The organism is Spiroplasma clarkii (genome assembly GCF_002795265.1).
Taxonomy (GTDB): Bacteria; Bacillota_I; Bacilli_A; order Mycoplasmatales; family Mycoplasmataceae; genus Spiroplasma_A; species Spiroplasma_A clarkii.
In genome coordinates this window covers 980,414-1,038,084 of the sequence record NZ_CP024870.1, presented here as the reverse complement: position 1 = coordinate 1,038,084, position 57,671 = coordinate 980,414, and the positions used below count along the sequence as shown (strand labels likewise).

Below are 57,671 nucleotides of genomic sequence, written 5' to 3'. Positions count from 1 at the left end.
GCTTATGACAAACAAATTTTAAAAGAAGAAAAATTATTAGCAAATGATCAAAGTGCTTTTGAACCATATAACTTTGTTCAAAGTGTTTGGTACACAGTTTTTAGTAAAAAATCATTAAATCATGAGCTAATTAAACAAGCCAAAGAAGAAAAAATTCAAGCAAAATTACAGTACAAAGAGAACCAAAATATTTTAAAACAATCAAACTTTGAAGCAGAAAAAAATAAAATTAAAACTCAAAAAGCTGAATTCAAATCTGCTTTTGCACAATTAAATTCAACATACAAAGAAGATAAACTTAAAATTGTTAATGGTTTTAAAACAGATCTTGAAACTAAGAATCAACTTTTAAAATCACAACAAGACAAACAACAGGTTGAAAATATAAAAATGGAAATTTTAGAATTAAAAAATAAATATTGACAAGTTCGTGCCGAACTACAAGATGAGTTTTATCTGAAAAAAATGGAGCTGATAAATTAATGAGCGAAGAAATTGGATATGCCATTGCCATTGGAGCAGGATTAATTACTTTCTTAATTTACACATTAATCTTTCATAAATTTTTAAAATACAAAGCTGGCAGTAGACTAACACTATTTGCAGCTTGCGGAATTGTCTTAGAAATCTTAATCTGTTTGCTCTTATACCTACTTATTGGAATAAACATTTGAACAAATACAATTGTTGCCATGACTTTTGGAGTCTATGTCGGGTATGTTTACAACACTTTTTCTAACAAGAGACAGAGAAAATTTCACAATGGGGATGATGGAGCAGCATTATTTTAAATAATGAATTTAAAGATGCTTAATTGTAATCAAAGAAATTTACAGTTTCAACTTAGTATACTAATAAAAATTAAATTGTAAACATTAAAAAATACTAGAATCAAGCTATTTGAGGGGAAAATATGAAACAAGCAGATATAAACAAAATTTCCACTGAACAAATTAACGATAAAACAACAAATATTGACCAAATGCCAATAATAAATATTTTAGAATTAATAAATGACGAAGACACCAATGTGGCTTGTGCAGTCAAAGCTGAAATAAAAAATATTGCCGCAATCATTGAAAAGATCCAGAAGAATTTTAAAACTGGAGGCAGAGTTTTTTATCTGGGGGCTGGGACATCAGGAAGACTTGGAGTACTTGATGCTTCAGAAATGTTACCAACATTTAATTCTCATGATGAAATCATTGGGATAATTGCTGGAGGTGAAAGTGCTTTAAGAAAACCAGTTGAGGCAGCTGAAGATGATGAAAATCAAGCAGAATTAGATTTAAAAGACTATAACTTAACACCAAAAGATACTGTAATTGCAATTGGTGCTTCAGGTAGAACACCTTACTCAATTGGAGCTTTAAAATATGCCAAAAGTAAAAATGCCTATGCAATTGGGTTGAGTATGTCTAAATGTTCAAAATTCAGAGAGTTTGCAGATGATGTTATTGAAATTAATTCTGGTCCAGAAGTAATTTCAGGATCTACAAGATTAAAGGCAGGGACTGCTACAAAATTAGTTTTAAATATGATCTCAACAACATTGATGATTAAAAAAGGAAAAACTTATGGAAACTTAATGATTGATGTAAGAATTAGCAATGAAAAATTATTTTATCGGGCAGTTAATATTGTTCAGTTAATCACTAATGAATTAGATAGTTTAAAAATTGAAAAGATTTTAAAAGAAACCAGAGATGTTCGTTTAACAGTAGTGATGCTTTTGTTTGAAGTTGATTTAACACAAGCAAAAATAATTTTAGAATCCACAAGTAATATCAAAACATTGATTGAGAAAAAAATAAAGAATGTCTAAAGTTTTTAAGGAGGAAAATAAAATGCTCGATTATGAAAAAATTTCAATGGAAATTATCATCAATTCAGGTGTGGCAAAATCCAATGCCATTCAAGCATTAAAAGAAACAAAAGTAAAAGAATTTGAAAAAGCAAATGCTTTATTAAAAGAGGCAAAAGAGCATTTGATTGTAGCTTCTAAAGAACATTTTGAAATAATTCAAAAGGAAGCTTTGGGAGAAAAAATTGAATTTAAATTATTATTAATGCATGCTGAAGATCAAATGCTCAATGCACAAACAACAGTAGATCTTGCAGAAGCAGTAATTGATTTATTCAAAGACTAAAATTTAATCAAGTCAAATTTTGACTTGATTTTTTTAATTTAAATATAAAAATAGTTTATCAAAAAATTTAGGAGGTAATTATGAAAAAAAGAATTGGTATTGCAATTTATCCTGAAAAAATGGGGATTGATAAAACAATTGAGTACCTTAAAATGGCAAAAACATTTGGTGTGGAAAGGTTATATGCAACATTTTTACAAATAAATATGTTTTCAAATAATAAAGAATAGCTTTTGACAATGTATAAAAAATGTTTTGCTATTGCTAAGAAATTAGGATATGAAATCACAGTGGACACAACACAAAAAACTTTTTACATTTTAGAAATTAAAAATTATGATTTAAGTTTTTTTAATAAACTAGGAATTGATGTCATTAGGTTTGATGTTATACCTAGTCCAAAAATTATTGCAGACCTTACTTACAATGAGTATGACATTAAAATTGAAATTCAAATGAGCAATGATGATAAAGTTTTAGAAACAATTTTATTCTATCAACCAAAATTATCAAATTTGTGAGGGTGTCAAAATTTTTATCCCCAAAAATTTACAGGGATGAGTTTAAAGCAATTTCAAAATACATCAATAAATTTTTGAATGAACAGAATTAAAACTACAAGTTACTTGTCATCTGAAAATAAAAGTTCAGCTGGTCCTTGATTGATAAATGATGGAACTCCAACTCTTGAAGTTTGTCGAGAACTTTCAGCAGCAACTCAGACTCAAGTTGTGTGAGCCACTAGTTTGGTTGATGATCTCATCTTTGCAAATGCTCCTGCAGCAATTTCTGAAATCAAAAAGATTTCAAAATTAGATCCATATATAATTCAATTAGATATCGAAACTGTCAAAGAAATTAGTGAAGTGGAAAAGGAAATTATTTTTAACAATGTTCATTTTAATCGCTCAGATACAAATGAATTTTTCATTCGCTCAACTCAACCAAGAGTAAAATACATAAATCTAGAAAATAAAGCTAGGGTTTTAAAGAGCAAGGATTTTTTTGAAATTGGTGATGTATTGATAGGTAATAATGCTGCAGGATTGTATAAGAATGAATTACAAATTGTTACAAAAAAAATTCCCTATGACAAAAAGAAAAATTTAGTTGCTAAAGTCTCTAAAGAAAACTTGATTTTATTAAATTATCTCTATGCTAATAAAAAATTTAAATTTCAGTTAATTTAATAAAAAGCTTAAAAATAGTTAAATTTATAAGTGTTTACAATAAAGTAATATTATTTAAAAATAGTTGATAAAATATAGGTATAGAATTTTACTTTGAAAATAGGAGAAATTATGTCAATAATTTTAACAGATCAACAAAAGAAAATAATTGAAAGTGCAGCAAATTACAATTTAGTGATTCAAGCAGTTGCCGGTAGTGGGAAAACGAGCACTGCATTTGAGATAGCAAAGTATTATTCAGACAAAAAATTTATGATAGTGACTTATAATCGAGATTTAAAAGCTGAGATATTAGAAAAGGCTATCAAAAGTGGTTTGAAAAACTTAGATGTTCAAAATTATCATTCACTTTGTAAAAAATATTATCAAGATGATGCTCTTACAGATGAAAAAATCTTAGAAGTTCTCCAAGCAGATACTCCAATTCAAAAATGAACAACTAGTTCAAAATTAGATTATTTGATTCTGGATGAAGTTCAAGACATGAATTGTGTTCGCTTTCACTTGATTAAAAAATTCATCAAAGACATTAATCAAGATTTAAAGTTAATAGTACTTGGCGACGAAAAACAAACTTTGTATGAATACCAAGGCTCAGATGCTCGATATTTGTCACTTGCCAGTAAAATTTTTCCCTCAAAGTACAAGTGAAAGCATTTAAAATTGACCACAAGTTTTAGAATTACTAAAAATATTGCCAAGTTTTTAAACTTAAACTATTTTAACAATAGTTTTAAAATCACAGCAAAAAAATCTAGCAAGCATAAAGTAGAATACATTTCATTTAATCCCTATGAGTCATATGCAATCAAAAATTATTTAGCAGAGCAAATTAATGAATTTGAAGTTGAAAACTCAATTATAATTGCCAACTCCACAAATTCAGAGGCAATCAAAAAATTGTACAATTACTTAAGTGACTATAAAAAAATTTTAATCCATATAAATGAAGTTGGTTCGAGTAAAAGAGATGACTTAAAACAAAATAAGTTGGAAGTTTCAACAATTCATGGTACAAAGGGGAGAGAAAAAGACCTTGTTATACTTTATGGATTTGATGAAGATTATTTTGAAATTGATAAAACTGCTGTCAATCAACCTTTGGATTTATTTTATGTTGGAATAACCAGAGCTAAACAAAAAATCATTTTATTAAGAAATGAAAATTATGCTAATTTCAGTTTTTTAGATTTAGAAAACAAGGGGAAACACTTAAAAATAAATGTTAGTGAAAGCAAACCGGTGCTCAAACAAAAATCAGAGAAACCAAAAAAATATTACTTTGATGTTACTAGTTTACTTGAACACACACCATTTTATTACTTAGCAAATCTGAAAAAGCACTTAAAAGTCACAAAAAAGAGCATTGTTTCCAGTGTTGTAGATTTTAAAATGACAAATTTTATAAAATTACAAAAACATAAAATTGATTATTTACAAGACACCAGCAGCATTAATGGTAAGCTAGTCACATTGATGCTACTACATGAACGTCAAGAATTGAGTTCAAAAATTGCTCCACTTGTAGAATATCAAAAAGATAAATATTTTTAATAAAAATGAGTTAGCCGTGCTCAATACTTTAGCAGAAAAAGAAAACCTAACCCCAAGTGAACTTTGTCAATTAGCTGTAATGTTTGATGCACTTGAGTCAGGTAAAAAAATTTCTTACAATCAATTAGAACCTTCTGGTTATAATTGAGTTACTGAAAATGACTTGTTTAAAATAAAAACCTTAATGAAGTCCATTAAATATGATCCTAGTTGAGAGGTTGAAGTACCCATAACAATTGATGATAAGTGTGAGAATTTTGGTGAATTAAAAGCATTTGCTGAACAAAATGCTTTTGAAGGAATTAGTTTGGGTGGAGTAATTGATGCCTATGATCCAAATTCAAAAACTGTTTGAGAATTTAAAAATGTTGATAAAATAACAGAAACTATGATTTATCAGCTATTGATTTATGGTTTTATTTTAAAAAGTAATGGCACTATTGTTGAAAAACTTAAACTCTTTAATTTAAGAACTAAAAAAGCCTATACAATTAATTTTAAAAATTATAAGGAATTAAAATCAAGTCTTATTAAAATTATGAATTTTAAAATAAACCATAAAATGAGATAACTAAAGAAGATTTTCTTAAAGAAGCTAAAAAAGATTATCGCAAGTTAGATTTAAGTCAAAAATAACTTGTTGATTCTATTTAAAACTGAGTAAATTAATTTAAACCACAAATTAACATGACTTAATGATTGAAAATGCTTTGCCAATGATTTGTGGCGTAGTTGGTGGAACTGTATTGGCAATTTGATTTAAAAAAATCATTAAAAAAGAAGTGATTATTAAGTGGATCTTGATAGTTTTAATTTGACTTTCAATTATCAAAATCGTTTATGATTTGTTCTAGACTTACTCATAAAAAGTTAATCACTTTTACTCAGAAAAAATAAAATAAATTAATTTGCTTGCTGGGAAGCAAGAATGTTGGTCAAAACAGAATCTAAAAATTAACTATTTTTAAGATAAGTCAGTATTTATCTAAAAATTGGTTGATTAAGTCTGACAAAGACAGTAAAATACTTAAGGGGGTATTTTTTTATGCTAAAAATTAGAGTATTTGAGACATTTGCCGGAATTGGCGCTCAACATAAAGCTTTAAAAATATTAAAAGACAAGAAAATTTTGGACTTTGAGATAGCAGGCACAAGTGAGTGAGATATGTGGGCTAACATTAGTTATAATGCAATGCACCACAATAGTAAAAATGTTGCAAATAAACTAGATGATGAAACAATTAATGAATTTCTTTGTAAATTCGATCACTCAAGTGACTCAAAAACTCCAATTTCAAATAGCAATTTAGTGAGAAAAGATAGAAAAGTAAGAGAATTATTATATAGTGCAATCAAAAATTGCAATAATCAAGGTAGTATTTTAAATGTAAAAGGTGCTGAACTTATAAAAAACATTGGGGAATTTGATATGTTAACTTATTCTTTTCCTTGTCAAGATCTTTCTGTGGCAGGTAGTTTACATGGCTTCAACCAAGGTATGGCTAAAGGTTCAGGGACAAGAAGTGGATTATTATGAGAAATTGAGAGAATATTAAATGAATTATGCTCCATTAATAAACTACCAAAATATCTATTGCTTGAAAATGTGAGAAATATGATTTCTGAGAGGCACAAAGCAGATTACCAAGAGTGGATTGATTTCTTGCATGAACTAGGGTATAACACTCAAACTTATGTGTTAAATGCAAAAGATTATGGAATTCCTCAGAGTCGTGAAAGAGTTTATGCTTTAAGTGTTAGAGGAGAAGATAAGTTGTTCCATGACACTTATACAAGAACAGGGCTGATAAGAGAAAAGAAGAACCCAACTGACATATCAAAAAAATTAAAAATTTCTAAAAAAATATACGAAATAATCAAAGTTGACTACAATCATGCAAAATATCGTGAAGAAGCAATTGAATCAACACCAAACCGAACACCAAGTAGGAAGACAATGTATTCTTGCAATCACAAGCTGTTCAGTCTTAGTGAAGAAAAAATAATTGAATCAAATAATGGAAGGAAAATATATTCGGTGGATGAGAGATCTAATGGTTACTTTTTAAATTTATGTCGAACAATTACCACAAAACAAGATAGGCATCCTAATGCAGGGGTTGTGGACTTATGTGGTACCTCTCTTGAAAAACTAGAAAATAAAGCCAAGTATCGTCTATTAACCCCAAGAGAAACCTTTCTATTAATGGGGTTTAGTGAAAAAGACTTTGATAATATCAAAAAATTAGATTTAATCAAAAATTCAATTTTATATCGACAAGCTGGCAATTCTATTGTGGTAAATGTATTAGTAGCAATCTTTAATAAAATTGTTGAAATGGAGGAAAATAAAAATGTATAGTAAAAATTTTGAATTTATTAAAAATTATAGCAATTATGCTTGAGCATATGAAGATATTGGAGGAATTGAACGAGAAACTATCTATAAAAACAAGTATTTTGTGATTATGGAAAGTGCAAAATTAATAGAAAGGCTTTTAAAACAGATTTTAGCAAGTCAACAAAGCAAAAGCTTAGATTTTTTGATTAATAGTTTTAAGGATTATTGTGAATATGAGAAAAAACATGCACTTCCATCCAGTATTTTAACTTCTTTAAAATATATTCAGCGCAGTCGTAATGAAAGTGCCCATTATAGTGATAATGGAAATTTTGAAGATAATAGTTCAAATACTTTAATTTCATTACTTAACTTTGTTTGACATATTTGAAAAATAATTCATTTTATTATTTACCTATTTGAAAACAAGGACTTAAAAATACCAGAATTTGATGATAAGATTTACTATGAAAAATCAAATTTAACTAGAAATATTGGAGATGAAGATAAGTTCAAGTATGAGTCAAAAGACATTACACTTGAAAAATTATCTATTGGAGAGTTGGTATTAAGTGAGAATAACACTTTTATTATTCCACCATATCAGAGAGATTATCGATGAGAAATTGATGAGTGTCAAGAACTAATAAACCAGTTAATTGCAAAGTTTAATACATTTGAGCAAGTATATTTTGGTGCAATTGCTTGTAGAGTAGAACAAGTAGTAAACTTAAAAAAACAAAATATTAGATTGATTGATGGTCAACAAAGAATTACAACTTCGCTGTTATTATTTAAAGCTATGAATGATCTTATTAAGGACAAAGTTGTTGAAGAAGAGCTAGATCTACAAAAATTACCTATAGAATTAAAAAATCTATTTGAATACAAAGAAAATAATATGTATTCAGATAAAAAAATTAAAGAAAAGTATAAAAATTCAACTGCAGCAGAAAAGCAAAATGATGCACTTTATCTTATTTTGAAGGGTTTTCAAAATAAGACTCAATTTAACAATGACAAAAAATTAAATATTGGATTAGTTACCAAAAATTATGATTTTTTTATTAACACACTTAAGACTTGACCAATTGATGATTTAATTGATTTATTTAATTACTATTACAATAACTTTATTATCTCTTGTATTAAGTTTGAAGATGAAAAAGTTAATGAAATGGAAATATTTGAAAATCTAAACTCTAAAGGAAAAGATTTAGATACATTTGACATGATTAAGAACTACATTTTTACCACTGTCAAAAAAAATGTTTTTGAAGAAAACACAAGTGAAATTACCAAAGAATTTAATTGGTACTTTAACTTTAATAGAATCACTAGTCTTAAAGGTAAAAATGATGAACAAGCTAAAAAATATGAATCATTTTTATATAGTTTTTTAACATACCAAAATGCCCGAATAGGCTTTTATGAAGGTAAAATCAAAACTAATAAAAAGAGTATTTTATCAAGTTTCAAAGTGTTTCATAGACAAATGAATTTAGATCTTGACAGCTATAAAAAAGCTTGTGAAAGGCTTGGGCGATACTTTTATATTTATAGACTAATCACAATTGAAAAAGGTTATTTAGATAGAAATAGTGAATTTTACCCATTGGCAACAACCTTAGCAAATATTGCACACAAAGATTTTTTAATTATTTTGCTATTTTACTTAGTGGATGTCTATTCAAGAGAAAGTTGAAATCCAAGAGAATTAAGAATCAGCTTTTCAAATCTAACTTCATTAGAAAAATGTCTCTTTGAAGTTGAAAAATGAATCATTTTCTTAGTGCAAGTAAGAGGTACAGGACAATCACTAACTCCACTTATGATTAGACTAATCAAATATTTAGATGCATTTAGTGGATTATCTAATTTTTTAACTGAATTGCCAAAAATATTGCAAGATTGGTTTAGTGACAAGGTTTCTGAAAACAAAGAAAATGAAAACCTACTTATTGGAACAAAAGAAGCTCTACCATTAAGAGTAGATATTATTAATTCGTTAAGTAATGACAATATTCAAGACAATAATATTGCTCAGGCTTTACTGTCTAGACTTGAAAATCATTGAATTACCTTAAATAATAAGGCTACAAATAAGATAACATACACTAAACCAACTCTTGAGCATATAATGCCAAATAAACTAAATTCTGATTGAAAAGATATGCTGAGAGACAATAAAAAATGAGATCAAGAGCTTACTGACAAACATAAATCTTATTCTGATAGAATAGGAAATTACTTGATACTAGATAAACCTAATAATTCAGAACTAGGAAATTCAAAATGAGAAAATAAAAAATATAGCTACAGTAAAACCCAATCTGTTCTAGCAAGAATTCCTTTTACAGTTGCTGGTGAAGACCTTTTAAAACTTGATAAATTTGACTTTGACTCAATCAAAGATAGAAGTGCAAAATTTGCAAAATTACTGGTGGATGATATTTATGGAATTAAATAAGGTACAAAAAATTATAGATTTATTTGATTTTGATAAAGAGTTCAAATTTTGAAATATTAAAACTAAAATTACTTCAATTGTTGATAGGTTTTATGATAAGTATTTGAAATTGCCAAGCAATGAAAGAACAAATTATATTGAAGTTTTTCGAAAAGATAAAAAGTATCAAATGTTATGTGGTAAAAAAATTGTAAATCCAGCAGCAAAAAATGAGGAATATGTTTCTAAAAGTGCTATGAGGCAGTATCTTGATGTGTTATCTAGCTTTAAAATTATTGAAAAAATGGAGAAGTATGGAGAGTTCTATGAAATAATTTATGAAAAATTATTGAATGGTGAACAAGATGTTAACTCAAGTGACATATTCTTACGAATTGATGAGAATTTTAAAAAAATAACTAATTCTCAAACCAAAAAAATATTTTACAGCTGTCTAGTTTATTATTTAATAACATTTTGTGATGAAGACGATTGATTGTGTATCAGAACAAAGACCAATAAAGTTGAAGACAAACAAGTAAGACAAATTACCAAAGCATGCAAGGATTGCGGTTATGATAACTTTAAAGATGATTTTTATAAATATGGTAGTACTCTTGATGATATATATGATGCAATTCTACAAATTATTGCAAGTAAATAGTAAAATCAATTTGTTATGATTAAAATTCTAGTTACTATAATTTGCAGTTTTGATTTGTTGAATTATTCAAAATCTAAATTTTAATGAAGTGAAGTAATAAAGTTGACTTTTCACTAATAAATCAAAAAATATAAAAAACCACAATTTAAAGCAATTGTGGTTTTTAAATATAAAATTTAGATTTATTTTGGTGAATATCCACCACCATCAGGTCATACCAAGTATAAGATACCTGGAATTAATCCACATAAAAACAACAATACTAGTGTTGCTAATCTGTGACCTGGGTGAAAAATAGCATAGATAATACCTGGAATCAGTGCCATTATTAGTAGAATTATCAATAAAAGTGTACTTTTCATAAAAAACCTCCTTTAATTATTATATACGAAATTCCACTAGAAGTCTAATTTTCCCAAAAATATATCATTATGATTTCATTATTATCAAAATCATATCATTATGATTCATATAAACCTATTTATATCAAAAACAGAATTATTCAAATAGTTAATTATGGTCTCAAATTAAAGCAATTAAGTTATTTCCTTTTTATTGATTCACCATTCATGAATAACTATGTCTAATGGTACTCCTTTTTTCTCATATGTTTTTGAACCATTTTTTGCATGTGGACGTAAATGTATTGCTAAATCATCTGATTTTTTTAAATTAAAGGTAAATTTTTCATCTGATTTTGAATTAAAATAATTTTGAATTCTCTCTTTGACCTTTTCAAAAGCAATTTTACATTTCTCAATCTGAGAGTCATTAAATGTAAATGTTCAGTATTTTTTAAAAATGTTAGTCTTTTTGTCTATTCCAATAATCACATACTTTTTATCAATTACATTATTAAATAATGAGCTATTTTCAAACTCTTCATTAATAATTTCAAGTGGAAGTATGTCAACATTTGTGTTTATTTCCTCTTGTAAATTACCTTTCTCATCTAAAACTTTGTGTGAAAATTTTAGATAGGGATTTTTATACATTTTTTGAAACATTTTTTCATCTTTTTCTCTTACAGTCTTTTTAAAGACATTTTCATGTCAATTTTTTTCAATTTTATCTCCTTTTGGGATTTTTGTACCAATTAATGAATTTAAGAAGTCATAAATTTCTGCTTCAATATCCTCTTTTTCAATATAATTAATTTTATTTAGGTTTTTTATGAAAAAATCAAATTCTTCTTGGGCAAAGTTTTCAATAATTTTTTTAACAAATGAAACTTTGTATGAGTATGCTCTTCCCTTTGCAATTTCATCAGAGTTTGGTTGTTTTCTATTATTTTCACTACCACCTTTAGTACTAGGACTTAAAATGTTATTGTTTTTCTCAGTTAATAAGTGTGCTTCACCTGAAACTACTGCTTTATTGATTTTTTCTCAATCTGATTTAATGTCTGGAAAAAAATCATCTGCTGTGACATCATACAAAAAGGCATCTATAATTTTATAATCCAATTTATCTGCATTGTAATCATATAAATATGTCATTATCAACAAGTGGCGGTTTTTCTTTAAAAAAGAGCTTTCTTCAAATGTTTCATCAACAATTTTATGGTAATTTATCATACCTAAAACCATTCTTTCTTTTGGGGCTAACTTATTTTTTAAAGATCTCTCTAATAGTGGAATAACTTTTAATTCTAGGTCTAATCCTAATTCTTTAAAATCTGCTTCACTAATATTATTAGGTTCAATTTTAAACAAATACTTTTGAATTAAATTACCAACTGTACCCTTATTCTTATCATTAATAATAAGTTCATCAACATTATCACCAATAATTTCTCTAATTGACTTACCAATTGCTGATTTTGCTAAGTCATAAATTTCTTTCAATTTGTACTTCCACCTTTTTCCGGACAAAAAATTAAATTACATTTATATTGAATGTAAAATAATATTGTTAGGAAAGAGGTTTTTTTATGGGACATTACTCAGCAAAGCAAAAAGAAAAAATAATTTTAAAATTTAGAGAGAGCAAGACAAAGGCCAAGAATTTTGTTAAAAGTTATGGCATCTCAGATCAAACACTTTTAAATTGGTGTAAAAAGTATGATCAATCTGGAATTGATGGTCTTGGGGCACCAAATTCAGCTGATAAAGAAGAACTAATAATTTTAAGAAATGAAGTTAAAGAACTGAAGAAGAAAAATGCCGAATTAGAAACTAGAAATGAAATGTGAAAAAGAATTGAGGCCCTGATAAGTAAAAAAAAGTAGTTAAATGGGAGCTTAATATAATTAAATGCTTAGTTGTTGAGGAATTTATCTACAATGAATTCAAAATACCTAAAAATGGCTTATTAAAAATTGCTCAACTTCCAAAAAGTACATACTATGAATGAGTGAAGCAAGGGAAACCTAGGGTAAGATATTATGATCATGATTTTTATTTAAATATTGAGCAGAGCTTTATTGATTCAGGAAAAACCTATGGTTGTAAAAGAATTGCAATAGATTTGCTCACTAAGGGGATAGCTAAGTCATCACATAAAAAAATATTGAGATACTTTAAAATGAGAAGCATCTCCACCAATAATCATGTGAAATGAAAAAATAAGGTAGCAAAACCTGAAAAGGTTGGTAAATACCCAAACTTGTTAACTGATCCTGAAAATTTTGATAAGTATGGTGATGTTTTTTCAGTAGACATAACAGAAAAGGAATTCAATGGTGAAAGATACTATACCTGTGGTTTTTATCATATTAAAATGAAAAAAATCTTTGGTTTAGTAACAGAAAAAAATAAAGGGAATCAACTTGTAGAAAAATCATTTCTAAAAATGACTGATGAATTTGGTGTCTTCTTGCCAAACAGTGTAATACACTCAGATAATGGTTCTGAATTTAAAGCATATAATTATAAGTTGATGCTAATGTACTTTAATTTGATTCCAAGCATGTCAAGAATAGCCAAGTCTACAGATAATGGTTGGATTGAAGGGTTTTGATCAGTTTTTAAAAGAGAATGCTTAAAAGAAAATTACTGTTATAAAGGACTTGCTGAGTATCAGCTAAATGCAAGTTTATATCAAAAATTTTACAATTATGTGAGAATAAAGTTGTAAAATATGTGTGTCCGGAAAAAGGTTACCTGTCAAATTTCTTTCAATTTTTTAATATTTTCTGAATTCATAATTATCTACCTCTACCTTATGTTATTATAATATATATTCATTACTAGGAGATTAAAAAAATGAAAACTATAAATGTAGTAGAATTATTTGCAGGTGTTGGTGGTTTTAGGTTAGGTTTAGAACGATACAATAAAAACCTGTGAAATTTTATTTTTGCAAACCAATGAGAGCCAAATAAAAAAGTTCAACATGCATTTAATTGCTATGTTAATAATTTTGGTCCAGAAAATGTAAACAATGAGGATATAGCAATTGCAAAAGAAAAAATCCCTAACAATGTTGACTTATTAGTGGGTGGTTTTCCATGTCAAGATTATTCTGTTGCTGCAACCAAGGCAAAGGGAATTGAAGGGAAAAAAGGGGTTTTATGATGAGAAATTAGTTGAATTTTAAAACACAAAAAACCAAAGATGGTATTGTTAGAAAATGTTGATCGCTTATTAAAATCACCTTCAGCAAAAAGGGGAAGAGATTTTGCTATTATGTTATTTAATTTAAATAAGTTAGGTTATGATGTTGAATGGCAAGTAATCAATGCAGCAGACTATGGAATGCCTCAAAGAAGAAAAAGAGTTTTTATTTTTGCAAAACTAAGAGAGTGTTTTGAAACTGCTGTTATGTTTGATGATGAACAAACTTTAGAAGAAATTAATGAAAGTTCAGTATTTAGCACAGTATTTCCAGTTGTTGAAAAAAGTAGTACAAAAGTTAAACAAATGGAATTTAGTAGCCAATTTGATGATGAACTAGATATAACCGAAAACTACAATGGGGGCAAGTTTCTTACAAAAGGATTTTTGATTAATGGTGACTTGTTAGAGTATGAAATTGAGGTTGACCCCAATTTCAATCCTGAAAGATTGTGTTTAAGAGACATTTTGCAAAACCCAGATGAAATTGAAGAGAAGTTTTATTTAAATCAAGAACAATTGAAAAAAATGAAAGAATTAAGAAGTGCTAAAAAAAGAGAACGGTTTAAGCCAAATGGAGAACCATACTATTATTCTGAGGGTAGAATGAACTTACTTGATAACTTGGATAGACCAGGAAGAACTATGTTGACTAGTGAATCATCACTGAATAGATCAACTCATCTCATTCAAACACTTGATAAAAATGGACGTAATAGAAGAAGGTTTATTACACCAATTGAAGCTGAAAGATTAAATTGTTTTGATGATGATTGGACTGTATCAATCACAAGTGAGAAAATGAGATATTTTTGTATGGGAAATGCTTTGGTTGTAGATATAATTCAAAATCTAGCAGATCAAATTGAAAGAGTTTATGATGAATTAATTGTCAACCTAAAAATAAATCAAAACAATATCAAAACTTGTGATTTGGAAGAATATGATGTTTAAATTTAGCACACTACATAAAAGATTTTTTTTAAAAATGACTTAATATTGAGTCATTTTTTTTATTACATCTCACCCAGGAGTGTTATAATTGTTTATGGTGCTTGGGATTCAATAAAAGTTAATAAATGTTAGTTTACTTTAATGTTTTGTTTTCTGAATGCAATTTATGTAAATCAATGTGCATAAAAAGAAAATTAATAGAAATTTTAAGACATATTTAAAAGAAATTAGTAGAATTAGTACTAAAAATAGTGAGGAAAAAAAGTAGAGTAAAAGGTAAAATGTTTCAGGAATATATTTGCTCAATATTAGTTGTATTTCAAGGCAAAGACACGACAGATTGTTTAATTAATGAAAATAACTCAGAAATCAGAGGCATTGACATAATTTATTTTTTGAAAGGTATTTTGCACCTAATCCAAGCAAAGTGTGGAGCAAGAATCAATGCTGATAGTTTTATAAGAGGATTGATTACTAGTGAATATGCTGAAAAAGCATTTGCTGTTGCTTATGTGAATGATGATGAATTAAAAATAATAAAACTATTAAAAACCATTGCAATATATTTTAATAATTATGTAGCAATCAATAATAAGATAGATTAAATTAATGATGATATATACTCAAGTATCATAAATTCAATAAACTCTACCAAATCTGACTGTTGCAATATATTTAATATGATTTTTGCATTATAAAGTAGTAAACAAATTAAACATTTCAAAAAACTATTTAAAGTGATTAATAGATACATAGAGCTTAAAGATTTTTGTAAGACTAAACTAGATGTTTTATTCTGCTTTGTTTCATCAGATGTTGTGTACAAAATACTTAATGATGAAAAATTAAACTACATTGAAAAAATTTCTCTAGAAAAAGATATTAATGAAACAGCAAATTATTTTAAAATTGAAGGAAATTTCAAATATTTAAAAAAAGTTATTGCCGAACTTAAAAATGAGGATAAGTATATTGAAAAGAAATAAACACCACAGGAAATCAATAATTAATATGTAAAATTAAGAAATGAGACTATTATATGAATTTAAATACTAAAAATAAACCTTTCAAAGTTAGTAAGCAATGAATCCGTGATGACTATTTAATAAGATTGAACAGATTTTTAGAAAAAGCAGGCATTAAAAATTTAAATGGTGAGGCTGTTTTATTTGTTAATAAAGAAGATATAAGAAGGAAATGGTATAATAAAAAACCAATTGGATATGATTTTGAATATTATCCAGCTGAAAGTAATTTTGGAAAAAATCAAGATGGGTTTTTCATTCCTAAAAATTATTGTGAAGATTCAATAGTATTTTATTATGAAAAATATAATCATGGTTTTTTGTATGATATAACAAGTAAAAATATTACAGATTATGAAAATAGAATATTAAAATCCAAAAATATAAATACAATTGAAAAAAGAAAGATAATTTTTTTATTAAAAACAATCAACTCATTAAGTAGCTTTTATAAATTTGATGCTGAGTTAAATTTACAAAAAATTAACTTCCAAGATTTAAATTTCTTGTTGAATTCATTTATTAATATTTCTGAAAATGAAAGTTTGAAGTTAACCAGTACTGTTAAAAATCAAAAAATAACAGTAAAAGAGTTCATAATATGTGTTGACATTGAAAGTAAGTTGACTAAAGATATTATCAAATTAATTGAATCAAATGAGATTAAACCTGAATCAAGGACAAGTTTTCCATGTTCACTTAACTCCTTAAGGAATTTGTTAACTCACTCAGAAAAATATAAAATAAATTCACAAAATGATAAAATTTTTTATAATATTATTGATTTTTATAATGTAGATGATGAACTATACATATTGCTTAATAAACTAGATGAAGAAGATGGGAGTATAAATCAAATTGTTATTTTAAAATATGAGTTAATAGAAATAAAAAAAGCATTTGAAAACTTTTTAAATGAGTTATATAAAAATATTTAATATGAGAAGTTATGCTTTTTACATAGATTAAATATTATAATGTATGACTATAAAAGTTATATTTTCACCTACATCACAAATTGAATTACAGTAATTGCCGGAATCTACTAAAAATGCAATACTTATAAAATTTTGGGTAGCAAGATTTATACTAAAGACTAAATAAAATAGTTACAATATTGTGGATAAAGATAGAAATTGTTCATAAATTTATAAATAAAATTTATTCAACCACAAATTTATTATAAATATTAGTGATGATTGCATTTTTGTAATACTTAAATTATATTTTACCTTAAACTAGCTTAGTCCACTTTTAATTAGACTTGAAAGTTTATTATAGGTTTTGTGATTATTTGTAAAAGGGTTATAAAGCAAACTTGATATTATTTTTATCTAATGTTGGTTAAGGTATGAAATTTTTGTAAATTATTTGTTACAAAAATAAAACCATGTTTAATTTTTAAATATTATGAAAAAATATTTGATAGAATTAAGTTAAAAGCGAGGAAAAATTAATGTAAAAGTGAAGTTATTTGAAAATAACAATTATTATAACAATGCCTGAATCATAAAGTGAGTCAAAACCACTTTAATTGTAATAAGTTATTACTGATTGAATGCATTATAACCAATACAATTAAATTTGAGTTTTAACATGTTACAAAATTTTATGTAAATCTAAAACATCAACTTTCATATAAAAGTCATATTTTAAATTTTTTTAAGGTTAATTATAAGTCACAATTAATAAAATCATATGGAGGTAGGAAAAAGTGAATAATAGTATCAAATATAAAGTATTTAAGGACAAAAAAATAGTGGAAATGACCTTTAAAGAATATAACAAACTTCAAAAGAATGTTAAAAATGAATACAATTCTCTAAATGAGGTAATTATAGGTAATTTTAATGGTCTAAAGAATGTAAATTATGATGATAAAAAGAATTGAGTTTCATTTGAAACTCAAGATAGTAAGAAGATTTTAATACATTATATGAATCCAAAAAACTCAGGAATTGAAGACAATCAAGCTAAAAGATTGGCACTTAAATCACAGCATTTGGTTACAGGTTATCAAATCTACTATGTAGGACTCATGAAAATAGGGTTAAATAATCTTTACATTCTTTCACCAATTGTAAATAAAAATATTGAAAGATACATTGCATCATCAAAAGCAAAAAAGGGAGGTTCATATTCTTCATATTGAATAGGATTTAGTGATATTGAAAAATGCATAATGGGGGATATTGATGTCACAGATTCTGATAATAATCTTTTAACTGTTCATCTAGATAAGTTGGTAAAAAGATTATTTGAACATATAAAACAAAATGAAGTTAGTAAAGAGGAAGAAATTTTAGACATTTTTAATGATATACTATTTAATGAAATTACATTAGAACAAAATGTGATGGATTTTAACTATGATCTATCTGTTGACAAGGTAAATAAGAACAAATTAATTAGAAATACTGCTCTTGTTGAAGAAGTATTAAAAGAATTGCAAATTTGTGCATTATGTAATAAAGAAAGTACTTTCCCATCTAAAAAACATAATGGTCTAAATTATTTTGAAGTGCACCATTTTATTCCTTATAACTACAAAACCCAAAAAAAGTTTGTTAAGACTTTAGATTCAAAACAAAATCTAGTTGCATTGTGCCCAGAATGTCATAAGGGAATACATTTGTCTGAAAAAGAGTTTCAAAAAAGTATGGTTATTAAACTTGGCAATCTAGTTGTAAATGATAATTTTAAAAAAATATATCCAGAGTATAACATTGAAAAAATAATAAAAATTTATAGTGAACTTTACAAACAAGAAGGAGATAGAGATTATGATTAATGATAATGATTCAATTAATATACAGCCTGAATCAAGTATTTATGCAACATACCAAAGGTTAAGTTATAAACCAAGCTATGCATTAGCTGAATTTGTTGACAATTCCACAGCAAGTTATTTTGAAAACAAAAATGCTCTAATTGATTTTTATAAAAATAATTTAAATTCTAACTATCAGTTAAAAATTTATATTCTTTATAAAAATGATAATGTAGATCCTGAAATAAACATTATAGATAATGCTTATGGAATGGAACGTGAAGAATTAGAACGGGCAGTTTTGCTAGGTAAACTTCCAAAACATAAAAATAGTAGAAATGAATTTGGAATGGGACTTAAAACTGCTGCAACATGATTTAGCAGGAAATGAACTGTAATATCAACTAGATTAGGTTCAGAAAATGAATATAGTGTAACAATGGATATTGACAAAATAGTTAAAGAAAATCCAAAAAGAATTGGAGTTAGCAAGAAACCTGTTGATCCTAAAATTCACAAAACAATCTTGAAACTTGAAAAGTTAAACAAACCAATCACAACAAAGAATCAAAAAACAGCAATCTCAAAATTAATTTCTGGAATGTATAGACGTGATATCAAAAATGGTGATATTAAAATCTATTTTGCTGAATTTAAAGCTGATAAAAAATGAAGAGACATTGATGGTGTTGTGTATGAGAATGCTGAAGATATTCCAGAAATAAAGTTCAATGAAGTTATTCCAAGAGTAATACAGCCAGGTCAAGTTAAAGGTATTGATGAACCAACACTAGCAAAGACTGTTGATGAAGATTTTTTAGAATTCAAGGACAAAAAGTACCATATTAAATATATGGTGGGAATAAGAGACAAAGGGAGTAGAAGTGAATCAGGTTTCACACTATTTAGAAGAAATAGAGCTATAGTCGGAGGATATGATAACAATTATCGCCCAAAGGAAATTTTTGGTGATTCAGGTTCATTTGCATATCAAAGAATGTATGGGGAAATTGATCTAGATGATTTCCCTGTAAATCAAGCAAAAGATGGTTTTAGTTGAGATGATGGTCTTGAAGAGGCATTTATTAATTTTTTAAATAGAAAAATAGCAAAATTTAAAATATGAGCAGAAAAACTAAGAAAGTTTGATGATTCAGGAACAAAACAGATTAAAGAAAAAGAAATTATAGAAGCAAATAATGACATATCAAGAATGATGAAAAAGGACTTTACATTTGAGACACCTAGTGCTATTGATGAAAATGTCAAAGCTTCAATTGTAAAATCAGATGATAAAACTGTCTTGGAGAATGAAGTTAATAAGATTAGTTTAAATAATTTAGGCAATATTGCAAAGTTTTCAAAGGATGGGGTTAATTTTTCATTTTCATTAAAACTTTCAGAAGAAAAAGACCCACAAGAGTGAATTAAAATAACTACTGTGGATGAAGAAAAAGATTTCTTTGAAATAGAGCTGTTTGTTGAACATATTTTTTTAAAACCATTGGCACAAGAACCACAATTTATAATTTTTATGAAAAAATTTGCAACAGCATATGTTTGTGCAATACTTTGTTTGCGTGCGAACTCACCAGACAATACTGTTGACCCATTAAAAATTACAAAAAAAATTAATGAATATCTTTTAGGATGATAAATAGGAGGAATAAGTATGTATATTGAAAAATATAAAGAAGTTTATTGTAAAAAAATTGGAACTGACTCTACAAATGAAATTTTAAAACGCTCTTATGAAATTCTTGAAGAAACACTAGATGAAAACAGGCAACCAAATAAACAAACTGGTTTATTGGTTGGGAAGGTTCAATCAGGAAAGACTTCAAACTTTTTAGGAATAATTGCCACTGCATTTGATAAAGAATATTATGATACTGTCTTTTTAGTTGGTGGAATTGATAATGATTTATTGCGTCAAAATGAAGAAAGGGTTAATGAGGTTTTTGATGATATCTCAGATGATAGAGGTTATATGACCTGTGCAGTATTCTCTAGTGCTTCAATTAAATCTGAAAAAAATAATCTTAATCAAAACAGATTTTTTCAAGGAGATAACAATAAAGTTATTATTACCATACTTAAAAATTCAAGACATTTCTCAGACATTTTAGATCTAATTAACAATAATCCTTTAATATGAAGCAAAAGAAAAGTATTAATTATTGATGATGAAGGAGACCAGGGGAGTTTAGATGGTAATGCCAACACAAAAAAAGATGGTCCAACAAAATGAAACGAAACAATAAATAATATAAGAAATTCACTAACACATTTTTCATATATTGCCGTCACTGCAACTCCATATGCAAATGTTTTAATTGATACTTATGATAACTTATCTCCGAAATTCATCAAGTTAACCTATCCAGGTCAGGGATACAGTGGACTAAGTGTTTTTCACTCAGATGAAGGAAATGAGAGATACGTCAGAATAGTTCCCGATGAAGAAGCAGAAAGATTAAGAGACAGTGATAATCAGAATGATTCAGAAGTTCAAAATATTGAAAAAAGTCTTGAAGAGGCCTTGAGTTTCTTTATTTGTTCATCAATTGATTTGTTGATGAAGAAGCAAAAATATACAAAATCTGAAATGTTACTAAATATTGTAAGAGTTAAAAATGACCATAAGATTATAAAAAAAAGATTAGATAAATTTTTAATAGAACTCCGCAAGGGAATTGATGATTATTTCAATGATAAAAAAGATATTGAAAAATTATGATTATTTGAGTTTATTAATAAGGGTTTTAAAATATTATATGATCGCAAGATAGATGAGAATGGAGATTATGATTTTTTAGAAAGATTTAAATATGCAGTTCAAGATGTTAATTCATTTATCATTAATAGTAGTCCTGGTGCTAAGAGACTTAATGAAAGTAGTATTAAAAATAAACATGTAATTTATATTGGGTCTGATTTGCTCTCAAGAGGTGTTACAATTAGTAATTTAATTGTTGCTTACATAATAAGAGATACTCTTCTTGGGAAGAATAATGCAGACACAATTTTACAAAGAGCTCGTTGATTTGGTTATCGAGATAAGATAATTAACAATATGAAAATATATACAACAGAAAAAATTGCAAATCATTACTTTGACATTTGAATTATGGAAAATAACCTATGAGAATATTTAGAAAGAATCGATTTAGAAGGTTTATCCTGTGAAGAATTAATCGATAAGATTTTTTTAGAATTACCAACAAGTGAGCTGCGACCTACCAGAAGAAATGTAGCTGATGTCAGAGAAGTTGCAATTAAGTCATGATCAATTCAAAGGAAATATCATGAAACAAAAAATATTGAGCTTGATTATTTTGAAAAAATAAGTGAAGAAGCAAAAATTGAACAATTTGGTACAAGAACATTTAGAGTAAAGGAGTATTCAAATTGAAATAACTTTTGTTCAGAATCACATATAGATTCATACATAATAAACAAAGTTCTTGCAAAAAGAGAACAAGTAGTATTTGAAGGAAGTTGAGAAGAAAAACCAGTCAAGGTAGTTTTAATGCAACCTCAAAGTGGTGCTAATTCTATGCGTTCTTTAGGAACCGATGACAAATTTACATTGCATGCACAAGGAGCAAATATAAATGTTGATTATACTGACCAAAATAACTATTTTGGTGATTCAAAAATAGATTTGTATGATTCAAACAAAGGGAAAGTAATTATACAGATTTATAAAATTGATTTTAAGGATAAGAGCAAAAATGAAATTGCATATGGACTTTATATACCATCCTTATCAGTAAGTGGATATGTTAAGAATAGATAGTATTTAATTCAAAATTGTTATAGACAACAGGTTTTTTTGATAGTTAATCTGTAAAAATTAAAAAATAATAAACGCAAATGGCTTTGTTCATAGAAAAGAATAAAATCAATTCTTTCAAAGTATTATTTGTGATAAAATAAATTTCAAATTTAAGTGTTTTTGACCCTAAAATTATATTAAAATGTTAAAATCAATTTGACTATAAAAAAGAGGTGTATTGGTGTGAAGGAAATTAGGTTTATTGACTTATTTGCTGGTATTGGTGGATTCCATAAGGCATTAGAATCAGTAGCAAAAAAGAAAAAATTGGATATTAAATGTGTGTTTGTTAGTGAAATTGATAAAGAGTCAATTGAAACTTATTCTAGTAACTTTTCAATAGATAAAGAGAAGATCATTAATATAAGAGATTTAGATGATAATATGTCAGGTGTTCCAGAGCATGATTTTTTATTTGCTGGATTTCCATGTCAAACTTTTTCAAATGCGGGTAAGAAAAAGGGTTTTTTAGATGAAATTAGGGGAACATTGTTTTTTGATATTGTAAAAATATTAAAAATTAAAAAACCCAAGTACATTTTATTAGAAAATGTAAAACACTTAGTCAATCATGATAATGGAAAAACATGAGAAATAATAATCAAAACCTTAAAAGATGATTTAGGTTATATTATACCTAAAGATCCATTAATATTATCGCCTCATGAATTTGGTATCCCACAGGAGAGACAGCGTGTATTTATTCCAGGTGTTTTAAGAGAAAAAACAAGTTTAAAAGATGAATACATTTCATTTAATTTTGATGATTTAAAATCAAATAATATTCTTAATAGCTCAAATTCAAGTGAAATTAGAAAATATATTTTTGATAAGTTTTTAGAAGAAGAAGTTGAAAGCAAGTATTTTTTAGATAAGGAAAAAGATTCATATTTATTAAATGTATTTGAAGCCTGAGACGATTTTTTAAAAAATGTAGAAAAACCAGAAGGTAGAACTTTACCAGTTATTTGAGCTGATGAACTTGGTAAGAAATATCATTTAAAAAGTGATATGCCAGAATGGAAAAAAAAATATATTACAGATATGAGAAATATTTATAAAATGAATAAAGATTTTATAGACAATTGGTTAGTAAAATATGAAGTTGAAAAATGAAAAAAACGTGAAAAAAAATTTGAATGACAAGCAGGGAAAGAAGTAACTGATTTGAAGCACTCTTTTATACAATTAAGGCAATCAGGAATAAGGTGTAAGAAGCCAATAAAATTCCCAACATTAGTGGCAATGGTTCAAATCCCTATAATTTATGATGATTTTAATAATGCTTGACGTTACTTGACTCCAAGGGAAACTGCAAATTTACAAAGTTTCCCTAAAAAATATAAAATACACAATGAAATTAAACCAGAAAATAAAGATTTTTATTCTTATAAGCAATTTGGTAATTCGGTTAATGTTAAAATAGTTTCATTTATTCAAGAACATTTATTGAATAACTATTAGAATTACTTATGAAAAAATACCCTTATAAACACATAGTTTCAGGGAGAATTACCAATTTAGAAAATCCACATCCTTTAGATAATGAGAAAAACAAATCTAAATTTATGGAATATTTAATAGAAGATTTAAATATTGATTCTTTTGAAGATATTAGCAATGATAAGAAAAACTTATTTATGATTAATTTTAACAATATGTATTACAATATTTTTATTGAATTTCCAGATGGTGGGGGAAAGGACATAAAATACAACAAAACAGACAAAAAAGTAGCAATTCCATTTAATCAAGTAGCTTTTAAAAGTATTATTAAAAATTATGAGAGGGTTTTAGTTATTGATATGTATGTTCCTTTAGATGATGATCTAAAACCTGATTTCTCAAAAAGGGTTTATTTAATTGTTGATCCAAAGAAAATCTACTTATCAAAAGTTATTGAGAGGGAATCTAAGAGTCCATCATCCAGATGAGTCAAATTAGAATATATATTAGAAGTAATGAATGATAAAACATTTAAGCAAAACAGGGCAAAAAATGTTTATATTATTCATCAAGAAAAACTTAAGTGATTTTTTCAAGACATTTTAAAAAATGATTATATAGAAATGATTAATTCTGAACTGTCTAAAGTTTCTATTCAAGATTTTAAAAATGAAAGTAATAATAAATTTAAAAAATACAGAAGATTATTTAAAGGACTTTTAATTGCGAAACGTGGTATCAAGTGTGAGGTGCTCAGTTGTGGAATTAAAAATCAGGAATTAATGATAGGTTCTCATATAAAACCTGTAAATATAATTATTAATGATGAATCTCTAACTGACTTTCAAAAAATTAAAGAGATTTCTGATCCAAACAATGGTTTTCTATTATGTCCAAACCATGATGCATTATTTGATAAACAATTAATAACTTTTAATTGCAAAGGAATATTGGAAGTTTCAAAAAGCATTACTAGTCAAGCACATCATTTTAATTTAGTAGAGAATAAAATAAACATTAATATTTCTGGAAAAGAAGTTAATAAATACTTGGATTTTCATAACAACTTGTTTAAATACAAAGAAAATAGTTAGTAACATACAATTTCTAAAATATAGCAATAGGGTTATCTAGGACAGTTTGTTTTAAACTGAGTGTTTATTACAATAGGAAAAGTTGAGATTTTAAAAAAACTTTTAAATTATTTAATAAGAGGTAGGAAATGAGTCAATTTGATATATACGAAAAAATAGTTGAAGAAGCAAAAGATGGCAAAAACATTTATTTTTACATTTCAAATTACATTATTAATCACATTCAAGAAATTTACAATATGAACATAAAAGAATTTGCCACAAACACTTTTACAAGTGTGGCTACAATCCATAGATTCATCAAGTACTTGAATCTTGAAAGTTATAAAGAAATGAAATATATTCTCAAGAATGTTTCAGAAACAAGACTTGGTGAAAGTGGTATTTCTGATTCAAACAACAATGATATTGTTGAAAACATTCACAAACAACTAGTTAAAACAATTGATCAAACTGCAAGTTTATTGCACCAACAACAAGAAAAAATTATCACAATTTCAAAGCAAATCATCAAATGTAATAGGATAATTTTGGTGGGATTTGGTGGAACTTATAATGTTGCCAGGGATTTTTACAATAAATTGCAAAGATTGGGGATAATATGCAATATTTCTCAAGATATTCACAATCTAAGTTTTTTAAGTAGACTATTAGGGAAAAATGACATAATTTTTATAGTTTCATATTCTGGAGTTACTGAAGAAATTTTAAGACTCTTGAAACTCTTAAAAAATGATGAGAGCAGTAATAAACCCCAAATTATTTCAATCACAAAAAATGTAGATAATCCAGTTCAACAAAGTTCAGATATTAATTTAGTGGTTCAATCAAATGAGTCAACTATTAGACACACATCTTTAACTTCAAGAACTGCAATTTTGTTTGCTATTGATTGCATATATTCTTCAATTATTAATGAAGACAAAGAAAAATACAGTAGGATTTTAAAATTTACAGAAGTTGAAAAATAAGTATCAAGAGTTGATACTTTTTTACTATCAAATCAAAATCACTTTTACTATTTTTCATTTGAAGTATGCTAGTAGTGTAGACCAAGGAGGGATTACATGAAAGAAAAAAAAGATTCAAAAAAAACTGCTGCAGATATTGCCAAAGCATTTGCCAAAAATCAAGTTCAATCATATACAAACTGTATGACAAGGCTGCGAATCTCAGTAAAAAAAGAAAGCACAATTGATGTTGATTATCTTAAATCAATAAAAAATGTTATGGGAGTTATCATTAACCAAAATGAATACCAAATTATTTTAGGACCTGGGTTTGTAACTAGAGTTGCTAATGATTTTGGAAAAATGATTGATGCTCAAAAAACTGAAGCTATCAATGTCAATTTATCTGTTGAAGACAAAGACCTCATTAACAAAATAGATGAAAATAATTTTAAAACAGAAAATCATGACATTAAACAAAGATATCGTGCTAAAACAAAAGCAAGTATCTTAAACTTCTTTAACAAAATTAGTTTAATATTTACACCGTTTATTCCAGCTTTTTTAGCTACTGGAGTTTTACAAGCAATTGGAAGTATTATTCTGACTTCAGTAGGTCAAGATAATTTAACCCAAGTTTCTAATTCTTGAATTAATATTACAACTTTATTATTAACATTATTAGTTCAAATTTTATGTATTTTGATTGGGTGAAATACAGCAAAAGTATTTGGAGGAACTCCAATCATTGGAGCTTTGCTAGCCGCAATGTACACACCAGCATTTGGAGCAATTATAGGAAACATATTCCAAATTGATGGTAATTCAGGGACTTTTTTAGGAATACCAATAACAGATATTTCAAAAAACTGATTTACAGTGGGAGTCTTTAGGGATGGCAAAGCTGCCGGATTAACTGGATCTATTTTTGGAGCAATTACAGTTGCAGGAGTGGCTGCTGTTTTAGAAAAACAATTTAATAAATTTATTCCAGATGGAGCAAAATTATTTGTGGTACCATTCTCAGTTTGTGTCATAATGATTTTGGTTAACTTTGTTTTATTGGTACCATTAACAGGTTATGTTTTCTTGGGGATGTCAAAATTCTTCCAAGTTGTTACAACCAATAAGTGAGCCACTCCACCACTAGGAGCAATTCTTGCTGGTGTTTGATTATGATTAGTGGTGTTTGGAGTTCATCAAGGTGCCACACCAATCTACTTGATGCTAATTGCAGATACTGGTTTAAATACTTTGTTCCCACTGGTAGCGGTTGCAGGAGCTGGCCAAGTTGGAGCTGCTTTAGCACTATACTTTAAAGCAAAAAAAGGTTCAAAAATCCGTCAAGAAATTGGTGCTGCAATTGTTCCTGGTTTCCTGGGTATTGGAGAACCATTAATTTACGGAGTTATGTTAACAAGACTTAGAGCCTTTATTACTGCATGTTGCGGTGCTGCAATTGGAGGTTTATATATGGGATTAATGCCTTTATTTGGAATTAATGTAGGAACAATTGCTCTTGGCCCAAGTGGATTATTAGCAATTCCATTAATGTCTGCAAGTAATGGTTTACCTTGAACTGGAATGCTGATTTATCTTTCTGGTTTAGTAGTGACTTATATATCAGGGTTTTTATTAACATATTTCTTTGGAACTAAGGGGGTTGATCTTAAATAATGAAAAGTGCAATTTCAGTTTATCCAGGTTTAGGAATTAGTGATGCTGATTACTTTAATTACATAAGTGAAGCAAAAAATCAGGGAATTGAGTTAGTGTTTATGTCGCTACACATTCCTGAAGCTAATTTAAAACTTTTAGAACAGTTTAAAACTTTATTAAATTATATAGATTCTTTAAAAATGAAAGCAATTATAGATATTTCAAAAAAAGTTTATGATGAACTCGATTTAAGTAGCATTTCAATTTATGGTTTAAGATTGGATTATGGTTTTTCTGACCAAGAGATTGTGTCTCTTTGCAAAACTAGTACCTTTAAAATCTTTTTAAATGCATCAACCATTGATGCAGAAGGATTTGATAAGTTAAGGAACTTGGGTTTAAACCCAAATCAAATAGGGGTTTTTCATAACTTTTATCCAAAACCTTTTTCAGGGTTAGCAGAAGAATATTTTTATGAAAAAAATAAATTCTATAAATCATTAGGAATTGAAGTTTTAGCATTTACTTGCTCACATTTTAAACCAAGATTACCTTTATTTAAGGGTTTGCCAACCATAGAAAATCACCGAAATTATGACATTTATATGCAATTAAATGAACTGTTAATGATGAAAGTTGACATTGCTTGTGTTGGAGATGCAATGGCCAATAGTGAAGAGTTAAAAATAATGACAAGTTATCAAGACAATTTTGTCAAACTTAGATTTAACAAAATTAATCAAGAAATTCTTGATGAACACATTGAAATCTTAAAAATGTCTCATAAAGTGAGGCCAGATCAGAGTTTATATATTATTAGAAGTGAAAGTTCAAGAAGTTTAACAAAAACCAATCAAAAAATTAACCCAAAGAATAATGCTGGTTGAATAGAACCAAAAACAGTGACAATTGACAATCTAAACAATCTTAGGTATTGTGGTGAGGTTAATATTTGGAAAGAAACTGCTAAAAATGATGGTTCATTTAATATTATTGGTAATGTGGAAATCAGTGAGTGAATGCTTGAAAACAGTGAATTGATCAAAGAATTTAAATTTATTTTAGAATAGGGATGTTAGTATGAAATTAGAAAATATCGATACTGAAAAACGAAATAGCAAAAGCATGCAAATTGATAAAGCATCAACAATAGAAATTTTAAAAATTATTAATTCTGAAGATCAAAAAGTTGCAATAGCAATTAATGAGCAATTGTCAAAGTTAGCAAGCATAATTGATAAAATGTTTAACAAAGTTAAAACATCTGGAAGAATCTTTTATGTAGGGGCTGGAACAAGTGGTCGAATTGGAATTTTAGATGCTAGTGAAATTTTACCTACCTATGGAGACAATTCAACTTTTATAGGCATAATTGCTGGAGGAGATGAGGCTATTAAAACTCCAATTGAAGGTGCTGAAGATGACATCGCTGGTTTTGCAAGAGATATCAAAAAGTTTAATTTAAATAGCAATGACTGTATTGTAGGAATTGGAGCCTCAGGAAGAACTCCATATGTAATTGGAGCATTGAAGTACGCAGCAAAAGTTGGAGTACTACCAGTAGCTCTTTGTATGTCAAAAAACAATGAATTTGCCAATTACTGCGAGGATGTTATTTGCATTGACACAGGTGCTGAAGTTGTAACTGGATCTACTCGCATGAAAGCAGGAACTGCTACAAAATTAGTTTGCAATATGATTTCAACCACAATTATGATTAAAAAAGGCAAGGTTTTTGAAAATTTAATGATTGATGTTAAAGCAACAAACAAAAAGTTGCAACAAAGATGCATAAACATTGTGAAGGAATTAACTGGTAAAACAAATGATAATGAAATTGAAGATTATTTACAAAAATATGACTGAAATATTAAAACAGTCGTAAGTCACCTTAAGGACTAACTAAAATGTGGTTAAAACCACATTTTTTTTACTTAAAACCTAAAAAAATAGACTAAATATTAATTTTTCTTATAAAAACTCATATCTTAATTAGTAAATGTATATAATTTAAGTATGTGCAAATAATAATAATCAAAAGATTGTTTTGATGACAAAAACCATTATTTTTTTGAGAGTTAAGCACAAACATGTAAATAGAAAAACTACAAGGAAGTATTTTTCAATCATCTTTTACACCCAACAGTAGAAATGATTATAGCAATTTATTGATTTATGAAATTAATGAGATAAATAATAAATTTCTAAATGAATTCCCATCAAAATTACTTCCCAAATGAGGAAAAGAAAAATGAAAAAAAATTATTGTTTGGAGACAGTTATTGAACTTAAAATCTGTGATTTATGCAGTTGTAACATTATGGAAAATGAATGTTGTCAGAAGCAACATGATGAATGTAATTTAGACTTTATAAGTAGATTAGATGTTAAAAATTTAATAGCTACTTTTAAAAATAACTTAAAAAACTTTAAAAAATTGGTAAAAGAATTATTTAGTTTAAAACAGTGAAATGAATTTGATAAATATTTTGAACAATTAAATAATTTCAATCAAATTTGGAGCAAAGACCTTAACACAATAGGTAGTACCTTAGATTTAAATGAAAAAATCAAAGATGGTGATTTTGACCAATTAATAGCCACATCAAAATTAATTGATGAAAAGATGACAGCACTTATTCATGAAAATGAATTTATTCAAAATTTTAATGAAATAAAAAATTACTATGAATCAATCTTATTGATTGGCTTAGGATTTTTAACTACTGATGCAGATATTGAAACTGGACCACTAAGTTTGGTTTTTGAAACATTACGCCAACTAGATTTTGAATATCGTTCTTGAACAATGTTGTTTTATGCTAAAAGTCTACCAATAGCAAATTGGCATTTAAATATGTTTGACAAGGTTTTTGATGTAATCAACAAATTGGGGGTAGAAGTCACATCCAATTTGACCAAAAAATCTATGTTAAAACAAAAATTAAACCTAACAAGTGACACTCAAACTTGAAAACAAACCCTATTTTTAAATAACTATCTAAAAAATAATTTAGTGGAAGAAAATAATTTCAAAACTCTAGAATTCACTGGAGTAGATCAAGTTGAAATTAATAAAACTGAATACATTAGTCTAGAAGTTTATAATTCAAGTTTATTTCAATATCTAAAAAGTTTGCAGTCAGAAGTTTCAAATAGCTATTTTGGAAGTGGATTAATGAGAGATAGTTATAAAAAACCAAACCTTCATCCTGATGAATACAATATTTGAATCACAGTTATGTCAATGTTGAATTTATATATTATTAGTAATTTCATTGATTTGAAAAAGTTTTAATTGTAACAGGCTATTTTATGTAAAACTCTATTTACAAATAGAGTTTTTTTATTTATCATTTAAAAGAATTAAGCACTAAAAGTTTCGGTCTATTTTTATTCAGATATTTACTAAAATGGTGATTGCCAAAAAATTGGAAATGCAGAAATATAAAAAATTATGGATTAATAAGATAATGATAAGGGGTAATGATGATGAGAATTGACCAGATACTAAAAGAATTAATGACAAATGGGTGTTTAGACATTCAAACTACAATTAATAAATGAAACATTAGTGAACGCACTTTAAGAACTGATATTTTAAGACTTAAGTCTAAATATCAGATTGAAATAACCAAACAGGGCAATTACTACATTTTAGATCACTCAATTTCTTTGCATCATAATCTCACACATGAAACTGTTGATTACAATGATAAAAACCAGCGCATTTATTGAATAGTCCAAAAACTTTTTGAAACTAATGAAGTTTATGTTGATCAAGTTTTTAAAAGTCTGTATATAAATTTTGCAGTCTTAAAAGATGATATCAAAACAATTAATCAAAATTTTGTCCAAGATATTATTAAATTTGAACAAGACCAAGCTGGGAACAAATTGATTCTAATCAACAGTGAGCAGCAAAAAAGAAAACTTTTTGAAAATTATTTAGTTTTTAATGATGAAGAATACTTTAAAACTCAATTATTTTTTCGAGATTTAGTTTCTCAAAATAGACAAGTTTCATTGTATTCTTTGAATGAATTTGTTAAAATTTTTTACATTATGATACACAGAATCTTAAAAAATCAGATAGTTAAATTTGATAATTTTAAGAATATGCAAATTGAAGAGAACAATCTATTGACAAAAATTTTAGATTATATAAGTCAAGAGTGAAATTTGCAATTACCAGTTCATGAAATTTATTACTTAGAAATTAAGTTGATGTCATACAAGTTAATTAACAGTAAAATTGTTTTTGACTTAGAAAAAAAGTTAGATAACTTTTTAATATCAAATTTACAAGTTAACCAAATCAACAAGAGTGAAGTTTATAAAAATTTATTACAACACATTGAAGCTCTAATCATTCGCTATTCAACTGGAATTGAATTTAAAAATCCTTATATTGATCAAATTAAAAATAATTACCCATGACAATATGACACTTCAATTAAGTTAGCAAAATTTTTAGAAGCAGAGTTTAATCTTAAAAATATCAGTGAACAAGAATTAGGTTTTTTAGCAATCCATATTTCTTTACTAGAAATTAATTCTCAACAAAACCAACAGTTCACAAGTTATTTAATTTCAGATGAAAAAAATGTGGTTTCAAATATTTTGTTACACAAAATTACCTCTGAAATTCAACAATTAAACAAGATTCAGTTAATTTCTTCAGTTCAACTTCAAGAAATAGAGTTAGATAAAAATGATTTTTTAATAATTGTTGGTGATCAAAATATCAATCACATTAATAAAATTTATATTGATCCTATTATTACAAATAAAACTATTGAATTTATTAAAACCAAATTGAATCAAAAAAATATTAACAACAACTTAAATCAATTTCAAAAATTTTATATTCAAGTTAATAAAATTCAGGATAATCTTGAAGCAATTAATTTAATTGTTGAAAAATTAAATGACCAACCCAACATTAAACAAAAATTACTAAGTGCTTTAATTGAGAGGGAACAAAAAAGTTCAACTTACATTGGAGACTTCACAGCAATTCCCCATGCTGAAACAGAGCTAGTTTTAGAAAATGATTATAACTTATTCTTTTTTAAAAATGGAATTATGTGAAAGAAAAGAATTGTGTATTTTGTTTTCTTAATTAATATTAATACCCAACACAAAAAAAATTACCGACCATATTTTGAAACTATTGTAGAATTCAAAAAAAATGTTAATGAAAAAATGCTTAAAACAATAAACAGTGAGGATGATTTAAATGGAATTTAAAGGAAAAAATTATGGATAAACAATTTTGTAAAATTATTAACAAAACAATGTCTTGGGCAGAGGCCATTAAAGCCTCTGCACAAACTTTATTAGAAGAAAACTATTTTAATGAGAACTATGTTATTGAAATGATCGAGAATGTCAAAAAATTTGGAAGCTATATTGTGATTGCTCCAAAAATTGCTTTACCTCATGCAAGCTATAGTAAAAATGTTTTTAAGGGAGGATTTTCAATTACAATCTTTCCCTTGGGAATTGACTTTCAAGCAAGCAGTGGACCAGTGTATATTTTAGTGACAATTTCAAGCACCAATAATGAAGAACACTTACAAAGACTTAAAGAAATTTCAAGTAAACTTTCAAACCAAGCAGTTGTGACAAGCTTACTTGAAGCACAAAGTTCAGAAATAGTTTGAGAAAAATGAAACGAGGTAACTTAATGAAAAAAATCTTGGCAGTATGTGGAGTTGGACAAGGAACAAGTCTTTTATTGAAAATGAATATTGAAGAAGAATTAAAAAAACTAGGGTTTGAAGCTGATGTAGATAATACAAGTATTTCTATGGTAGTTAGCGAAACCCCTGATTACATTGTTACAAACAGTGAATTTGCAAAGCAACTTGTGAATCATCCCTCACAAATTATTATTGTTGAAAATTACTTTGATAATAATGAAATAGCAGTAGCACTAGAAAAAATCTTTAAATAATGAATGTATTTTTAGATATCTTATCATGAATTTCAAATAACATTTTTGGTCAAGCAGTATTTTTAATTGCTATAATAGTTTTATTAGGACATCTTGTTCAAAGATCAAGTTTTAGTAAAACTTTTACTGGTATTATCAAAAGTACTATGGGATTTTTAATAATTTCTGCAGGAGCTGGATTAATTTCATCTGCTAGTGCTATGTTTGGTGATATGTACACTATTATTTTTGGGATGACTCCTGATTCTGTCCAAGCAGTTTATGGAGCTGCTTACTCATCACCAATTGGTGCAATTTTAGCAGCAGCAGATGCCTTAATTGATGTTTGGGGAAAATGAGTCCCTGTAATTATGACTTGTGGTTTTTTAATCAATTTAACTATTGCTGGAACTACTAGAATTAAGTACATTTATTTAACAGGGCACTTAATGTATTGGACAAGTTTTGTAACTCTTGGGGTTGCCTTAACTGCTTTCCCTCAAGTTGAAGCTTGAATGATTGTGGTAATTATTTCTGTAGCAATGGGGTTATATTGAACTCTGCAGCCAGCAATAATGGGAAAAATGACAAAAGACGTCATGGGAGTTGACAACCTTGGCTTTGGTCACACCAGTTCATCAGGAGGATTTTTGGGCTATTGGTTTGGAGCCATGTTGACAAAAACTAGTAAAGGTAAAACTTTTAAAGATGCAGAACAAATTAATTTACCAAAATCTTTAAGTTGATTGCGTGACAACACAGCTGTCACTGCAATTGTGATGATCTTTTTAATGTTATTAGGATCAATTATTATTGCAATTATGGCTTTGGTTAACAAAACAGGAGATGCTAGTATTTTAGTACAAAATGCATTTGAAGGAATGTATGGTTTTGAAAATGTTAACATCATTGTGGCTTCATTAATTGTAGCTATTCAGTTTACAGCAGGAATTGCTATTGTTTTATATGGAGTAAAATTGTTTATTGGTGAAATTATCCCTGCTTTTAAAGGAATTAGTACAAAAGTAGTTCCTAATGCAAAAGCAGCTCTAGACTGTCCTATAATTTTTACAAAAGCACCAAATGCAGTTATTTTAGGATTCTTAGGGGGATTTGTGACTGCTATGTTGTGAATGGTAGTTTTAGGATTTGGAATTGGGTATGTGTTCTTGCCATCAATGATCGTTATCTTCTTCAACTGTGGAGCTGCTGGAGTATTTGGTAATAAATCTGGAGGTTGAGTTGGAGCACTGGTTGCAGGAGCTATTACTTCAACAATAGTGGCCCTGGGACAATGAGTTATGTTTGCAAGTGGTTGAGGATTAGGAACAATTAATGAATCAATGAAATGAGCTGCAGATAATGACATGTTTGTTATTATGTTACCAATTTACTTTATTTTTATGCTATTTAAATTAGCAATTGGTGGTAACATTATGGCAGCCATTGGTTTAGGAGTAATTGGAGCTATTGGTTTATTATTTATGATTAGTCTTTATTTATCAACTTATTCAAATAAATTCAACAAGATTTTTAAAATTTCTCAACCAATTAAAGTAGAAAGAGTTAAAAAAATTAAAGTAAAACAAACCTTGGGTGCAAATCAAGGTGAGAAAGTTAAAATTGACAATCAAATAACAACAGAAAGTGAGAACAAACAAGAATAATGCAAACTTATCAAGAAAATGTTTTTAAACAATTAAAAGAAATTGAAGAGGTTAACATCCAAGGTTTTGACCAAGCCAGCACTTTGATTCAAGAATGTATTGCCAACCAAGGTATAATTTATATTTTTGGTTGTGGTCATTCTGGGCTGTTAGCTCAAGATCAGTTTTTTAGAGCTGGAGGCTTGGGTAACGTTTTCCCAATTTTACATGAACCATTAATGTTACATTTATCTGCTTCAAAAAGTAGCTTTTATGAAAAACAAACTGATTACATTAATAATTTTATTAATGACTATCAGTTTAAAGAAAATGATTTATTTATACTAGTGTCAACTTCAGGAAAAAATGCAGTTCCAGTTGAAGTTGCAAAACATATTAAAACAAAAACCCCAACAAAACTTATAACTATTTCAGCATTTGCTTATCAAAAACTAAGTTCAGAAGTAATTGCCAATTGAGGAGATGTTAATTTAAATAATTGTTGTGTTATTGGGGATGCTAGTCTAAGTGTTGCAAACACCGGGTTTGGACCAACCTCAACAATTAATTCAGCCTTTATTTTAAATGTAATTATTTCTCAGGGTATTGTCAAATGTCTTGAGAATGATACTGCAGTTGATGTCTTTGAATCTGGAAACATTGAAGGTAGTCAAGTTAATAATGAAAAAGTTTTAAAAAAATATAAAAATGTTGTTAAACATTTGTAAAATTTAAATTACCCAAACAACCTTAAAGTAGATGCAATGCTAATTGATTGTGCTTAGTTTAAAGGTTGTTTTTTTTTTAAAATAATCTATTTAAAAAAAACTTCAAAATAACAGAAAGTAAAATATAAAACTGGTTAATATCAATATATTTAATTATAAATATTAAATTTAGAATATTATAGGTCAATATTTTCTAAAAAAAATGGTATATAATCAAACTATGAGGTGATTTGTTATGGAAATTAAATGTTTTGGAAAAATAGAAGTAGAGTTTGAAAATGATGATTGCAAATCATATGAAAAATATAAGGAAATATTAGGATTTAAGACTTTCTGTTATATTGCAGATTACATTAGTCAAAAACTAAATAAAGAAAAAATTAAATACAAATATATTTCTAACTTAATTAGATATGATAAGAGAATAAAGTACAAGCTGTTTAGATATTTTGGAACAATTGAAGATTGTATAAAATCCATACTTATTAATAAAACAAAGTTTTGTAATGGAAAACTTGAGAAGTCAAATGATTTAGATTTCACTACATTGGTTGAAATTAATAAAATAGATGGCAATTGTTGGACAATGGGAAAGATACTAGGGGAGTTAAAATCACTTGAGTTAATTCAACCTGAGAAATGTTGTCAATTTAAAAAAATTTTTGAATTAAGAAATAAAGTAATGCACTACAATTTAATATATGTAGATTTTGATTGATACAAAAATAAAATTATTGAGTTAGGAGATGCCTTACCAGATGAATATAAGAAAGGTTATCAAGATTCAATAAATAATGCTAAAAAATGTTTTGAAGACATAAAATGTTTGTTAATGGAGGATATTAAATATGAGATATGTGACTAAGGCAGAACTTAAAGGAAGAAAAAGTGAAATTAATTTAGCAATAGATAAAATTAGAAAAAATTTGAATTACAGTTTTAATTTGTATTTAGTTGGTAGCGCAAAAAGAAATTTAGTACTAGTTCATGAAAATAAAAATGATAACAAAAATGAAGGTAGATTTGATTTGGATTATCAAATTAGAATTTCATCAAAAAATAAAGATGAAAATACACCAAAGAAAATTAAGGATGATTTTTTTAAAGCTTTTCAAAAATATTTTAGTGGTGATGAAGGGTGAAAATGTTATGATTCAACAACTGCAATTACCATAAAAAAGTATGATATTACAAAAAAACCTTGTGTTGAATTATATTCTTATGATGTTGTTATTTGTAAAATTATAGGCAAAACAAACAAAATGTCTGTAATTAAAAGAGTAGAGAAAAATGATTATTCTTGAAATGAATTAAGCATGTATCAAAATCTTCAAGATAATATAAAAAAAATTAAAGGGGAAAAGTGAAATGAGTTAAGAAAAGCATATAAAAAAAAGAGGGAAGACAACCTAAAAATTCAATCATCAATAAACAGAAAGTCATTCGAAATTTTTATTGAAGCAGTTGTAGAAGTTGCAGATTCTAATTAATTTAAAAAATGTAAATTAAGAATCAGATAAAGGATTTGGATTATTGAAATTAAAGGCTGTTTAGTAACTTAAATGTTTATGATATATATTTAATGCCTGTTGAATGACAAGTCAGACCTTCTGAAAAAAACATTAGGTACTTAATGTGTTGCTTTGAGAATAAACAATGAGTCTAATAGAGCAGTTTGAATAGAACAAAACATTATTTCAGTATGCAAATAATGGAATAATAATTGCTGAATTAACAGAATTTTTATGGTAGTAAATTAAAATTGGATGAATTATAAATAATAAATGTTGTATAGATAGTTTTTGACATTTAGTCCTTTTTTGTTTTCATAACAATGATAGGCAGCAGACTAGATATTTGTTAAATAATGTGTTTTTTTTATAATTTAAATGTTACAATTTATGTATAAATTATTAACAATATTTCAGATTGGAGTAATTATAGCATTATGAAAAAAAATGAACTAGGACAATTTTTTACTAAAAAAAATACATGATTAACAAAGCCAGTTTTGAGGTTTTTAAGAAAATATATTGCCAAAATTGATACAATTTTAGATCCATTTGCTGGGGCAGGTGATTTATTTTTGTGAATAAAACAAAAAATAGATCCAAATGAAGAACTAAGGTATGTAGGGTATGATATTGATAGCAAACTAGGTTGGAGTGTAAATGACAGTTTAACAAAAATACCAATATTAGAAAATGCATTTATAGTTACAAATCCACCTTATTTATCAAAAAATAGTTGTTCAAGAAATAATTACATTGATACATATAATATGTATTTTATTGATAGTGAACATCCTGATTTGTATCTAATTGCATTAGAAAAAATGATAGAAACTGGTTTGCCTGGTATTGCAATTGTTCCTGAAACAATTATCAATTCAAAGTTTTCTAAAAAAAATATAAATAAAATTGTTGTCATTGAACCAAATCCATTTGAAGACACTGAAGTACCAATATGTGTAGTATGCTTTAATGGAAAAACATATAAAAAAACTAGAATATTTAAAAATGATAAATATATTGGAGTATTAGATCATTTAATTGAGTCATCTCCATCTCCAAAGAAGATTAATTTGCATGATTTGAGATTCAATGATATATTAGGAACAATTGCAATTAAGGGCATTGACTCAACAGATCCAAAAAATAAAATCGAGTTTTTAGATGTAAGAAATTTAAAATATGATGTTAATAAAATTAAAAATACCTCTAGAGCAATTACAATAGTTAGTAGTATGTTATTTAATAATTGTGATGAGAGAGAAAGAAATGGTATAATAGAAAAGGCAAATGAAATTTTAAATAATTTTAGAAAAAATACTAATGATGTTTTATTATCACCATTTAAAGGAAATAATAAGGAATCAGTTAGAAGAAGAAGGATGGACTTTGCTTTGGCCAGAAATATTTTAGAATTAGCATACAGTGAAGTAATTTTGCAAGAAGGAGATAATTATTAATATGTCAGAACCAAATTATAAAAAAGAGTATTTAAATTTGATAAATGAAAACTTTAATAGTTTTAACATAAATGATGAGGATACTAAGTTAAAAATCAAGAACTTTTGTGGAAAATTTGGCTTTGATGAAGATAAAGTTACAAAACAAATTAGTAATGACAAAATACTAAGAGCTTGATTTATCAAAGACCCCTCGAAACAAAATGTTTATCGAAAGACATTTGAATCATTTTTAAAAAATATTCCTAATGTTTTTGAATTTAAAAAATTACCAGCATCTGGTGAAAACTCAATATTTATTATTAATCAAGAAGTTAGGATAAAAAAAGATGCAGAGAAGTCGATTACTAGTCAAGGAAGAACTATGGATTTTTATTTCAAATATGGAAGCATTGATGTTGATTTTTATGTGTTTCATAAATATACAGGTGAATCTGGAGGAGCTCAGGATATTCAAAAAAATAATGTTATAAGTGCTATTAATCGCGCAAGTAGTGCATATATAAATAAAAAAATATATGTTCTTTTTGTATGTGATGGCGAATATTATAGTGGTAATAGTTGAAGTGAAATAGAGGTTCATGTAAAAGATAAAAATTTTAGATTATTAAAATCATCTGAAATTGAAGATTTTTTACTAAACTTTGGGGAAGTTATTAAATAAAAATTAACTGCAATAAAGGAGATGGGACACTATGGAAGTTAAGAAAATGAGAATTGCTGAGATATATGAAGATGATGTAATATATGAAGTGCCATATTATCAAAGATATTATGAGTGAGAAAAATCAAATGTAAAACAATTTTTAGATGATGTTAAAGAAATTTTAAATGTAACCTATAAAAATAAGACCAATCATTTTCTTGGTATTTTAGTTTTAAGAGAATTTGAAGATAGAGACAAGATTAAAAAAATGGAAGTTATTGACGGACAACAGCGCTTAACTACAATATTTTTAATAATTAAGGCAATGAATATTTATTATGCATGAATTAATAAAAATATTGATGAAGAGTTATTAGATAGTAATTCATTATCGAGCAAATGCTCAGAGCTATTAAAACTAAAATTAATTCTAAACAATGAAGGGAAAGATGATCATACCTTGGATGAAATATATAAAATTTCTTTGATAAAGGATGATTTGAAGGTACATGATTTCCAAGAGTTTGTTGAAAAAATATTAGAAAAAATTAAGTTTATAAATAAAAAGTCTAAAATTTACAAAAATTTCATAGTAATTTTAGACTGATTTAATGCAAATGGACTTGATATAAAAGAAATTTCTGATTTTAAAGAAAAGTTTCTAAATTTTGAATTAGCAAGTATTGATGTAAGTAGTTTTGGTGATAATCCACAAAATATTTTTGAATCTATTAATTCAAAGTCCAAAAAACTTGATAATATTGATTTAATTAAGAATTATATATTTATGAACATTAAGTTAAATCAGGAACAAGAATCACTGTATAATTCATACTGGATCAAAATTGAAACATCTATATCAAAAAAGGAATTAGAAGATTTTTTTAAATATGTAGTTATGTTAAAAGAACAAATGTATATTGAAGAAAAAGATTTAGGAGTATTTAAAGTATTTAAGAAGGTTTATAAAATTTTTGATTTGAATTCAGCTAAATGTGAACTAAAGAATTTAAAATACTGATGTATGCTTTATATGGCTTCATCTATAAAGATTTCAAATGAAAAACTGAAAGATGTCGCTGATGGATATTTAGAGTTGGATCAGCTTAAAAATTATATAAATAATGAATTTAATAGTTCTAAATTCACAGCATACTCTATTTTCTTTTCTATGTTTTTGCTTGATAAGTATCTTGAAAAGAGAATTAATTTAAAACAATTCAAGGAAATAATTAGGATTGTAGATTCTTATATTTTAAGATGAAATATTTGTATTAATAGAGGAAATTTGTCAAGTCCTTTATTAGAAATTTGTGCACTATTTCAAGATAGTGATTCAAATAATTTAATAATAAAAATAAAAGAAAAAATTAAACAGTTTTCAGGGCAGTTTAGATATTTTTCGGATCAGGAATTAATAGCTAGGTTATCAAATGGTTCCATTTCCGGGAAAATTCAAGACATTTTAATCAATTTATTAGAAAAAAAACATAAATTTAAATATAAGCAAGATGTTTATGAGGAACAATGTAATAAAGAGCATATAAGACCAAAAAAAATAAAAGAAGTCAGTGATTGAAAGCCTGAGTTTTGAGGACAAAATTAATTTAATTAAAAATAAAGTAAGAAATGGGGAGGGATATATTACAAATTCAACATTTGAGTTTTTTGATTATATAAAAAATCAGGATATTTCTGAATGGACACATAGGCAAATTCAAGAAAGATCAGAATATTTGGCAAAGGAATATCTTGTGAAACTTATTGCTATTTAAAAAGATTTGTAAAACCAATTATGACTAAATTAATATTGAATTATTTTTCCATATAAAATTATTGTATTATATATTTAGTGAGGTTAGAAAAATGGGAAAAATGGCTAAAAAAACTGGTGAAGTCTATACACCTATAACAATTGTCAAAAATATATTAGATTTGACAGGATATAAAGGTAAAAGCATTATTAATAAACATATAATAGACAATTCATGTGGTGAAGGAGCCTTTTTAATAGAAATTGTTAGAAGATATGTTAGAGTTGCAGTCAATGCAGGTTATACTGATGGTGAAATTAAAGATGACCTTCAAGAATATATTCATGGAATTGAATTGAATAAAAAGAGTTATAATCAGACAATTAAAAATCTTAATAATTTAATTGAGGAACTTGAATTGAATATCAAAGTTAAATGAGATGTTCTGAATAAAGATGCCTTAAAAGTAAGCAAATTTGATGGATTAATGGACTTTGTGGTAGGAAATCCACCATATATTAGGGTTCACAGTTTAGATATTGATTATAAGCAATATGATTTTGCAAAAAATGGCATGACTGATCTATACTTAATTTTTTTTGAAATTGGAATTAAAATGTTAAAACAACCAGGTAAATTAGCATATATAACTCCAAATTCATATTTTACTAGTGATGCTGGTAAGAATTTGCGCAAATTCTTGGTTGATAAAAATATGATTGAAAAGGTACTAAATTTGGGTCATGACAATCCATTTGAAAATATTACAACCTATCCAGCAATTATTGTTTTAAGTAACAATAAAAAGAGAGCAGATGTTAGTGTATACAATAAAAACTATAAAGCTGATTATATAATTAAAGGTAAAGATTATTTAATAGATGGGTGCTATTTCTTTGCAAGTTCATCTGAACTAAAATTTTTAAATGAAATATTTGAATGTAAGAAGAAAAATTGTGATATTTTTGTTAGAAATGGTTTGGCTACAAATGCAGATTGATTTTTTTATGACAAAAATTTTAGTGGTGAATACATAATTGATGCAATAAAATCATCAAAAGCACAAGAAACAAAGTTGTTTTTCCCATATAATAAAAATGGAGAATTAGTAAAAATTGCTGATATAAAAAATAATAACCCAACAGTTTACAAAAAACTATTAGAAAATAAAGAATTATTGTTGGACAGGTCTCTTGAAAAAGAGACTCATTGGTATGGTTTTGCAAGAACTCAGGCAATTAAAGATGTTTTTAAGGACAAAATAAGCATAAACACAATTATTAGAAATGTGGAAACAATAAAAATTAAACATGCACCCTCAGGGACAGCAGTTTATTCTGGGTTATATGTTTACTCGGAATCTGTTAATTTAGAAGAAGTTAAAAGAAAACTTAAGGATGAAATATTTTTAGATTATATAAGGTTGCTAGGAAAAGATAAGAGAGGTCAATATTATTATGTTTCTTCTACAGATCTTCAAACCTATTTAAATTTTGCATTTAGAGATAGGACAGCAAACAAAAATAATCAGCAAGGGGAAGTACAAGATGAGCAATTATGACCAAAATCTGTTATTAGCAATTAATGAGACATATAAGCAATTATTTGCTCCTGATCATTATGATCGTAAAAGAAGTAGTAAAAAAGTAGATCAATTGCACTACACAATTCAAAGACATTTAGACATGGAACTTAGTGGATCAGGTTTTGAATTATTTTCAAAAATTACTGATAAATCTGAGAAAAAAGTACATGGTTATTATTTTGATAAAAAAACTGACATATCTGTTTATGATAATAGAACTAAGCAAATGGTAGCAACAATTGAATTTAAATGATTAATGTCAAGTGTTCAAAAAAATACTGTTAACTCTATTACAAATATGATTGGGGAATCTACAAATATAAGAAAGACTGGATTAAAAACTTATTGAATATATTGCATCAGAAATGTAACCCCAGTTTATAACAACGGAGGTCTTATTACATCAACATATAAAATTGATGAGAACTTTATAGATAAATATCGATCGATGTATAAAGATAATTTAAACTCTGATGTAAATTTGCCAAATGCATTGTGTCTCAACATCATCAAAGATGATGTTGAGATGGGAAAGCTTAAAAGTAAACGTGAATTGGAAGTTGCATATGATCAATATTGCAAAGAAGATAAATTAAATGTAGGTTTTGATAAAAATGTGGAATTAGAGATTAATGGCTTGTATATTAATAACTATAACAAATTTATAAAAATGATATGTGAGGATATAAAAAATGGAAAAAGTAAATAGTTTTGATAGATATTGTAAAATGGCTTTTGGAGCTGAAAATTCAAGTGTTGTTTTTAAACTTGTTGCATACCAATTGTTTTCAAGAGAAAAGGATGTAGAACAAATAAAACGAGAGTATAAAAATCACATCAATTTTATTAGCCATGAAAATTACCCATCAATAATAATTTATGATGAAGTAGAAGATGCAAATAAGGCCACTTTATTTTATGAAATTGTTGATATCCAAGAAATTCCTGGAATTATTAAAAGAAATAAAATTTTTGTTGATAATTTAAAGGATAATCTCTTAAGTAATGAGGATAGAAAACTATTCCCATATTTTTTCAATACCCTAGATAAAATTGTTGAAAACCAAGCATTTAATTTTGAAATTATAATTTTAATTAATATAAAATTGTCTGATACAGAAATAGCAGACTTAGAGTTAAAGTATTCAGAGAACCCAGATGTTTCTAATATTGGCGAGTTCAAGATAGTAGATAGAAAAAGATTAATAAATAAGTTTAATGGTGAAAATGAAGAAAATAAAACAGATAATCCACTTAAATTCAATTTTGAATTTAAAAATCCAGCAAATGCTGAGACAGGAAAGAACAATTCTATAATTTATGATGAGCGTAATTCTGAAAAAACTGTGTTATTGTCTCTTACTGCTATGTCATTAATTCGCTGCTATCAAAAATTTCAAGATAGAATATTTGAAAGAAATGTCAGATACAATATTGATAGTGGAAGCATATCAAAATCAGTTGATAAAAACATTGAAGAAACAGTAGCCTCTAATCCTGAAAAGTTTTTCATTTTCAATAATGGAATTACAGTTGTAACAGAAAAAATTTATGATCTTGATATTCAAAATAATACAGTTTTGTTAAATAATTTTTCAATAGTTAATGGTGCACAAACAGTTACAAATTTAAATAAATTGTTTGGGAAAAGTAAATTAAAAGACAATCTTAGCAAAGTATTTGTGGTTGCAAAGATAATTGAAACCAAAAGTGATAAAGATGGTGAACTTATTGAAAAAATAACAAAATCATCAAATAATCAAAAACCAGTGCAACCAAGAGATTTCAGATCTAATGCTGCTGAAATGATTGAATTGAAAAAGTTCTTTAAAGAGAACCAAATTATTTTAAATATCAAGCGGGGAGATAGTGACATTAATGAGAAAAATTATATTATTAAAAATTTTAATTTAAAAGAAGAAAATATTAAAAGACTTTGAAATGATAGGTTGGGGCAGTATATTTATAGTTTAATTTTAATGAAACCAACGGTTGCTTTGCAAAATAAGAACAAAATATTTAATGATGAGCATTATAACTTAGTATTTAAAAATGAAAGTATCTCAAATGAGGACAAATTGTTAGCTTATAAATTTTATGATGTCATTGAGAAAATGGTTCAATTAGCAAATAATGACATTGAACCATCAAGAATTGAAGAAGTTAAACCATTAATGTTATTAATACAAAATTGAATAATAGCTCTACTTTGACTAATTTGAAATAATTTAGATAATCTTAATGAACTTATAAGTATTAAAGAAATTGATCAATTTAAAAATAGCAAAGGTACATTTATTAATAAAAACAGTGGTGATGAAATTACAGTTAATCAAGAGCTTTTGGCAAGGTATTTATATGAATGTTATGAGAACTTGTGGGAACTATACAAAAAGAAAAAAAATAATAAAAATGAAATTTATGGACATTCAGCATTTTCATATAAAAAGGATTTTTTTGAAGAGTTTGTCAAGTTATGCTTACTTCCAATTACAATATCAGAAAGAGAAGCAAGAAAAAAGATACTTGAGAGCATATTTAATAAAAAATAGTAAAATACTTTCCCTATAAAGACAAATATTTTATCATTATAATATGAGTCTTGATTCTATAAATGAGAAATTTAAGAATTGAAATATAGAAAATAGTTTAAAAATGTTATTTAATCAACATATAAAACTAATTAATTAAAGGCAATATTAAAAGTTATTGGTTATTAATAATGTAATTTTTATTAATATATAATTCAAATTTTATAAAAATCGAAAATCTATTTAGTTGTTGATATATGAAAATGTTTGGTTTATTTAAATTTTAAAATAATTTGTTAAGTTTTAGTTCTAACCAAAAGTACTAAAATACCAAACTGCTTTTAATATAGGTAATTGAAAATGTAATTGTAAGATAGAATATGATAATTCCAAAATTCCTATCTTGCATTTTCTAGTTTAAGTATGTTATATTCAAGAGTTTTTTTGACAAGTAATAAAAAAATATTGTTTGATAAATAAAACTATTTGTTTGCAATTTAAAATGCTTTATGGTATCTTTGTAATATATTATGTTGGAGATTAGAAAATGTTGATTAATTATAATAGTCTATGAAATTGTAGATAGATGCATACAAAGACTGATGTATTAATTAAATTAAGCATAGGAATTTCAACACTTGCAAACTAAATAGAAATCAATAACTTATTATAAATTTTCTTATGAATATTTGTGTATTTTGTAGTGTGAAATTTCTAACATATCAGATGTTGCTAGCAAGGAGAAAATTATGAAAAAAGAAACATATATATCCTTATTTAGTAGTGCAGGAGTGGGGTGTTATGGGTTTAAACAGGCAGGGTTTGAATGTGTAGCAACAAATGAATTATTATCAAGAAGACTTGAAGTCCAGAAACACAACAGTAAATGTAAGTATGATAGTGGTTACATTCTTGGTGATGTTTTGCAAGATGAAGTGAAAAACAAAATATTTGATGAAATCAGATTGTGACATGAAAAGGAGGGTATTGAGGAGATTACTACAATCATTGCCACTCCACCTTGTCAGGGAATGTCTGTAGCTAATCATAAAAAGAAGGATGAACAAAAAAGAAATTCATTAGTTGTTGAGTCAATTAAACTTATAAAACAAATTAAACCAAAAACTTTTGTATTGGAGAATGTAAGATCGTTTCTTAATACTATTTGTACAGACATAGATGGTAAAGAAAAAAGAATAAGTGAGGCAATATTAAATAACCTTGAAGCAATATATAATATTGAATCACGAGTACTAAATTTTAAAGATTATGGGTCAAATTCAAGCCGTACAAGAACACTTGTATTGGGGGTGAGACGTGATGTTGGGCTAAAATTAAATAATCTTTTTCCTACATTGAAAAATGAAAAAATGCTAGGAGAAATTATTGGAAAACTACCTCATCTAGTTGAAATGGGACAAATTGATGAGACTGATATTTATCATAGTTTTAGACATTATAAGGGTGATATGAGAAATTGAATAAAAAAATTAAAGCAAGGACAAAGTGCATTTGACAATACTGATATCAGCAAGTTACCCCATTATTACAAAAACGGTTTAAAAATATTAACAAAAAATGGTAACAGTGATAAATATAAGAGACAATGCTTTGATAAGGTCGCTCCATGTATTCATACTAGAAATGATATTATGGCAAGTCAAAATACAATACATCCAGTTGATGATAGAGTTTTTAGTGTGAGAGAGCTAATGCTAATGATGACAATTCCATCAGATTTCAAGTGGGTTGCCCAAGACGAAAAAGAACTAAATGAAATGTCATTAGAAAACAAGAGATTATTTATTAAACAAAATGATGTTAATATACGACAGTCAATTGGTGAGGCTGTACCTACTGCAATTTTTTTTCAAATAGCAAGTAATATACTTATGCAATTGGAGGGTTTAAATGAAAAAAGATATAAAACTATTTTTACAAAAATATAATTTAAACAACCTTACAAGTTTAAAAGATACAATATTGAAATATGGCAGCAAACTTGATCCAACCTTAGTTTATATTGCTGCTGAAATGTTAAATCCAAATAAAAAAACTACTGCAGCTTTTTATACTGATAAAATTATTTGTGAAGAAATATTTAAAGTGTTACCAAAAATTGAAAAGGATCATATAAAAGTTTTGGAACCATCAGTTGGTGCAGGTGCTTTTTTACCCTTTATTGCAGAACATTTCAAATTTAAACAAAAATTGGAAATTTGGATAATTGATATAGATGAAAATGAATTGAATATTGCAGAACTTATTTTTGAAACTTATTATAGAAGCAAATATCCAAATGTAGAAATTAAATACATAAATGATGACTATTTAAAATTTTCAGTTGAAAATGAAAATTTAGATTTGGTTATAGGTAATCCACCATATTACAAAGTTAAAATGGGTGACAAAAATAGCACCATATATAAAAAAAATAGTAAATTATCAAAAACATCAAATATATATGCATACTTTTTTGAAAAAGCATTAAAAGAAGCAAATATTGTATCTTTCATTATCCCTAAAAGTATATTAAATGCTCCAGAATATGTAGAATTAAGAGAAGAATTGAAGAATTATGAAATAAAGAGCATAATTGATTTTGGTGAAAATGGTTTTAAAGGAGTTAAAATCGAGACAGTCAATATTATTGTTGACACACAAGGAAAGCCTAGCAATTTAATTGTAAAATCTATTACTAAAAATATTGATATTATTCAAGAACAAAAGTATATTACAGGTAATGCATTTCCAACATGGGTAATTTATAGAAATGAAGAATTTGATGCATATGCAAAAAGTTTAAACCTAGGAATGTTTGCATTTTTTAGAGATAGGCAAATTGGAACAAAACATAATTTATCAGAGGGAAAATATAGAATACTGAGGTCTAGGAATGTTTGTACAAATAAAGTTATTGATGTTTTGGGATATGACAAATATATAAATGATTTGGAGGGTTTAGCAGTTGCTAAATATTTAAACAAGGAAAATGTGGTATTGATTCCTAACCTTTCCTACTCACCAAGGGCATGTTTCCTACCAAAAAATTCTATTACAGATGGTTCATTGGCATTGTTGATAAATAAGACTGATACATCAATTTTAGAAGATGATTTAGTAATATTTGAAAGTGTAAAATTTAGAGAATATTATAAGATTGCAAGAAATTATGGAACAAGGTCACTTAATATAGATAGTAACTCTATCTACTACTTTGGAATAAGGAGAAAAACTAATGAAGATATTTAATACTGATGAAATTAATGAGTTCTTAAATAAAAAAAATTATGACATAAGAAAAACAAATAATGCAAGATGGATAGATCAAAAATGTACACCAGATGTGTGTTCTATTGTTGCAGATTGTATTGTAAAATTCCTTGAAGATGAGGGTAACAAGTCCATCAGCTCCATATTTTCTTCAAAAGATATTTGATTTTCAGAATATGCTAAAGGAAATGTAGAAGAAATTTTTAAAAAAGCAAATGTGACTAGTAAATCTAGTAAAAATGAGTATGATAAGTTTTTTCAACAACCAATGAAATTATTTGCTTATGCAAAAATTTTGAATGAAACAAAAATTGGTCAAAGAAATTTATTTAATGTTTTAGACTTAAGGTTACTGAAATACATTGCCATTGCACCAAAATATGCATTGCACTTCTTACAAATTTATATTGAAAAGGTGCTTAAAGATAGTGATTTGCTTGCTATCTTTAATAATTTTTTCAATTTTCCAAATGAAGTTAATTTTAATGAAACTAAGAATACTTTTTATTACTTTACTAAGGAATACACAAATATTGGTAGCAAAACCTCAAGTAATAATACAATTAGTAAGCCAGGTTATGTTGAATGTGGAAGAATTTTTACTAAGATAATAAATCCTCTTGCTTTCAAAAATGATTCAGTTGGCACAAAGAATGGGAAATTATCTAGAAAGAAAATTACATATGATATGCTTATGTATAATCGTGATAATTTTAGAGACATATATTCTGAAAAACCAAAGGATATGTCAAGAAAAGATTATGAAAACAGCATAGAATTAAGTCCAAATAAGAAATATTATAAGTATTCTTCATCAAAAGCAAAACAATTCATTAGAGACTTCAATGCAGAATATCGTGATGGAATGACAGAATTATTAGAACATGATGAGCAACATATCCAAGCACTGCATATGCATCATATATTTCCAGAAAGTAAATTTCCAGAAATAGCAGATTACTTAGAAAATATTATAGCTATAACCCCAAATCAACACTATGTCAGAATACATCCAATGAATAAAACAAATGAAGTAGATAGTTTCTACCAATATTTATGTTTGATTTCAAAGGCAGATAGAATTAAGGAAAACCTTGAAAATAATTCAATAGAAACTATTTATGATTTTCAAAAATTCATGTATGTAATATCTTTTGCTTTAAATGATGATGATTATTTAGAAATTAATAAGTATGACTACGAGGCTGTTAAAGCAAAGCTTAAAATGTCATATGGAATTAAGTGTAATTAATCATGAAGTTTTAAAAATATATTTATTTTAGAAAAAATGAATTAGATATTCTCCCTAACTATTCACAAAGAGTTCATATCAATGAAAAAATATTTTAATTTTAATCAGATTCTAGTATGAAAATGTATATGATGACAAAAAATTTGTTAAATTAAGATTAATCATTATAAATTAGATGATTTTCATAAAAGGAAACTAATTGCATTAACAATAATTAAAAATATATTAGATGTAAATTTTATGGAGAGTGATCTTAATTTTAAAAAATGTATTAATGTTGAGGCAGATGATATAACATTAAACACACTCTGAAAGTATCATTGAATAGGAGCATTTTTTGAAAATTGGTCACGCTCATAATTATATAAATTAAATTTATTATAATAAACAAAGCTGTTGAGGCTTGGAATAAAGTGTGGTTTTCCAATTCAATGTATAGATATATTAATAAATTAGTTCATAAGTTATTAAGTAAAAGTAAAAATATTGACAAGCTGAGGTTCTATTTTATAAAAAGAGTACAAATTTTTAGTGAAATTGTCGATGTATTTTACCTTTTGAACCACTTAACACCTTCTGTTAATGACATGAATATGTAAAATATAAACTTAACATTTAGTCCTTTTTTGTTTTGATAACAATGCTTGTGAATGACAAAAGATTTAAAAACTTCTTGACAGTTAGAACATATATGATATGATTTATGTGAATGGATTGGGTCAATAGTTATCCATTGAATAGGTATTCATCCTGATTACCTTTAACCCAGATTTAGGTTTCACCCGTTGGTACTCCTAAAGTTAAACTAAGAGAGATTTTTATCTCTCTTTTTCATTTGTAATAAACAATGGAAAAAATAAAAATAATGAAAGGACAAATTTGATTGACAGTTTCAAATTTTTTTGTGATTTTAATAAAAAAGATATGCCCCCAAAAGTAATCAAAAGTGGACCAAAAATTAAACCATTTTTAATAAAAGAGATTTATAAAAATGATTTTATAAAAGACTATCAAAGTGTCAAACTCAATTAAAAATAAAAAAATGAAACTGCAATTGTAATGAAAAATATAAAATATAATTCTAATGTTACCAATATATATAATCTCAATATTTACCTTATATTTGCATTAATATTTTCTACAATATTCAAAGTGTATCTTTTTTCAATGCTTTTTTGGTTTAAATATATTAGTAAAAAAAGGCCTCTCTTTTTGCGTTTAATTGATAAAAATAGCGCAATCTAGAAACAAAAAAATTATAGAATATGTAAAATATAAACTTAAAAGTTTGTTTTAGAAGGAGAATTTATAGTAAAATATTTTTGAAAAGGAGTAGGATATATATGGTAAAAATAGAGTGAAAAGATAAAATTATTGAACTTTGTAAAAAGAAGTTTAAAAATTTGAATGAATTGTTTACTTCATCAGATGAAAGTAATAAATTCTATTATGATGAACAAAATCAAAAATATTTGATTTGTGATTTAGTATTAAACACTGAATTGGGATGGTTTATTTTTCAAATTTTTACAAACAATAAATACAAGCATAGAGTTTCATCTAAAAATAAATTTTTTTATAAGACTGATACAAGTACAAATGTTAAAGAAAAAAGCAAAACAAATTGAATTGAAATATTTAAAATTAGTAAAATAAATGTTGATAAATTTAATAAAAAATTTAATGTATTTATTTTAATGGCAGAACAAGTAGATTTTAGGGGTGCAAGCAAAGGAATTTATGGTGCTACTCTTGGATCATTGGAGCCATTATTAGACAAGATTACAGCTAAGAGATAGCAAAAATATTAAAAGCCATTTGCTTTTTTTAGTTAACCAGATTTATTAAACTAAATACTGTTTTACTTTAGTTATGCACATTATTTAAACCAATGTTAAATCATCATAATTTTTCATTTTAGAAATAACAACTTTGAAAGAAGGAGAAACTATATGCAAGAATTAATTTTACTTATTTTTAGTTCAGTTTATATTCCGGCAATATTTTTTATTTTTAAGAAACTATTTCAAAGAGTAAAATTTTTTAAAGTAAATGAGTTATTAGATAGGGAGTGGTTGAGAGATAACTCATATAGATTAGATGATTTAATTTTTTCTTTTAATGAAGAAATAGACAGTTTTAAAGAGGATTATTATGTAATGAGCAAGTTTCAATCCTTAAAAAATAGATATTTGGCAATTTTTGAATTTTTCTTTTACTGTAAGGAATGTGAGAGTAAAGTAGGTTTATCAACTTTTTCTGATTTTATTTGTAGCAGGAAAAATATAGCATTTAACTTCATATTTAAAAATGATAAATGGATAATTAACTTTTATGATAATAGAAAAAATGAGGAACTTCATTATTTTTTGCTTCACAAAACTCATTTTCTAGAAACAATAGAAAGTTCTAAAAAAATTAAATATGGTCATGATATTGAAAGAGTTTTTTACAATTGAGGAGTTTCACTTTTTTCATTTATCTATAAAGCATACATATTTGTTATGTTAGTTGTTGTGGCAGTGGTTTTCTTTGTAGCATATTATTTAATCTATAATTTTAATCAAATATTGTCATTTATCAAAAATAATCAAAGTCTTCCATTTTTTCCAATTAGTTTTATAATTATTTTCATTATTCCTTTGCTGGTATTTACATTAATTATGATAACTGGTATACATATATATTTCACAGAAAAAGAAGGTATAAATATTTTTTGGTGAGAAAGAAAAGCATCACTAAAAAGTGGCTCACCAAGCATTATTGGAGAAATATTATTAAGCATATTTTTTTTAATTATTACAATAATTTGACTTCTATGTTCTAACCATAGGATAGAGAAAATTAGATATCATCTTTTAAAAAATAAATGTTATTCTCTATGCTATAAATTAAAATTCAATCCTGAAAGTAAAAAATTTTGAAAATGGGTGTACAATCTTGAAAAACATAATTATAAGTATATTAGTTTTAAAAACAATTTAGAGGTGAAGATGCAAAAATTCTAATTTAGACTATCCACTTATGATATATATATTACTTGTATTTATGTCAATCACAAAAAAACTTAATTAAATGTCAAGACTAATTAAACAAATAGTAACCTTAAATCTATTGCTAAATGTCATATGGTATAGATGGTCAATAGATAGTTGCTTTCATTTCTCCATTTTCTTAATAAAAAATAACTGAAACTATTTCAGTTTTAGTTAATATTAAAACAAACACAAGTGATATGAAGTTAATTAATTGAAATGAGAGAGTAGAGTTGTGGTGTTAATTACAAATAGCAACAGGCAAACCAATTGCATTTAAAAAACTTAAACTATTTTCTTGATCTGTTTACATAACGAAATTTATAAATTTAAATTTTAATAGGAGGAAGTTAAATAACTATCTAATACCAAGTAAAATTTTTAAAACAAATCAAAAAAATTTATTTTCTTTAAAAAGTTCTGAAACAATCTCAATTTTGAGTTAAAATTTATCTGTAGGTTATTATAGAAAGTATGAGGAATAGCAATGAATTTGTTTATTGGAATTGGATATATCACCAATATTAGTGAATTAAAGAAATCGCAAGCTAACACTTACTATGTTAGCGCAACATTATGAACTAATAATATTGGAATAGAAAAAGAACAAAAGGACTTAATGGTAATGTTTCAAGCTTTTGATGAACTTGGACTAGAGTTAGATAAAACTAGAAATACCATTAATCCTGGAGATAGGTATATAGTATTAGGTTTTGCAAAAATTGATGTAAAATTCAAAGGCATTACAGTTCAAAGAATTATTAAAGTAAATAATGAAAGTGATATAGATAGTTTCTTTAAAACAGAATTTTGAAAAATGCTATAAGTTTTGCTTCTTTTTTTGAACAATTTAAAGATACTTTACCAATAAATAGGATTAATGAAAAAATCAATGATTTAATCATTAATAAAAAAATTATTGTTCTTGATGAAAATTATATAACAGATGAAAATACAAATAAATTTGATTTTTTGCTAGGTTCTATAGAAGAGTTTGTAAATGAGATCATTGAATGTTGTAGGTTTGCAGCAATTGTTGATAGTAAATTATTGATAAGTCATGGAGTTGATAAATTTGCTCTAGTCTATTATTTGCAAAGACATGATTTTGATTTTGAAATTTATGGAATAATTAGTTCAAAAGGTTTCAAAATAAAAATCTGAAAAAATTCAAAAATTTCACTTGATGAAATTATCTTCCTATTACAAAGTCAGGGAACTAGAAATATTGACACTATCTTATCAACAGAATATTTTGTTGTTAAAAGTGATTTTTTACAATATAGAGAGAGAAGAAATGAAAATGGAAAATAGCATTTATAAAGATTATTTAAAATTAAAGAAGACCAAGGTTTTTGATAATGATGAAGATATTATAAAAGCTTTGGCAAAAAAGTATAAAGTTGCAGAATCAATAGTTCAAGGTGATATTAATATTACTTCAAGTACTAATATTTTTAATTTTGAAAATGATTCAAAGAAAATTGTTAAATTTCAACCTGTTTTAAGGGATGAACTATCATTGATGTACAAGTACCTTGAAAAGTTAGATAGGTCAGATGTGGACTTACAAAACTTGGAATCAGAAACATTGAGCATTTTAGAAAAAATTAATGTAAAGGATGAAGTTAGTGAATTTTGTATAAAAGGCTTAGTTATTGGTGATATTCAATCTGGAAAAACAAGTTCAATGATTTCATTAATTTTAGGTGCATTTGACATTGGCTATGAAACTGTAATCGTTTTATCTGGCTTAATTGAAGATTTGCGTAATCAAACAGGATTTAGAATTAATGAAAGTATAGGCATAGATCCAAATGATGTTGAAACTCTTATTAGTATGAGTGACTATGGCATAGTCAACCAAACATTGGACAAAGATGTTAATATTGGTTCGCTTATTGCATATAAAATGAATGAAACTAAAAAAACATATTGGATTATCAAAAAAACAGCAAATAAATTAAAGGTAATCAATGAAATTTATAATGGATATAATGAAGATGTAAAAAACTCTTTGAAGAATAATAAGGAAAGTACAATTGCAAAAAAAATGAATTCAAAAATTTTGTTAATTGATGATGAGGCTGATCTGGCATCTCAGGATAATTCCCCTTCAAAAACTGAAGAGGTGTCAAAAACAAATCAATTAGTAATAGAATTATTGAAACAGTTTAAAAAAGTTGCATTAATTTCTTACACTGCAACTCCTTTTGCAAATTTATTAACAAACAAAAACAGGACTCATATGGATGAGACTTTATTTCCAGATAGTTTTATAAGTTTATTATCTCCTGGAGTAAGCTACACTGGATTTGAAAAATACAAGGAATTGGATTCAGAAGTTAATAATGTTAAGTTTTTGGATGAAGAAAAATTATTTGATTATAAAAAAAATAATAATTATGAAATTAGCAATGATACTGATTTCAAAACAATTGTTAAAATCTTTTTAACTAGTGTGGCAATTTTTAAATATCAAGAAATTAGAGAAAATGTTAAAATTGAGAATTTTAAAACTATGTTAGTTAATATTGATATAAAAAATATTAGTCAAGAGTTATTGAAAAAAGAGTTTTCCAATATTATAACCTCAATAGTTACATCTTTAAATAGATTTAAAGAATTATACAAAAATGATTTAGAAGAGTTGCTAAAAAAAGATTACAAGTATTTATATGATGAATATGCCAATATTTGTCATGAGGAATTTTGATATTTATATAAACAAGCAGCATTAAATTGTCAAGTTGAAGTAATCAATAAAAATAGCAAAAGCAAAAATTCTGATAGATTATTTGATGAAAACTCCTTAGAAACAAATAAAGATAAAATCTTAATTGTAATAGGTGGTTATAAGTTATCCAGAGGTTTAACAATCCCTGGACTGTTTACAACAGTTTTTTATAGAAATACAAATAATTTTGATACTGCAATGCAGATGTGTCGTTGGTTTGGTTATAGAGATAATTATATTAATTATACAACTTTATATACAACTCAAACAGCATGAGATAATTTTTGTGAGATGTTTGAAACTTATGAAGATTTTAAGAGAGATGTTCAAGTGCAAGGGAGAGACGGATTAACAGCTGAGGAATTTATCATTAAAATTTCAGCATCAGAATCATTGCTACCTACAAGCAGAAATAAAATGAAGGGTGCTGAAAAACTATATGATAAATGAAGTAAAACTGGTAGAAATCAAATATACAATTATCAGATGGAGTCTAAAATTTTGCAAGAAAATATTGAGTCTTTAAAAAAATTAACATTAAAGTTAAAATTTGAAAAAACTAATCAAAATTATGTTGCTAGAAAAATTCTGTACAAATATGTTAAAGAGTTTCTTGATGATTTTAATTTTGAAGAAAAAAGCAAAGAAAAAATTGAAAACCATAAAATTTACTTTGAACAAAGCAATAGAGAATGAGATGTAGTTATTAAAAATATAGGTAAATCAATATATGGTTCTCTGGCATTAAATGAAGATGTTTCTGTTAACTTAAGTAGTAAGGACTTTAAATGGATACAATTAAATAACAAAGAAGTTGCCCACATAAAGACTGTGCTAACAACTGATATTGAAAATTATAATTTTAACAAAATTGGTAAGATTAATAATACAAAAAGTAGACTATTAGAGATAACTAATCCAGTCTTGTTTATTACTATAAATAAATTCAGAATTAATGAGAACTCTGAAAGCAATGCCATTGAGGAACCAGTTGTAGCAATTGCATTTTACAATCCTGATGAAAAAGAAATTGCAATTAACTCAAAAAGTATATATTTAAATACAACCACAGGTGCATTTATAGATAAAGAAGAGGATAATTAATGTTTATATGGTTATTAAATACATAATTTTTAGAAAGTGATCAAAGTTGACATAAATTTTAATTATAGAGAATAAGCATAAAAATTTTTTGTGAGAGTGAAATTTAATAGGAGAGTTAGTTTTTATGAATTTATCAATCATCATTTCAATAGCATCTATTTCATTATCTTTACTAATTTTTTTGATAAGTTATATTGTAATTCCAATTTATAAGAATAAGAATGATTTTAGTAATAAAGTAATTAAAAGAATTATTGCAGATCAACAAGAAATTATTAACACAAAAATTTGAATTGGTAAACCATTAGGTCAGAATTACTGTGAAGTTATTGAATACTTAATTGGAGAGTTCAAATATCTATGTGATGACTCATTGACAAAAAATAATAGGTTGGGAATAGAAGTAATTTTAAAAATTTACTTTAAATTATATGAAAAAGTTAAAATAAATTTAAAAAGAATGTTGGAGTATGATATTCCAATAAAATTTAGGAGTGGGGAAGTTGGACCAGGATATTCATATAGGTTTGTTGACCTTAATAGTTTAAAAATTAAGGGAATAGACAACTTCTCATTTATAGAAATATATAATTACTTTAACAATATGTTTTTTATATATATTAGTGGTAGAAAATTTTATTTAAGTGAAAAATGAAAAGCTATATTAAAACATATTAAAAATAGCAAAAAATTGACGTAAAATATATAACTTACTTAGAAGCTAAAGTTTAAGTTAGTGGATTGGAAGTTTAGTTTATACTATAAAAATAGATTAGCTTGTTATCAGTATCTTAAAAATTTTTAGTTAATAAATGCTATCTCAC

The 57,671-nt window shown here is 26.2% G+C and carries 51 protein-coding genes and 1 pseudogene (1 of these 52 cut by a window edge); 50 read left to right on the top strand and 2 right to left on the bottom strand.

Going from position 1 to position 57,671, the window contains the following annotated elements; all coding sequences use genetic code 4:
• From SCLAR_RS04670 to SCLAR_RS04625, 12 genes and pseudogenes are all read left to right on the top strand, one after another.
• On the top strand, positions 1–483 hold the 3' portion of the coding sequence (locus tag SCLAR_RS04670; RefSeq protein WP_100254772.1) for a PTS sugar transporter subunit IIC. Its footprint begins 1,281 nt before the window's first position; only the last 483 of its 1,764 coding nucleotides appear in the window; its start codon lies off the left edge, out of view; it ends in the stop codon at positions 481–483.
• Positions 483–791 (top strand): hypothetical protein, encoded by a 309-nt coding sequence (locus SCLAR_RS04665; protein ID WP_100254771.1) that lies wholly within the window; start codon positions 483–485, stop codon positions 789–791. The genes SCLAR_RS04670 and SCLAR_RS04665 overlap by 1 nt, the downstream gene beginning before the upstream one ends.
• A gap of 122 nt (positions 792–913) precedes the next feature.
• The gene (gene murQ, locus SCLAR_RS04660; RefSeq protein ID WP_100254770.1) at positions 914–1,825 is read left to right on the top strand and encodes an N-acetylmuramic acid 6-phosphate etherase; all 912 of its coding nucleotides are present in this window, start codon (positions 914–916) and stop codon (positions 1,823–1,825) included.
• Positions 1,826–1,847: 22 nt separating this feature from the next.
• A complete protein-coding gene (locus tag SCLAR_RS04655; protein ID WP_100254769.1) occupies positions 1,848–2,150 on the top strand; it encodes a PTS sugar transporter subunit IIA in 303 nt (100 codons plus the stop codon).
• Between the two features lie 80 nt (positions 2,151–2,230).
• A pseudogene (locus tag SCLAR_RS07240) lies at positions 2,231–2,950 on the top strand (MupG family TIM beta-alpha barrel fold protein); the annotation flags it as partial.
• Positions 2,936–3,340, top strand: a complete 405-nt coding sequence (locus SCLAR_RS07235; RefSeq protein WP_280521815.1) for a phospho-sugar glycosidase domain-containing protein — start codon at positions 2,936–2,938, stop codon at positions 3,338–3,340. The pseudogene SCLAR_RS07240 and the gene SCLAR_RS07235, both read left to right, overlap by 15 nt.
• Before the next feature lie 111 nt (positions 3,341–3,451).
• A complete protein-coding gene (locus SCLAR_RS04645; protein WP_100254767.1) occupies positions 3,452–4,894 on the top strand; it encodes a UvrD-helicase domain-containing protein in 1,443 nt (480 codons plus the stop codon).
• Positions 4,895–4,910: 16 nt separating this feature from the next.
• Positions 4,911–5,465: a Dna2/Cas4 domain-containing protein gene (locus SCLAR_RS04640; RefSeq protein ID WP_100254766.1), complete on the top strand. Its 555-nt coding sequence runs from the start codon at positions 4,911–4,913 to the stop codon at positions 5,463–5,465.
• 124 nt (positions 5,466–5,589) lie between these two features.
• Positions 5,590–5,748, top strand: coding sequence for a hypothetical protein (locus SCLAR_RS07075; protein ID WP_157795154.1), 159 nt, complete (start codon positions 5,590–5,592; stop codon positions 5,746–5,748).
• A gap of 191 nt (positions 5,749–5,939) precedes the next feature.
• A complete protein-coding gene (dcm, locus tag SCLAR_RS04635) occupies positions 5,940–7,256 on the top strand; it encodes a DNA (cytosine-5-)-methyltransferase (protein WP_100254765.1) in 1,317 nt (438 codons plus the stop codon).
• Positions 7,249–9,705 (top strand): DUF262 domain-containing protein, encoded by a 2,457-nt coding sequence (locus SCLAR_RS04630; protein WP_100254764.1) that lies wholly within the window; start codon positions 7,249–7,251, stop codon positions 9,703–9,705. The genes dcm (SCLAR_RS04635) and SCLAR_RS04630 overlap by 8 nt, the downstream gene beginning before the upstream one ends.
• A complete protein-coding gene (locus tag SCLAR_RS04625; protein WP_100254763.1) occupies positions 9,692–10,348 on the top strand; it encodes a hypothetical protein in 657 nt (218 codons plus the stop codon). The genes SCLAR_RS04630 and SCLAR_RS04625 overlap by 14 nt, the downstream gene beginning before the upstream one ends.
• A 182-nt stretch (positions 10,349–10,530) precedes the next feature.
• Here SCLAR_RS04625 and SCLAR_RS04620 read toward each other — a convergent pair whose 3' ends face one another.
• Together SCLAR_RS04620 and SCLAR_RS04615 are read right to left on the bottom strand one after the other, a co-directional pair.
• Positions 10,531–10,710 (bottom strand): hypothetical protein, encoded by a 180-nt coding sequence (locus SCLAR_RS04620; RefSeq protein WP_100254762.1) that lies wholly within the window; start codon positions 10,708–10,710, stop codon positions 10,531–10,533.
• Positions 10,711–10,884: 174 nt separating this feature from the next.
• Entirely contained in the window at positions 10,885–12,195 is a 1,311-nt protein-coding gene (locus SCLAR_RS04615) for a MutH/Sau3AI family endonuclease (RefSeq protein ID WP_157795153.1), read from the bottom strand.
• A gap of 86 nt (positions 12,196–12,281) precedes the next feature.
• Between SCLAR_RS04615 and SCLAR_RS04610 the strand changes: the two genes are divergently transcribed.
• From SCLAR_RS04610 to SCLAR_RS04435, 38 genes are all read left to right on the top strand, one after another.
• Positions 12,282–12,578, top strand: coding sequence for a transposase (locus SCLAR_RS04610; protein WP_100254044.1), 297 nt, complete (start codon positions 12,282–12,284; stop codon positions 12,576–12,578).
• Positions 12,579–12,703: 125 nt separating this feature from the next.
• On the top strand, positions 12,704–13,426 hold the full coding sequence (locus tag SCLAR_RS04605) for a DDE-type integrase/transposase/recombinase (RefSeq protein ID WP_146637825.1): 723 nt from the start codon (positions 12,704–12,706) through the stop codon (positions 13,424–13,426).
• A gap of 128 nt (positions 13,427–13,554) precedes the next feature.
• A complete protein-coding gene (gene dcm, locus SCLAR_RS04600) occupies positions 13,555–14,859 on the top strand; it encodes a DNA (cytosine-5-)-methyltransferase (RefSeq protein WP_100254760.1) in 1,305 nt (434 codons plus the stop codon).
• A gap of 251 nt (positions 14,860–15,110) precedes the next feature.
• Positions 15,111–15,464, top strand: coding sequence for a hypothetical protein (locus SCLAR_RS04595; protein ID WP_146638017.1), 354 nt, complete (start codon positions 15,111–15,113; stop codon positions 15,462–15,464).
• 213 nt (positions 15,465–15,677) lie between these two features.
• Positions 15,678–15,845 carry a hypothetical protein gene (locus SCLAR_RS07070; protein WP_157795152.1) on the top strand — a complete coding sequence of 56 codons (168 nt, stop codon included), beginning with the start codon at positions 15,678–15,680 and terminating at the stop codon, positions 15,843–15,845.
• Between the two features lie 53 nt (positions 15,846–15,898).
• A complete protein-coding gene (locus tag SCLAR_RS04590; RefSeq protein ID WP_100254758.1) occupies positions 15,899–16,822 on the top strand; it encodes a hypothetical protein in 924 nt (307 codons plus the stop codon).
• A gap of 776 nt (positions 16,823–17,598) precedes the next feature.
• Positions 17,599–18,675, top strand: a complete 1,077-nt coding sequence (locus SCLAR_RS04585; RefSeq protein WP_100254757.1) for an HNH endonuclease signature motif containing protein — start codon at positions 17,599–17,601, stop codon at positions 18,673–18,675.
• On the top strand, positions 18,668–20,311 hold the full coding sequence (locus SCLAR_RS04580) for an ATP-binding protein (RefSeq protein ID WP_100254756.1): 1,644 nt from the start codon (positions 18,668–18,670) through the stop codon (positions 20,309–20,311). Before SCLAR_RS04585 ends, SCLAR_RS04580 begins: the two co-directional genes overlap by 8 nt.
• 15 nt (positions 20,312–20,326) lie before the next feature.
• Positions 20,327–22,456 carry a Z1 domain-containing protein gene (locus SCLAR_RS04575; RefSeq protein ID WP_100254755.1) on the top strand — a complete coding sequence of 710 codons (2,130 nt, stop codon included), beginning with the start codon at positions 20,327–20,329 and terminating at the stop codon, positions 22,454–22,456.
• A gap of 222 nt (positions 22,457–22,678) precedes the next feature.
• The gene (locus SCLAR_RS04570) at positions 22,679–23,959 is read left to right on the top strand and encodes a DNA cytosine methyltransferase (protein ID WP_157795151.1); all 1,281 of its coding nucleotides are present in this window, start codon (positions 22,679–22,681) and stop codon (positions 23,957–23,959) included.
• A gap of 8 nt (positions 23,960–23,967) precedes the next feature.
• Positions 23,968–25,035 (top strand): HNH endonuclease, encoded by a 1,068-nt coding sequence (locus tag SCLAR_RS04565; RefSeq protein WP_100254753.1) that lies wholly within the window; start codon positions 23,968–23,970, stop codon positions 25,033–25,035.
• Between the two features lie 128 nt (positions 25,036–25,163).
• A complete protein-coding gene (locus SCLAR_RS04560) occupies positions 25,164–26,006 on the top strand; it encodes a MurR/RpiR family transcriptional regulator (protein WP_100254752.1) in 843 nt (280 codons plus the stop codon).
• Positions 26,007–26,102: 96 nt separating this feature from the next.
• Entirely contained in the window at positions 26,103–27,662 is a 1,560-nt protein-coding gene (locus SCLAR_RS04555) for a PTS transporter subunit EIIC (RefSeq protein ID WP_100254751.1), read from the top strand.
• A complete protein-coding gene (locus SCLAR_RS04550; protein WP_100254750.1) occupies positions 27,662–28,714 on the top strand; it encodes a MupG family TIM beta-alpha barrel fold protein in 1,053 nt (350 codons plus the stop codon). The genes SCLAR_RS04555 and SCLAR_RS04550 overlap by 1 nt, the downstream gene beginning before the upstream one ends.
• A 10-nt stretch (positions 28,715–28,724) precedes the next feature.
• A complete protein-coding gene (murQ, locus tag SCLAR_RS04545) occupies positions 28,725–29,546 on the top strand; it encodes an N-acetylmuramic acid 6-phosphate etherase (RefSeq protein WP_100254749.1) in 822 nt (273 codons plus the stop codon).
• A gap of 349 nt (positions 29,547–29,895) precedes the next feature.
• Complete coding sequence (locus SCLAR_RS04540) at positions 29,896–30,942, top strand: hypothetical protein (RefSeq protein WP_100254748.1); 1,047 nt, start codon at positions 29,896–29,898, stop codon at positions 30,940–30,942.
• A 191-nt stretch (positions 30,943–31,133) separates the two neighbouring features.
• The gene (locus SCLAR_RS04535) at positions 31,134–32,897 is read left to right on the top strand and encodes a BglG family transcription antiterminator (protein WP_169921853.1); all 1,764 of its coding nucleotides are present in this window, start codon (positions 31,134–31,136) and stop codon (positions 32,895–32,897) included.
• Positions 32,898–32,908: 11 nt separating this feature from the next.
• Entirely contained in the window at positions 32,909–33,337 is a 429-nt protein-coding gene (locus tag SCLAR_RS04530; RefSeq protein ID WP_100254746.1) for a PTS sugar transporter subunit IIA, read from the top strand.
• The gene (locus tag SCLAR_RS04525) at positions 33,337–33,606 is read left to right on the top strand and encodes a PTS sugar transporter subunit IIB (RefSeq protein WP_100254745.1); all 270 of its coding nucleotides are present in this window, start codon (positions 33,337–33,339) and stop codon (positions 33,604–33,606) included. Before SCLAR_RS04530 ends, SCLAR_RS04525 begins: the two co-directional genes overlap by 1 nt.
• Positions 33,606–35,252: a PTS ascorbate transporter subunit IIC gene (locus SCLAR_RS04520; RefSeq protein WP_100254744.1), complete on the top strand. Its 1,647-nt coding sequence runs from the start codon at positions 33,606–33,608 to the stop codon at positions 35,250–35,252. Before SCLAR_RS04525 ends, SCLAR_RS04520 begins: the two co-directional genes overlap by 1 nt.
• Positions 35,252–35,959 (top strand): sugar isomerase domain-containing protein, encoded by a 708-nt coding sequence (locus SCLAR_RS04515; RefSeq protein ID WP_100254743.1) that lies wholly within the window; start codon positions 35,252–35,254, stop codon positions 35,957–35,959. Before SCLAR_RS04520 ends, SCLAR_RS04515 begins: the two co-directional genes overlap by 1 nt.
• Before the next feature lie 235 nt (positions 35,960–36,194).
• Positions 36,195–36,824, top strand: a complete 630-nt coding sequence (locus SCLAR_RS04510) for a hypothetical protein (protein WP_100254742.1) — start codon at positions 36,195–36,197, stop codon at positions 36,822–36,824.
• Entirely contained in the window at positions 36,808–37,449 is a 642-nt protein-coding gene (locus SCLAR_RS04505) for a hypothetical protein (RefSeq protein WP_100254741.1), read from the top strand. Before SCLAR_RS04510 ends, SCLAR_RS04505 begins: the two co-directional genes overlap by 17 nt.
• Before the next feature lie 458 nt (positions 37,450–37,907).
• The gene (locus SCLAR_RS04500) at positions 37,908–38,930 is read left to right on the top strand and encodes a DNA methyltransferase family protein (RefSeq protein WP_100254740.1); all 1,023 of its coding nucleotides are present in this window, start codon (positions 37,908–37,910) and stop codon (positions 38,928–38,930) included.
• Position 38,931: 1 nt separating this feature from the next.
• Entirely contained in the window at positions 38,932–39,594 is a 663-nt protein-coding gene (locus SCLAR_RS04495) for a hypothetical protein (protein WP_100254739.1), read from the top strand.
• A gap of 31 nt (positions 39,595–39,625) precedes the next feature.
• Complete coding sequence (locus SCLAR_RS04490) at positions 39,626–41,182, top strand: DUF262 domain-containing protein (protein ID WP_100254738.1); 1,557 nt, start codon at positions 39,626–39,628, stop codon at positions 41,180–41,182.
• A 260-nt stretch (positions 41,183–41,442) separates the two neighbouring features.
• On the top strand, positions 41,443–42,915 hold the full coding sequence (locus SCLAR_RS04485) for an HsdM family class I SAM-dependent methyltransferase (RefSeq protein ID WP_100254737.1): 1,473 nt from the start codon (positions 41,443–41,445) through the stop codon (positions 42,913–42,915).
• Positions 42,878–43,624, top strand: a complete 747-nt coding sequence (locus SCLAR_RS04480; protein WP_100254736.1) for a hypothetical protein — start codon at positions 42,878–42,880, stop codon at positions 43,622–43,624. The genes SCLAR_RS04485 and SCLAR_RS04480 overlap by 38 nt, the downstream gene beginning before the upstream one ends.
• Positions 43,608–45,467, top strand: coding sequence for an AIPR family protein (locus tag SCLAR_RS04475; protein ID WP_100254735.1), 1,860 nt, complete (start codon positions 43,608–43,610; stop codon positions 45,465–45,467). The genes SCLAR_RS04480 and SCLAR_RS04475 overlap by 17 nt, the downstream gene beginning before the upstream one ends.
• Positions 45,468–46,195: 728 nt before the next feature.
• Complete coding sequence (locus tag SCLAR_RS04470) at positions 46,196–47,395, top strand: DNA cytosine methyltransferase (protein ID WP_100254734.1); 1,200 nt, start codon at positions 46,196–46,198, stop codon at positions 47,393–47,395.
• Positions 47,358–48,698 carry an Eco57I restriction-modification methylase domain-containing protein gene (locus SCLAR_RS04465; RefSeq protein WP_100254733.1) on the top strand — a complete coding sequence of 447 codons (1,341 nt, stop codon included), beginning with the start codon at positions 47,358–47,360 and terminating at the stop codon, positions 48,696–48,698. Before SCLAR_RS04470 ends, SCLAR_RS04465 begins: the two co-directional genes overlap by 38 nt.
• Positions 48,685–49,971 (top strand): hypothetical protein, encoded by a 1,287-nt coding sequence (locus SCLAR_RS07180; RefSeq protein WP_211277544.1) that lies wholly within the window; start codon positions 48,685–48,687, stop codon positions 49,969–49,971. The genes SCLAR_RS04465 and SCLAR_RS07180 overlap by 14 nt, the downstream gene beginning before the upstream one ends.
• 1,343 nt (positions 49,972–51,314) lie before the next feature.
• Positions 51,315–51,770, top strand: a complete 456-nt coding sequence (locus tag SCLAR_RS04455; RefSeq protein WP_100254732.1) for a hypothetical protein — start codon at positions 51,315–51,317, stop codon at positions 51,768–51,770.
• A gap of 153 nt (positions 51,771–51,923) precedes the next feature.
• Complete coding sequence (locus tag SCLAR_RS04450) at positions 51,924–52,979, top strand: hypothetical protein (protein ID WP_100254731.1); 1,056 nt, start codon at positions 51,924–51,926, stop codon at positions 52,977–52,979.
• Between the two features lie 514 nt (positions 52,980–53,493).
• The gene (locus SCLAR_RS04445) at positions 53,494–53,832 is read left to right on the top strand and encodes a hypothetical protein (RefSeq protein ID WP_100254730.1); all 339 of its coding nucleotides are present in this window, start codon (positions 53,494–53,496) and stop codon (positions 53,830–53,832) included.
• Entirely contained in the window at positions 53,817–54,320 is a 504-nt protein-coding gene (locus tag SCLAR_RS07065; protein WP_157795150.1) for a hypothetical protein, read from the top strand. The genes SCLAR_RS04445 and SCLAR_RS07065 overlap by 16 nt, the downstream gene beginning before the upstream one ends.
• Positions 54,304–56,847 (top strand): Z1 domain-containing protein, encoded by a 2,544-nt coding sequence (locus tag SCLAR_RS04440; protein ID WP_157795149.1) that lies wholly within the window; start codon positions 54,304–54,306, stop codon positions 56,845–56,847. The genes SCLAR_RS07065 and SCLAR_RS04440 overlap by 17 nt, the downstream gene beginning before the upstream one ends.
• A 124-nt stretch (positions 56,848–56,971) precedes the next feature.
• Positions 56,972–57,547, top strand: a complete 576-nt coding sequence (locus SCLAR_RS04435) for a hypothetical protein (protein ID WP_100254728.1) — start codon at positions 56,972–56,974, stop codon at positions 57,545–57,547.
• Positions 57,548–57,671: the final 124 nt, after the last annotated feature.